Origin of the sequence: Kitasatospora sp. NPDC097643 (assembly GCF_040302625.1) — a bacterium.
Taxonomy (GTDB): Bacteria; Actinomycetota; Actinomycetes; order Streptomycetales; family Streptomycetaceae; genus Kitasatospora.
Map to the genome: position 1 here is coordinate 1 of NZ_JBEOSA010000070.1, position 50,761 is coordinate 50,761.

46 protein-coding genes and 1 pseudogene are annotated in these 50,761 nt (G+C 75.1%); 27 read left to right on the plus strand and 20 right to left on the minus strand.

Annotated elements, in window-relative coordinates; all coding sequences use genetic code 11:
* The 3 genes and pseudogenes from ABTY15_RS32545 to ABTY15_RS32555 form a co-directional block, all read left to right on the plus strand.
* A pseudogene (locus ABTY15_RS32545) lies at positions 1–174 on the plus strand (electron transfer flavoprotein subunit alpha/FixB family protein); the annotation flags it as partial.
* 157 nt (positions 175–331) lie between these two features.
* Entirely contained in the window at positions 332–1,783 is a 1,452-nt protein-coding gene (locus ABTY15_RS32550) for an acyl-CoA synthetase (protein WP_350603435.1), read from the plus strand.
* A 341-nt stretch (positions 1,784–2,124) separates the two neighbouring features.
* Positions 2,125–3,147 carry a C40 family peptidase gene (locus tag ABTY15_RS32555; protein WP_350603438.1) on the plus strand — a complete coding sequence of 341 codons (1,023 nt, stop codon included), beginning with the start codon at positions 2,125–2,127 and terminating at the stop codon, positions 3,145–3,147.
* 82 nt (positions 3,148–3,229) lie between these two features.
* Here the strand turns inward: ABTY15_RS32555 and ABTY15_RS32560 are convergent, their stop codons facing one another.
* Positions 3,230–4,132, minus strand: coding sequence for a PfkB family carbohydrate kinase (locus ABTY15_RS32560; RefSeq protein ID WP_350603442.1), 903 nt, complete (start codon positions 4,130–4,132; stop codon positions 3,230–3,232).
* A 289-nt stretch (positions 4,133–4,421) separates the two neighbouring features.
* On the opposite strand from ABTY15_RS32560, the gene ABTY15_RS32565 reads away from it, so the two are divergent.
* Together ABTY15_RS32565 and ABTY15_RS32570 are read left to right on the plus strand one after the other, a co-directional pair.
* The gene (locus tag ABTY15_RS32565; RefSeq protein ID WP_350603445.1) at positions 4,422–5,489 is read left to right on the plus strand and encodes an NUDIX domain-containing protein; all 1,068 of its coding nucleotides are present in this window, start codon (positions 4,422–4,424) and stop codon (positions 5,487–5,489) included.
* A gap of 116 nt (positions 5,490–5,605) precedes the next feature.
* On the plus strand, positions 5,606–6,475 hold the full coding sequence (locus ABTY15_RS32570) for a DUF4184 family protein (protein ID WP_350603447.1): 870 nt from the start codon (positions 5,606–5,608) through the stop codon (positions 6,473–6,475).
* Here the strand turns inward: ABTY15_RS32570 and ABTY15_RS32575 are convergent.
* Complete coding sequence (locus ABTY15_RS32575; RefSeq protein WP_350603450.1) at positions 6,451–7,815, minus strand: dipeptidase; 1,365 nt, start codon at positions 7,813–7,815, stop codon at positions 6,451–6,453. The two genes, ABTY15_RS32570 and ABTY15_RS32575, sit on opposite strands and share 25 nt — an antisense overlap.
* Positions 7,816–7,974: 159 nt before the next feature.
* On the opposite strand from ABTY15_RS32575, the gene ABTY15_RS32580 reads away from it, so the two are divergent.
* Positions 7,975–9,342, plus strand: a complete 1,368-nt coding sequence (locus ABTY15_RS32580; protein WP_502893646.1) for a geranylgeranyl reductase family protein — start codon at positions 7,975–7,977, stop codon at positions 9,340–9,342.
* A gap of 44 nt (positions 9,343–9,386) precedes the next feature.
* On the opposite strand, the gene ABTY15_RS32585 is transcribed toward ABTY15_RS32580, so the two are convergent.
* On the minus strand, positions 9,387–10,373 hold the full coding sequence (locus ABTY15_RS32585) for an ArsR/SmtB family transcription factor (protein ID WP_350603452.1): 987 nt from the start codon (positions 10,371–10,373) through the stop codon (positions 9,387–9,389).
* Between the two features lie 158 nt (positions 10,374–10,531).
* On the opposite strand from ABTY15_RS32585, the gene ABTY15_RS32590 reads away from it, so the two are divergent.
* On the plus strand, positions 10,532–11,821 hold the full coding sequence (locus ABTY15_RS32590) for an MFS transporter (RefSeq protein WP_350603456.1): 1,290 nt from the start codon (positions 10,532–10,534) through the stop codon (positions 11,819–11,821).
* 43 nt (positions 11,822–11,864) lie between these two features.
* Here the strand turns inward: ABTY15_RS32590 and ABTY15_RS32595 are convergent, their stop codons facing one another.
* Both ABTY15_RS32595 and ABTY15_RS32600 read right to left on the minus strand, forming a co-directional pair.
* A complete protein-coding gene (locus ABTY15_RS32595; RefSeq protein WP_502893647.1) occupies positions 11,865–12,269 on the minus strand; it encodes a RidA family protein in 405 nt (134 codons plus the stop codon).
* Between the two features lie 75 nt (positions 12,270–12,344).
* Positions 12,345–13,163: an ATP-grasp domain-containing protein gene (locus tag ABTY15_RS32600; protein WP_350603466.1), complete on the minus strand. Its 819-nt coding sequence runs from the start codon at positions 13,161–13,163 to the stop codon at positions 12,345–12,347.
* 269 nt (positions 13,164–13,432) lie between these two features.
* Between ABTY15_RS32600 and ABTY15_RS32605 the strand changes: the two genes are divergently transcribed.
* A complete protein-coding gene (locus tag ABTY15_RS32605; RefSeq protein WP_350603467.1) occupies positions 13,433–14,206 on the plus strand; it encodes an enoyl-CoA hydratase family protein in 774 nt (257 codons plus the stop codon).
* A 33-nt stretch (positions 14,207–14,239) separates the two neighbouring features.
* Here the strand turns inward: ABTY15_RS32605 and ABTY15_RS32610 are convergent, their stop codons facing one another.
* Positions 14,240–15,016, minus strand: a complete 777-nt coding sequence (locus ABTY15_RS32610; protein ID WP_350603472.1) for a maleylpyruvate isomerase family mycothiol-dependent enzyme — start codon at positions 15,014–15,016, stop codon at positions 14,240–14,242.
* A gap of 178 nt (positions 15,017–15,194) precedes the next feature.
* Between ABTY15_RS32610 and ABTY15_RS32615 the strand changes: the two genes are divergently transcribed.
* Positions 15,195–15,950 (plus strand): acyltransferase, encoded by a 756-nt coding sequence (locus ABTY15_RS32615; RefSeq protein ID WP_350603476.1) that lies wholly within the window; start codon positions 15,195–15,197, stop codon positions 15,948–15,950.
* Positions 15,951–16,024: 74 nt separating this feature from the next.
* Here the strand turns inward: ABTY15_RS32615 and ABTY15_RS32620 are convergent, their stop codons facing one another.
* Complete coding sequence (locus ABTY15_RS32620; protein ID WP_350603480.1) at positions 16,025–17,395, minus strand: PucR family transcriptional regulator; 1,371 nt, start codon at positions 17,393–17,395, stop codon at positions 16,025–16,027.
* A 162-nt stretch (positions 17,396–17,557) separates the two neighbouring features.
* Between ABTY15_RS32620 and ABTY15_RS32625 the strand changes: the two genes are divergently transcribed.
* A complete protein-coding gene (locus ABTY15_RS32625; protein WP_350603483.1) occupies positions 17,558–18,571 on the plus strand; it encodes an esterase/lipase family protein in 1,014 nt (337 codons plus the stop codon).
* Between the two features lie 103 nt (positions 18,572–18,674).
* Here the strand turns inward: ABTY15_RS32625 and ABTY15_RS32630 are convergent, their stop codons facing one another.
* Both ABTY15_RS32630 and ABTY15_RS32635 read right to left on the minus strand, forming a co-directional pair.
* On the minus strand, positions 18,675–19,328 hold the full coding sequence (locus tag ABTY15_RS32630; RefSeq protein ID WP_350603489.1) for a HutD/Ves family protein: 654 nt from the start codon (positions 19,326–19,328) through the stop codon (positions 18,675–18,677).
* A gap of 166 nt (positions 19,329–19,494) precedes the next feature.
* Positions 19,495–20,772: an MFS transporter gene (locus ABTY15_RS32635; protein WP_350603492.1), complete on the minus strand. Its 1,278-nt coding sequence runs from the start codon at positions 20,770–20,772 to the stop codon at positions 19,495–19,497.
* A gap of 140 nt (positions 20,773–20,912) precedes the next feature.
* On the opposite strand from ABTY15_RS32635, the gene ABTY15_RS32640 reads away from it, so the two are divergent.
* Complete coding sequence (locus tag ABTY15_RS32640) at positions 20,913–22,097, plus strand: ROK family protein (RefSeq protein ID WP_350603583.1); 1,185 nt, start codon at positions 20,913–20,915, stop codon at positions 22,095–22,097.
* 166 nt (positions 22,098–22,263) lie between these two features.
* The gene (locus ABTY15_RS32645; protein ID WP_350603496.1) at positions 22,264–23,442 is read left to right on the plus strand and encodes a PLP-dependent cysteine synthase family protein; all 1,179 of its coding nucleotides are present in this window, start codon (positions 22,264–22,266) and stop codon (positions 23,440–23,442) included.
* Positions 23,443–23,468: 26 nt separating this feature from the next.
* Here the strand turns inward: ABTY15_RS32645 and ABTY15_RS32650 are convergent, their stop codons facing one another.
* From ABTY15_RS32650 to mscL, 4 genes are all read right to left on the minus strand, one after another.
* On the minus strand, positions 23,469–25,904 hold the full coding sequence (locus ABTY15_RS32650; RefSeq protein ID WP_350603500.1) for a right-handed parallel beta-helix repeat-containing protein: 2,436 nt from the start codon (positions 25,902–25,904) through the stop codon (positions 23,469–23,471).
* Between the two features lie 236 nt (positions 25,905–26,140).
* Complete coding sequence (locus tag ABTY15_RS32655; protein WP_350603502.1) at positions 26,141–27,016, minus strand: MOSC domain-containing protein; 876 nt, start codon at positions 27,014–27,016, stop codon at positions 26,141–26,143.
* A gap of 241 nt (positions 27,017–27,257) precedes the next feature.
* On the minus strand, positions 27,258–28,061 hold the full coding sequence (locus tag ABTY15_RS32660; protein WP_350603506.1) for a DUF6643 family protein: 804 nt from the start codon (positions 28,059–28,061) through the stop codon (positions 27,258–27,260).
* A 393-nt stretch (positions 28,062–28,454) separates the two neighbouring features.
* Positions 28,455–28,904 carry a large conductance mechanosensitive channel protein MscL gene (mscL, locus tag ABTY15_RS32665; RefSeq protein ID WP_350603510.1) on the minus strand — a complete coding sequence of 150 codons (450 nt, stop codon included), beginning with the start codon at positions 28,902–28,904 and terminating at the stop codon, positions 28,455–28,457.
* 386 nt (positions 28,905–29,290) lie between these two features.
* Between mscL and ABTY15_RS32670 the strand changes: the two genes are divergently transcribed.
* From ABTY15_RS32670 to ABTY15_RS32680, 3 genes are all read left to right on the plus strand, one after another.
* Positions 29,291–30,586: a glycosyltransferase family 4 protein gene (locus ABTY15_RS32670; protein WP_350603515.1), complete on the plus strand. Its 1,296-nt coding sequence runs from the start codon at positions 29,291–29,293 to the stop codon at positions 30,584–30,586.
* A gap of 160 nt (positions 30,587–30,746) precedes the next feature.
* Complete coding sequence (locus ABTY15_RS32675) at positions 30,747–31,433, plus strand: thiol:disulfide interchange protein DsbA/DsbL (protein WP_350603518.1); 687 nt, start codon at positions 30,747–30,749, stop codon at positions 31,431–31,433.
* Between the two features lie 151 nt (positions 31,434–31,584).
* Positions 31,585–32,460, plus strand: coding sequence for an alpha/beta fold hydrolase (locus ABTY15_RS32680; RefSeq protein WP_350603520.1), 876 nt, complete (start codon positions 31,585–31,587; stop codon positions 32,458–32,460).
* Between the two features lie 52 nt (positions 32,461–32,512).
* Here ABTY15_RS32680 and ABTY15_RS32685 read toward each other — a convergent pair whose 3' ends face one another.
* Positions 32,513–33,259 (minus strand): SAM-dependent methyltransferase, encoded by a 747-nt coding sequence (locus ABTY15_RS32685; RefSeq protein ID WP_350603523.1) that lies wholly within the window; start codon positions 33,257–33,259, stop codon positions 32,513–32,515.
* Between the two features lie 116 nt (positions 33,260–33,375).
* Complete coding sequence (locus tag ABTY15_RS32690; protein ID WP_350603526.1) at positions 33,376–34,524, minus strand: glycosyltransferase; 1,149 nt, start codon at positions 34,522–34,524, stop codon at positions 33,376–33,378.
* Between the two features lie 57 nt (positions 34,525–34,581).
* Between ABTY15_RS32690 and ABTY15_RS32695 the strand changes: the two genes are divergently transcribed.
* Together ABTY15_RS32695 and ABTY15_RS32700 are read left to right on the plus strand one after the other, a co-directional pair.
* The gene (locus ABTY15_RS32695; protein WP_350603529.1) at positions 34,582–35,358 is read left to right on the plus strand and encodes a glutamate racemase; all 777 of its coding nucleotides are present in this window, start codon (positions 34,582–34,584) and stop codon (positions 35,356–35,358) included.
* A 35-nt stretch (positions 35,359–35,393) separates the two neighbouring features.
* Positions 35,394–36,131: a VOC family protein gene (locus tag ABTY15_RS32700; protein WP_350603533.1), complete on the plus strand. Its 738-nt coding sequence runs from the start codon at positions 35,394–35,396 to the stop codon at positions 36,129–36,131.
* A 132-nt stretch (positions 36,132–36,263) separates the two neighbouring features.
* On the opposite strand, the gene ABTY15_RS32705 is transcribed toward ABTY15_RS32700, so the two are convergent.
* Positions 36,264–37,427 (minus strand): polysaccharide deacetylase family protein, encoded by a 1,164-nt coding sequence (locus ABTY15_RS32705; RefSeq protein ID WP_350603536.1) that lies wholly within the window; start codon positions 37,425–37,427, stop codon positions 36,264–36,266.
* A gap of 460 nt (positions 37,428–37,887) precedes the next feature.
* Between ABTY15_RS32705 and ABTY15_RS32710 the strand changes: the two genes are divergently transcribed.
* The 3 genes from ABTY15_RS32710 to ABTY15_RS32720 all read left to right on the plus strand — a co-directional run bounded on the left by ABTY15_RS32710 (position 37,888) and on the right by ABTY15_RS32720 (position 39,456).
* Entirely contained in the window at positions 37,888–38,160 is a 273-nt protein-coding gene (locus ABTY15_RS32710; RefSeq protein ID WP_350603539.1) for a hypothetical protein, read from the plus strand.
* Positions 38,161–38,399: 239 nt separating this feature from the next.
* Positions 38,400–38,909: a sugar transferase gene (locus tag ABTY15_RS32715; protein ID WP_350603544.1), complete on the plus strand. Its 510-nt coding sequence runs from the start codon at positions 38,400–38,402 to the stop codon at positions 38,907–38,909.
* 58 nt (positions 38,910–38,967) lie between these two features.
* The gene (locus tag ABTY15_RS32720; RefSeq protein ID WP_350603548.1) at positions 38,968–39,456 is read left to right on the plus strand and encodes an NUDIX hydrolase; all 489 of its coding nucleotides are present in this window, start codon (positions 38,968–38,970) and stop codon (positions 39,454–39,456) included.
* Positions 39,457–39,549: 93 nt separating this feature from the next.
* Here ABTY15_RS32720 and ABTY15_RS32725 read toward each other — a convergent pair whose 3' ends face one another.
* On the minus strand, positions 39,550–40,089 hold the full coding sequence (locus ABTY15_RS32725) for a PTS-dependent dihydroxyacetone kinase phosphotransferase subunit DhaM (protein ID WP_350603551.1): 540 nt from the start codon (positions 40,087–40,089) through the stop codon (positions 39,550–39,552).
* A 351-nt stretch (positions 40,090–40,440) separates the two neighbouring features.
* Between ABTY15_RS32725 and ABTY15_RS32730 the strand changes: the two genes are divergently transcribed.
* The 4 genes from ABTY15_RS32730 (at position 40,441) to ABTY15_RS32745 (ending at position 43,528) form a co-directional block, all read left to right on the plus strand.
* Positions 40,441–40,704, plus strand: coding sequence for a DUF397 domain-containing protein (locus ABTY15_RS32730; protein ID WP_502893648.1), 264 nt, complete (start codon positions 40,441–40,443; stop codon positions 40,702–40,704).
* Positions 40,705–41,437: 733 nt separating this feature from the next.
* Complete coding sequence (locus ABTY15_RS32735; RefSeq protein ID WP_350603552.1) at positions 41,438–41,932, plus strand: hypothetical protein; 495 nt, start codon at positions 41,438–41,440, stop codon at positions 41,930–41,932.
* 68 nt (positions 41,933–42,000) lie between these two features.
* Positions 42,001–42,084, plus strand: a complete 84-nt coding sequence (locus ABTY15_RS32740) for a putative leader peptide (RefSeq protein ID WP_350603588.1) — start codon at positions 42,001–42,003, stop codon at positions 42,082–42,084.
* A gap of 229 nt (positions 42,085–42,313) precedes the next feature.
* A complete protein-coding gene (locus ABTY15_RS32745; protein ID WP_350603554.1) occupies positions 42,314–43,528 on the plus strand; it encodes an acyl-CoA dehydrogenase family protein in 1,215 nt (404 codons plus the stop codon).
* 40 nt (positions 43,529–43,568) lie between these two features.
* Here ABTY15_RS32745 and ABTY15_RS32750 read toward each other — a convergent pair whose 3' ends face one another.
* The gene (locus tag ABTY15_RS32750; protein WP_350603557.1) at positions 43,569–44,783 is read right to left on the minus strand and encodes an aminoglycoside phosphotransferase family protein; all 1,215 of its coding nucleotides are present in this window, start codon (positions 44,781–44,783) and stop codon (positions 43,569–43,571) included.
* A 472-nt stretch (positions 44,784–45,255) separates the two neighbouring features.
* On the opposite strand from ABTY15_RS32750, the gene ABTY15_RS32755 reads away from it, so the two are divergent.
* Positions 45,256–46,737: a DNA-binding protein NsdB gene (locus ABTY15_RS32755; protein WP_350603561.1), complete on the plus strand. Its 1,482-nt coding sequence runs from the start codon at positions 45,256–45,258 to the stop codon at positions 46,735–46,737.
* A gap of 125 nt (positions 46,738–46,862) precedes the next feature.
* Here the strand turns inward: ABTY15_RS32755 and ABTY15_RS32760 are convergent, their stop codons facing one another.
* Entirely contained in the window at positions 46,863–47,363 is a 501-nt protein-coding gene (locus ABTY15_RS32760; RefSeq protein WP_350603564.1) for a hypothetical protein, read from the minus strand.
* A 287-nt stretch (positions 47,364–47,650) separates the two neighbouring features.
* Here ABTY15_RS32760 and ABTY15_RS32765 point away from each other — a divergent pair, with 287 nt between their 5' ends.
* On the plus strand, positions 47,651–49,159 hold the full coding sequence (locus ABTY15_RS32765) for a HEAT repeat domain-containing protein (RefSeq protein ID WP_350603569.1): 1,509 nt from the start codon (positions 47,651–47,653) through the stop codon (positions 49,157–49,159).
* Positions 49,160–49,257: 98 nt separating this feature from the next.
* Here ABTY15_RS32765 and ABTY15_RS32770 read toward each other — a convergent pair whose 3' ends face one another.
* Positions 49,258–49,971 (minus strand): class I SAM-dependent methyltransferase, encoded by a 714-nt coding sequence (locus ABTY15_RS32770; RefSeq protein WP_350603571.1) that lies wholly within the window; start codon positions 49,969–49,971, stop codon positions 49,258–49,260.
* A gap of 134 nt (positions 49,972–50,105) precedes the next feature.
* Between ABTY15_RS32770 and ABTY15_RS32775 the strand changes: the two genes are divergently transcribed.
* Positions 50,106–50,675, plus strand: a complete 570-nt coding sequence (locus ABTY15_RS32775; RefSeq protein WP_350603575.1) for a DUF4396 domain-containing protein — start codon at positions 50,106–50,108, stop codon at positions 50,673–50,675.
* Positions 50,676–50,761 lie beyond the last annotated feature (86 nt).

Consider the following 50,761-nt stretch of genomic DNA (forward strand, 5'->3'; position numbering starts at 1 on the left):
GGCATCTCCGGCGCCATCCAGCACCGGGCCGGCATGCAGACCTCGAAGACCATCGTGGCCGTCAACAAGGACCCCGAGGCCCCGATCTTCGAGCTGGTCGACTACGGCGTGGTCGGCGACCTGTTCGCCGTGCTGCCGCAGCTGACCGCCGAGGTGAAGGCCCGCAAGGGCTGATCCGCGCACAGCGCAGCTGAGGAGGGCGTGGCACCGGGTTTCCGGTGCCACGCCCTCCGGCGTTGCGGGCGCGGATACGGCGGGGCGGCGGTGGGTCCGTAGAGTCGGCGTGGACACCGTGGGACGGGCACACCGTGCGAGGGCGAGGACGCGAGCGATGGCACTGCTGACGGCACTTCAGGGCGACTACGGCGACGCGGCGGACGCGTTGCGGATCGACGGGCGGCCGCTCTCCCGGGAGGACCTGCTGGGCGCGGCCACCGCCGTCGCCGACCGGGTGGCCGGCGCCCCCGCGCTCGCCGTCCTCGCCCGGCCGAGCGCCGAGACGGTCGTCGCCGTGGTCGGCGGGCTACTGGCGGGCGTCCCCGTGGTGCCGCTGCCGCCCGACTCGGGGCCCAAGGAGCGGGCGCACATCCTGCGTGACTCGGGCGCGGTGCTGCTCGCGCACGCCGCGGGCGGGCCTGCGGCTCAGGACGCGGCGGAGGGCGTGGCGGGGGGCGTGTCGCTGGGCGTGGCGGGGCTGCCGGTGGACCTGACGGAGCGTTCCGCCACCACCTACGCGGAACCGGGGCCGGACACCACCGGCTTCGTCCTCTACACCTCGGGCACCACCGGCGCGCCCAAGGGTGCGGTGATCCGGCGCCGGGCGATCGCCGCCGACCTGGACGCCCTCGCCGCCGCCTGGCAGTGGACCGCCGAGGACACGCTGGTCCACGGCCTGCCGCTGTTCCACGTGCACGGGCTGCTGCTCGGTGTGCTCGGCGCGCTGCGGACCGGCAGCCGGCTGGTGCACACCGGTAGGCCCACCCCGGCGGGGTACGCGGCCGCGGGCGGCAGCCTGTACTTCGGCGTGCCGACGGTCTGGTCCCGGCTGGCGGCCGACCCGGAGGCGGCGGGCCGGCTCGCCCCGGCCCGGCTGCTGGTCTCCGGCAGTGCGCCGCTGCCCGTCCCGGTGTTCGAGAAGCTGGCGGCGCTGACCGGGCACGCGCCGATCGAGCGGTACGGGATGACGGAGTCGCTGATCACCGTCAGCACCCGGGCGGACGGCGAGCGTCGGCCCGGCAGCGTCGGCCTGCCGGTGGAGGGCGTGCGCACCCGGCTGGTCGGCGAGGACGGCGCGTCGGTGCCCGCCGACGGGGAGAGCGTCGGCGAGTTGCAGGTCGCCGGACCGACCCTGTTCAGCGGGTACCTCAACCGGCCCGACGCGGACGCCGAGGCCTGGACGGCGGACGGCTGGTTCCGGACCGGGGACGTCGCGGTGATCGGCGAGGACGGGTTCCACCGGATCGTCGGCCGCGCCTCGGTGGACCTGATCAAGAGCGGCGGCTACCGGATCGGCGCCGGCGAGGTGGAGGCCGCGCTGCGCGACCACCCGGCGGTCGCCGACGCGGCGGTGGTCGGCGCGCCGGACGAGGACCTCGGACAGGCGATCGTCGCCTACGTCATTCCGGACGGTGCCGTGACGGGGGAACAGCTGACGGCCTTTGTGGCGGAGCGGCTCTCGGTGCACAAGCGGCCGCGGCGGGTCGTGCTCGTGCCCGAACTGCCCAGGAACGCCATGGGAAAGGTGCTGAAGAAGCAACTGCTCGCGGAGACCGGCGGGCAGTGATGAGGGGGCGTCGGGCCCGGCCGGTGGTGACGGGTGTTCACCCTGATGCCCCGTGACGCCGCGCCGGTGCTCACCGCCCGTGAACCCTTCCTTTGGCGCACTCCACTGCGCGCTGTGAGCGGACGCGTGCCTAACGTGACACGCAGGCAGAACTGAATCCCTGGGCGACATGCCGCGGCTTCCGGTCGCACGGCCGGAGGCCGCGGCATGTCGGGCGGGGTCGGTCCGCCGAGCCGTCCGTCCGTACCGGTGTCGTCCGGCGGGACGTACGGCGAGTCCGCAGCAGTTTCCGCAGCCGCCGCTCCCGGTGGCAGTTCGCAGCAGTGAAGGAAGACAGCCAGATGACCACCGTCAACACCGGCGCGCCGGGTGCCGCCGACGAACCGACCGGGCAGTCCGCCACCGCCACCACCGCCGACCGGGCGGCCGCCGCCCGGCCCTCCCGGGCCGCACGCGTGCGCCGGGGGATAGGCCTGGTGGCCGCGGTCGTGGCCGGCGCCGGTGTGATCGGCCTCGGCACCGGGGTGACCCCCGCGGCCGCCGAGCCGGCCCCGGCCCACGCCGGGTGGGACGGCTCGCGGTACTGGTTCAAGAACAGTCAGGGGCAGTGGCGCTGGACCACGCACTACGACGTGTATGTCGCGCGGACGTCGGGTGGGTCGTCCGCCGCGTCCGGTACGACGAATTCGTCGTCCGGTGGGATCAAGCAGGGGTGGGACGGGTCGCGCTACTGGTTCAGGAACAGCAAGGGCGAGTGGCGCTGGACCACGCACTACGACGTGTATGTCGCGCGGACGTCGGGTGGGTCGTCCGCCGCGTCCGGTACGACGAATTCGTCGTCCGGTGGGATCAAGCAGGGGTGGGACGGGTCGCGCTACTGGTTCAAGAACAGCAAGGGCGAGTGGCGCTGGACCACGCACTACGACGTGTACGTGGCGCGGACGGGGGGCGGGTCGTCCTCCGGCGCCGGGTCGTCCGCCGATGCGGTGGTGGCCGCGAACCCGGACGTCGAGACGGCCGTGCAGTTCGCGCTCGCGCAGCTGGGCAAGCCGTTCGAGATCGCCGGCAACGGGCCGGACGGGTACGACTGCTCCGGGCTGGTGCAGCAGGCGTTCCGGCGCGGCGGCATCGACCTGCCGCGGGTGGCCAACGACCAGTACGCGGCGACCACCCCGGTCACGGCCGGTCAGCTGCGCAGGGGGGACCTGCTGTTCTGGTCGCCCGACGGCACCGCGCGGGGCATCGAGCACGTGGCGATCTACCTGGGCAACAACCAGTACGTCGAGGCCGCGCGGCCCGGGACGCTGATCCGGATCTCGGGCATCAGCAGCGGCTACTACCCGGCGTACATGGGGCGCCCGTAGCGGCGGGTGCCGCTCGGCGGTGAGGCGGGCGCCCGGGGCCGTGGGTCCCGGGCGCCCGGCGGGTTGGGGCGGGCCCGGCGGATCAGAGGTCCGTCGGGCGGGGGAGGGCGCCGCGGGCACCGAGGGCCGTGACGGCGAACGCGCCCGCGGCCACGGCGGTGGCGGCCGCCTCGGGGAGCGGGGCGAGGCGGGCGAGTCCCGCGGCGAGGGCGCCGCAGAAGACGTCGCCGGCGCCGGTCGTGTCGACGACCCGGACGGCGGGGGCGGGCAGCAAGGTCACCCGGCCCTCCGACGCGAGCAGCGCGCCCTCGCCGCCGAGGGTGATCACGGCGCCCTCGGCCCGGCGGGCGAGGGCGTGGGCCGCCTCGGTCGCGGTGGCGGCGCCGGTGAGCTGGCGGGCCTCGACGGCGTTCGCGACGACCAGGGGGCGGCGGCCGGTCGGGCCGGTGTCCGGGAGTGCGCCGGCGGGGGCGGCGTTGTGCAGCCAGCGGGTGCCGTCGGCGGGCAGGGCGACGGCGGTCGCGCGCACGCACTGCGCGGGGACCTCGCCGCTGGTGAGGACCACGTCGACGGGGAGCAGGCGCAGGCGGGTGAGGGCGGCGGTGACCTCGGCAGCGGTGAGGCGGGCGTTGGCGCCGGGGACGACCACGATGCTGTTCTCGCCGGACGGGTCCACCATGACGATCGCCTGACCGGTGGGCGCGTCGGCGTCGGTGCGTACGGCGCTCGTCCCGACCTGCGCGCCGTGCAGATCGGCGAGCGCCGCCCGGCCGTCGGCGTCGTCGCCGATCTTCGCGACCAGGTGCGTGGCCGCGCCCATCCGCGCGGCGGCGACCGCCTGGTTCGCGCCCTTGCCGCCGAAGCCGTGCACGGCGGCGGTGGCGAGCACGGTCTCACCGGGGGCGGGGAGCACGGGGCAGCGGAGGATCCGGTCGGTGTTGACCGAACCGATGACGATCACGCGGCCGGCGGGGAGCAGCTTCATCGTTCCTCTGTACGGGGTGGGGTGGTCCGGCGCAAGGAGGCGGACGGGGGGACGGCGGGCGGGTGATGGCTGACGGCGTGGCCCGGGACGGGAGGGGCGGGCGGACGGTGGGGGCCTGGCCTGGGCACATGCCGCTGTCACGGGGCAGGATGGGCGCCCGGTGGTGGCCGGGCCGGGGAGGCATGGGGAGCGGCGTGGCGCGGGTACCACCACGGGTGGCGCTGGTTCGGCCGACGGGGGCGCTGCCCGGTGCGAACGGCATCGGGGCAAGTCGAGGGCAGGGGACGTTGTGATCGTCTGGGTCAATGGCACATTCGGGGCGGGCAAGACGAGTGCCTGCCGCGAGCTGGTGGAACTGCTGCCCGGGAGCGTGCTCTTCGATCCCGAGCTGGTGGGCTTCGGTCTGCGCCGGATGCTTCCGGCCGACCGGCTGGCGACGGTGTCCGACTTCCAGGACCTGGCGGCCTGGCGCCGGCTCGTCCCCGAGACGGCGGCCGCTTTGCTCGGCGAGGTCGCGGGGCCGTTGGTGGTCCCGATGACCCTGCTCAGAGAGGACTACCGGGACGAGATCTTCGGTGATCTCGCCTCCCACGGCATCGCGGTGCACCACTTCGTCCTGGACCCAGAAGAAACGATCCTGCGCGACCGCATCGTCCACCGGGTCGAGTGCCCGGACGATCCGGAGGCCAGCGAACGGGTCCGGCAGTGGTGCCTCGAACACGTGCCCCGGTACCGGGCCGCCCGGCGCTGGCTCATCGAGGACGCCCGGATGCTCGACACCAGCGAGCTGACGCCCCGGGAGACCGCCCACCGGATCGCCGAGCTGGTCCGGGTCGGCGCCGCCCGCTGCCCGATCGTCCAGACCCCGGACCCCACCGGGGACACCGTGGCCTCCGCCGTCCTGTTCTTCGACGAGCAGGGCCGGGTCCTGCTGGTCGACCCGGTCTACAAGCCCGACTGGGACTTCCCCGGCGGCGTCGTCGAGCGCGGCGAGGCCCCCACCGACGCCGCCCTGCGCGAGACCGCCGAGGAGCTGGGCCTGCGGCTCGACCCGTCCGCGCTGCGGCTGCTCGCCGTCGACTGGGAGCCGCGCACCGGCCCGCGCCGCGGCGGCCTGCGCCTGATGTACGACGGGGGACTGCTGGACGACACCGGCCGGCAGAGCCTGCTGCTCCAGCCGGAGGAGCTGCGCGGCTGGCGCTTCGTCACCCTGGAGGAGGCCGCGGAGCTGCTGCCGCCGAGCCGGTGGCGCCGGCTCGCGGCCACGCTGGACGCGCGCCGCAGCGGGGAGCTGCGCTACCTGGAGGCGGGGCGGCGGGTCGCCCTGGGCCTGGCCAGCACGGCGGACGCGGCGTAGCGGGGCGGGGTGGGGGCGTACGGCGGGCGGCGGGGCGGGCTGGGGCGGGCCGTACGCCCCCGGGAGGGGTGGGGCCCGCGTGGCCGCGGGGTGGGGGTGGGCGGGAGGATGGGGGCATGCCGTTCACGCTGAGTCATCCCGCCGCCGTCCTGCCCCTGCTGCGTGCCGCCGGGGAGCGCGGGCCGTTGGTGGCCTCGGCGCTGGTCGCCGGGTCGATGGCGCCCGACGTCCCGTTCTTCGCCGACTCGCTGCTGCCCGGGGTGTACGGCCACGGCGGTCTGACGCATTCCTGGTGGGCGGTGCCGACGCTGGACGTGGCGATCGCGGGCGCGCTGGTGGCCGGCTGGCACGGGTTGCTGCGGGGGCCGCTGGTCGCCCTGCTGCCCGAGCGGTGGGCGGGCGCGGCCGAGGCGTTGACGGCCCGTCGGGCGGGCCCCGGCTCCGCCGGGGACCAGGGAGGCGCCGGCGGCGGCCGGGCGCGGGACGCGGCGTGGTTCGCGGCCTCGGCGGCGCTCGGCGCGGCCACCCACGTCGGCTGGGACGCGTTCACCCACGAGGGCCGGCTGGGCGTGCGGCTGCTCCCGGTGCTGGACCGGCAGCTGGCCGGGGTCCCGCTCTACACCGCGTTGCAGTACGGCAGTTCGGCGCTGGCGCTGGCCGCGATGGCGGGTTGGGCGGTGCGCGCGGCGCGGGCCGTCGAGCCGGTCCGCCCGGCCGTCGAGCTCGCGCCGCGGACCCGCCGGGTGGCCGCGGCGGCGCTGGGCGTGGCCACCGCGGCCGGGGTGCTGCACCGGCTCAGCCCGCTGCGGCGCAATCTCGTGCCGGAGGTCTGCTTCGGCGCCGGGGCCGGGCTCGCGGTGGGCGCGGTCGGCTACGCGGCGGTGGCGGCCGCCGCCCGGCGGATCCGGGGCGGGCGGCCGCGTCCGGGGGCCACGACGGGCGGCCCCCGGGCCGAGGTCCGTCAGACGGAGCGCAGTTCCGCGTAGCGGCGGAGGAACAGCGCCTCGGTGAGGGCCATCCGCTCCAGCTCCTGCGGGTCCACGCTCTCGTTGACGGCGTGGATCTGGGTGGTGGGCTCCTCGACGCCGATGAGCACGATCTCGGCCTGCGGGTAGAGCGTGCGCAGGGTGTCGCAGAGCGGGATCGAGCCGCCCTCGCCGGAGGTGACCATCGGGGTGCCGAAGGCCTCCGCCATGGCCTCGCCCATCGCCTCGTACGCCGGGCCGCTGGTGTCGGCGCTGAACGGGGCGCCGCTGCCCTGGCGTTGGACGGTCAGGTGGGCGCCGAGCGGGACGTTCGCCTCCAGGTGGGCGATCAGCGCCTTCTCGGCGGTGACGGGGTCGCCGCCCGGGGGGATGCGCACGCTGACCAGGGCCTTGGCGGCGGCCTGGACGGAGGAGGTGGCGCCGATCACGGCCGGGGCGTCGATGCCGAGGACGGTGATGGACGGGCGGGCCCAGAGCCGGTCGGCGATGGTGCCGGTGCCGGTGAGGGCGACGCCGTCGAGCACCTTGGCGTCGGAACGGAACCGCTCCTCGGGGTACTGGACGCCGGGCCAGCTCTGGTCGCTGCCCAGCCCGGGCACCGCGACGTCGCCGTGCTCGTCGTGCAGCGAGGCGAGCATCCGGATCAGGGACTGCAGCGCGTCCGGGGCGGCACCGCCGAAGGCGCCGGAGTGCAGGTTGCCGGCCAGCGTGGTGACCGAGGCCTCGACCAGGACCATGCCGCGCAGGGTGGCGGTCACGGTGGGCAGGCCGAGGGCGAAGTTGCCGGCGTCGCCGATGACGATGACGTCGGCGGCGAGCAGCTCGGGGTGGGCCTTGGCGTAGCGCTCCAAGCCGCCGGTGCCCTGCTCCTCCGAACCCTCGACGATGATCTTCAGGCCGACCGGGTAGGTGTCGCCGTACACCTGGCGCAGCGCCCGCAGGGCGGTCAGGTGCATCAGGATGTTGCCCTTGCAGTCGGCCGCGCCGCGCCCGTACCAGCGGCCGTCCCGCTCGGTCAGTTCGAAGGCCGGGCTCAGCCAGGCGGTCTCGTCGAGCGGGGGCTGCACGTCGTAGTGCGAGTAGAGCAGGACGGTCGGCGCGCCCTCGGGGCCGGGCAGTTCGGCGTAGACGGACTGGGTGCCGTCCGGGGTGTCCAGCAGCTGCACGTTGGTCAGACCCTCGGCGGCGAAGGCGTCGGCGACCCAGCGCGCGGCCTTCTCGCACTCCTCGACCGGGAACTGGCGCGGGTCGGCGACCGAGGGGAACGCGACCAGCTCGGCGAGGTCGGTGCGGGCACGGTCCATCAGGGACCGGACGGCGTCGGCCAGGGGCTGTGGCATCGGGGACTCCGAGGGGACGGGTCCGCCCGTAAGGGTGGCGTGGGCGGAACGGGGTCGGTTGGGGTACCGCCGATCATAGGCGGAGCCGGCTGCGCCGGTCCGGTGGTTCGGGGTGGTGCGGCCGTCGGCGGGCCCCGGGGACAATTAGGATTGCTCGACGTGACTGACTCCGGAACCTCCGATTCCCGCAGCCCGCTCGACACCGAGGCCTCGTCGCCCGACGCCGAGGTGTCCGGACCGCCGTCAGATCAGCCGGCCGGGGCGGCGTCAGACCGGCCCGTCGGTGCGTCAGGCCGGCCGGCCGGTGCGTCAGGCCAGCCGACTGAGGCGGCGTCGGATGCGGCCGCCGAGCCGCTCGACGGCGTCTGGGACGTCGTGGTGGTCGGCGCCGGACCGGCCGGGGCCTCGGCCGCGCACGCCGCCGCCGTCCAGGGCCGCCGGGTGCTGCTCCTCGACAAGGCCGAGCACCCCCGCTACAAGACCTGCGGCGGCGGCATCATCGGCCCCTCCCGGGACAGCCTGCCGCCGGACTTCCGGCTGCCGTTGCAGGACCGGGTGAACGCCGTCACCTTCGCGTACGGCGGACGGTTCACCCGGACGCGTCGTTCTCGGCGGATGCTGTTCGGTCTGGTCAACCGGGACGAGTTCGACCTGCGCCTGGTGCAGGCCGCCAAGCAGGCCGGGGCGGTGCTGGTCACCGGGGTGACCGTCACCGGCGTCGAGCAGCGCGGCGGGGAGCACCGGACGGCGCTGGTCACGGCGGCCGACGGGCGCACCTTCGAGGCCCGCGCGGTGGTCGGCGCGGACGGCAGCGCGAGCCGGATCGCCCGGCACGTCGGGGTCACCTTCGACCAGATCGACCTGGGTCTGGAGGCCGAGATCCCGGTGCCGCCGCAGGTCGCGGCCGACTGGGCGGGCCGGATCCACCTCGACTGGGGCCCGCTGCCCGGCAGTTACGGCTGGGTGTTCCCGAAGACCGAGTCCAGCAGCCTGACCGTCGGTGTCATCTCGGCGCGCGGTGACGGCGAGCGGACGAAGCAGTACCTCGCCGACTACATCCGGCAGTTGGGGCTGTCCGGCTTCACCCCGAGCGTGGAGTCCGGGCACTTGACCCGTTGCCGCGCCGAGGACTCGCCGCTGTCCCGGGGGCGGGTGCTGGTCGCCGGGGACGCGGCCGGGCTGCTGGAGCCGTGGACCCGTGAGGGCATCTCGTACGCGCTGCGTTCGGGCCGGCTCGCGGGCGAGTGGGCGGTGAAGGTCGCGGAGGCGGCCGACGCCGGGCAGGTGCGGCGCGAGGCGCTCAACTACGCGTTCGCGATCAAGGCCGGGCTGGGGGTGGAGATGCGCGCCGGCAAGCAGCTGCTGGACGCCTTCGAGCGGCGGCCGTACCTGTTCCACGCGGCGGTCTGCCTGGTGCCGGCGGCTTGGCGGGCCTTCGCCCGGACCACCCAGGGGCACACCAGCTTCGCGCAGGTGCTGCGGGAGTACCGGGCGGCCCGGCGGCTGGCGGCGCTGGCCTCGCGGTGACGCCGGGCGGTTGACCGGTCGGGGCCGGTGCTCAATTCGGGGTGTCATCTGTTGGCGCCCGTCAGCTCGTCCCCGAGCGGGCTGCGCCGGTACAGCACCGAGCGGCCGTGTCGGGCGCGGGTGACCAGGCCGGTGGCGGCGAGGACGGACAGGTGCTGGCTGACGGCGCCCGGAGTGACGCCGAGCCGGTAGGCGAGGTCGGTGGTGGAGGCCGGCTCGGCGAGCAGCGCCAGCAGCCGGGCCTTCGGTGCGCCGAGCAGTGCCTCCAGGGCCTGCGGCGGTACGGGCGGGCGGGCGTTGGCCATCTCCGCCTGTCCGCGCGCCGGGTAACTGATCTGCGGCGCGCGGTCGTTGCTGATCATCGTGATCGCGCCCCGGGCGAAGAACGTCGGGATGAGGACGAGGCCCCGGCCGTCCACCGCGGTCTCGCCGTCCCAGGCCGTCCACCGCCGGTTGATCGACAGGACGCCGTTCTCCCAGTGCAGCCGGTGGTCCAGGTCGGCGAAGAGCGCGGCGGCGCCGTGCTGGGCGAGCAGCCGGGCCCGGTACACGAGGTCCCCGTCCAGCACGGCCCGGGCCTGCGGCCACCAGTTGGGCGCGAGGCAGACCTCCCAGTACTCCTCCAGCGCGTCGGCGATCCGCTGCAACAGCCGCTCCGGGTCGGCCAGTCCGGCGGCGAGCACGGCCGGCAGCGGCAGCCGGTGCGGCAGGAAGGTCTGCTCCAGTTCGGGGCGCAGCAGTTCCGGCGGCAGTGCGCGGACGACGGCCAGTTCGGTGCGGAAGTCGGCGCCCGGCGTGGCCGGGCGGGGTGTCAGGAAGTCCGGGATCCAGCGGTTGGGGGAGACCAGCGACAGCAGCAGGGTCGAGTCCAGCCGTTCGAAGGTGGGCCGGAGCCGTTCGAAGGCCGCGGTCTGGAGCCCGTAGACGCCCGGGTGGGTCCACATGCGCAGGCTGAGCGAGGCCTCCTGGATCGGGGAGACCGCGAACCAGGTGGTGGCGAGGTCGGCCAGGCCGAGGGTGTAGCGGTGCACGACGTGGACTCCTGCTGCGCTGACTGTGTGGCGGGCGGCGGGGGATGGGGGTGCGTGGATTTAGCCAGAGCCTAAAGGAATGGCTGGCCCGGTCCGCCAGGCGGTGTGATCAACGCATGACCTCCTCACCGGCGGAGTCTTCCGCACCTCCCCTCGCCATGCCCGAAAACGTTCGACCCGCCGGATTCGTGGCGGCCGTCCGCCGTCGGCTGCACCCCGATCCGACGGTCCGTCGGCTGGCCGGGATCACCCTGGTCAACACCCTGGGCAACGGTCTTTCCCTGTCCGTCGCGGTGCTGTTCTTCACCCGGGTGCTCGGCCTGAGCGCCGCTCAGCTGGGGCTCGGGATGACCGCGGCCGGCCTGTGCGGGGTGGTGGCCAGCGTGCCGGCCGGGCGGGCGGCCGACCGCTGGGGAGCGCGGCGGGTGCTGGTGGCGCTGGTGACGGTGGAGGCGTTCGGCACCGCCGGGTACGCGCTGGTGCACAGCTACCCGGCCTTCGTCGCGCTGGCCTGCCTGGTGGCCGCCGTCGACCGGGGCTCGGCCGCCGTGCGCAACGCCCTCTACGCCGAGGTGCTGCCCGCCGACCGCCGGGTGGCGGGCCGGGCCTACCTGCGGGTGGTGACCAACGCCGGTATCTGCGCGGGGACGGGGCTGGGCGCGATCGCGCTCCAGGTGGACACCAGGCCGGTCTATCTGACGGCGATCCTGGCCGACGCCGTCTCCTTCGCGGTGGTCGCCGTCATGTTCCACCGCCTGCCGGCGGCGGAGCGTCCGTCGAGCGCTGCGAAGCCCGGGGAGAGCGCGCCGGAGGGCTCCCGGCCGACCGGTCGGCGGCGGAACCCGGCGCTGCGGGACGGCGCGTTCCTGGCGGTGACGGCGCTGAACGCGGTGCTCGGCCTCCAGTTCGCGATCCTGGAGGTCGGCGTGCCGCTCTGGATCGTCCAGCAGACCGAGGCGCCCCGAATCACCGTCGCGGGCACCCTGATCGTCAACACCCTGCTGGTGATCGCCCTCCAGGTGCGGGCCACCCGGGGCACCGAGGAGCGGTCGGCGGCCGCTCGCGCCTGCGGTCGGGCCGGGCTGCTCCTCGCCGCCTCCTGCCTGGTCCTCGCCCTGTCGCACGGCCTGCCGGCGGTCCTCGCGGCGGTGGTGGTGCTCGGCGGGGTCGCGCTGCAGTCGCTCGGCGAGGTGCTGGGGCAGGCGGGCGGCTGGGCGCTCAGCTACGACCTGGCGGGGGAGCGCGACCACGGCGCCTACCAGGGCGTGTACAACGCGGGTACGTCGGCGGCCCTGATGGCCGGTCCGGCGCTGGTCACCACCGCCGTGATCGGGTTCGGCACGGCCGGCTGGCTCGCGCTGGGCGCGCTGCTCGCGGCGGCCGGGCTGGGGATGGGTCCCGCCGCGCGCTGGGCGGGACGGCGGGACCCGGGCCTCCAGCCGGGCTGAGGCCAGTGGGTTGCGGCAGGTGGGGGCGGCGCGGCGGGCCGGGTTACTCCTGGACGAGTGCCAGGGCCTCGATCTCGATCAGCACCTCGGGCAGGAACAGCGCCGCGACCTGGACCGCCGAGCTGGCCGGCGGACGCGTGGTGTCCACGTGCTCGTCGCGGGCCTCGCGGATGGCGGGCAGGTAGCCGATGTCGGTCACGAAGATCGTGAACTTGACGACGTCGCCGAAGTCGGCCCCGGCGGCGGCCAGGCAGCGGCGCAGGTTCTCGAAGACCTGGCGCGCCTGTGCCTTGGGGTCGCCCACGCCGACCAGGTTCCGGTCCTCGTCGAAGGCCACCTGGCCGGAGACCTGGACGAGGCGTCCGCTGCCGGTGACGACCTGGGTGTAGCCGGTACCGGGGGCGACGCCGGGCGGCTCGGTGATGTGGGTGAGGTGCGTGGTGGTCATGGCGCTCATCCTGGCCCACCGCAGGCCCGCCACGCACCCGGCTTTCGGCGCCGGGTGGCGGTCGAACCGTCCCTCTCAGCGCACCACTTCGGGCAGCGTGCGCAGGAACGGCCGGTCGGTGGGCGGGAGTTGGTCGGCCGGTCCGGCCGAGCGCAGCACCACGTCCAGGACGTCGTCCGGCGCGGCGGCGTAACCACCGCTGGCCCAGGCGGCGTTGGCCTCGACCACCGACCAGTCGCCCCCGTCGGTGAGCCCGAGGTCCACCACCACGGCGCTGGGCAGGGCGGCGTCCCCGGTCGAGGCGGCCAGGACGTCGGCGGCGAACGCGAGCAGCCCGTCGTCCTCCCCGTCGTCCTCCCCGCCGACCGGTGCGACCGGGGCGACCGACAGCTCGCCGTCCACCGCGTACCGCGAGGCGGCCCGCACCGCGCCGTCCAGGACGAACAGCCGGTACTCGCGGTGGAACCGCAGCACCTCGCTGACCAGCACCGGGGTGTCGCCGTCCAGCAGCTCCGGGCCGGGCAGCGCGGCGCCGTCGGGGTAGACCCGGGCGGCGAACAGCTTGTCCGCGGGCGGCTTGACGAACGCCGGGCCGCGCAGCCGACGGGCCTCGGCCAGCGTGGTGTACGTCACCTGCCGCCCGGTCAGGGCGGAGGGAAGCCGGGCCAGCCAGTCCGCGGTCGGCTCCAGCGGGGCCAGGCCGAGCTCGCGGCCGACCGCGTCGGCGAACAGCGGCCCGCCGTACACGTGCACCGCCGCGCCGAGCAGCTCCTGCGGCGCCCGCCAGGACGTCGCGGTGTGCGCGCGCAGGCCGCGACGGCCGGCGGCGGTGCGCAGCTGGAGCCCCGTTTCGTTGATGCGGGGGGCGAGCAGCAGGACGGTGTCGGTGGTCATGACGGAGATGCTGGCGTGTGTGCCGCCGCCCTGACCACCGGTTTTCCGCGCGGACGGGTTGCCGGCCCGGTCGCGGGGCGCGTGGGTGCATAGGTATGGGGCAGGGCGGGGGTCCGGAGTGGGGCGGGCCAGCGGTCCGGAGCGGGATCGGCTCCGGGTGGCTCTGGCCGAGCGGCGGGTGGACATGCCAGAGTCGTGCGGGCGCCGTCCGGGCACCCCGGACGCCGCAGCAGTCCGACCCACCCTCAGCCGGAAAGCAGGCCCCCGCGATGACCAGCGCAGAGCCCTTCGTCCGCGTCACCACCGCCGACGCCGTCACCACCCTCACCCTCGACTCGCCGCACAACCGCAACGCGCTGTCCACCCGGCTGATGGCCGAGCTGCACGCCGGGCTGGCGGCGGCCGCCGCCGACCCGGAGGTCCGGGCCGTGGTGCTCGGCCACACCGGCAAGGTGTTCTGCGCGGGCGCGGACCTCTCCGAGGCGACCGGCGCGGACCCGACGGTCGGCCCGCGCGGACTGGTGGAGCTGCAGAAGGCGATCGTGGACTGCGCGAAGCCGGTGATCGCCGTCATCGACGGGCACGTCCGGGCCGGTGGCCTCGGCCTGGTCGGCGCCGCGGACCTCGCGCTGGCCGGTCCGGCCGCCACCTTCGCGTTCACCGAGGTGCGGCTCGGCCTCGCGCCCGCCGTCATCTCGCTGCCGCTGCGCCCCAAGCTGGAGCCGCGCGCCGCGTCCCGCTACTACCTGACCGGTGAGGTCTTCGACGCCGCCGAGGCGGCCCGGATCGGTCTGATCACCCGGGCCACCGAGTCCGCCGAGGACACCGGGGTCGCGCTGAAGGGTCTGCTGGACGCGCTGCGCCAGGGCTCGCCGCAGGGGCTGGCGGAGTCGAAGCGACTGGCCAACGCCGACGTGGTGCGTTCCTTCGAGCGGGACGCCGACGAGCTGGTCGAGCTGTCGGCCCGGCTGTTCGGCTCGGCGGAGGCGCAGGAGGGGATGCGTGCGTTCCTGGAGAAGCGCCCGGCGCGCTGGGTGCGTTGACGCGCTGGGTCCGCCTCGCCGAGCACCCGGGCGTCAGCTCCAGCTGATGACCGCGGTGTCCCGCCAGAGGCCGAGCAGCGCCGCGTCGCCGGAGAGCTCGACCCGCCCGGTCGTGCCGGCGGGCAGCCGGTTCCACAGCAGCAGGTAGAGGTCGCGGGCGGGGCCGGCGAGGGTGAGGTCGGCCGGTTCGCCGGCCTCGTCCGCACCGGTGCGGACGGCCAGCGGCTCCTGGGTGATGGTCAGGTGCCAGGAGTCGGGGCCGTCGGTCGCCCGGACCCGGACGGTGCGGGGCTGCTCGCTGCGCACCTTCGCCCGGCTGCGGACCATGAAGGCGCGCAGCAGCTCGTCGACGCCGTCGAGGGCAAACGCGGGGTCCACCCGGGGGCCCTCGGTGCCGGACGCCGCGTCGGCGTCGAAGCGGTGGACGGCCGTCTCGTGCGCCTGGCGGCGGGCCCAGAACGCCAGCGGGCTGGCCGCCGGCAGGAAGCTCCAGCAGTCGACGTCGGCGGGGGCCTTGGTGAGCGCCTCCACCAGGGCGGCGTGGCCCTCGCGGAACCAGTCGAGCAGCGCCGCGTCCGACGGGGCCGGGCCGACCGCGGCCTGCTCGCCCGCCTCGTCGAGCGGCGCGCGCAGGCCGCGGGACGGGTAGGCGGTGGCCCAGCGGTGGACGTGTCCGGTGTGCCGGACCAGATCGCCCAGCCGCCACTCCGGGCAGGTCGGGACGGGGGCGGCGAGGTCGGTCCGGGCGGCGGCCTCGGCGAGCAGGACGCCCTCGCGGTGCAGCGCCTCGATGAGTTCGATGATCTCCATGGGACGGAGTGTTCCACCGCGGCCCGTCCGCGGGCGCGGTTTTCGGACCTGCGGACGGGCTCGCGAGGGGACCCGCCCCGGTGCTGCGGATCGACCGCAGGCCACGCGGGGCGTGGGGCGGATGTGATGTTGGCCGCCCGGCGGCCGGCCGCACCCTACGGGCCGGTAACGTGAGCGCATGCCGATAACCCGCTCCCTCCTCGCCGCCGCCCGGGCGGGCGGCCGCCGTGCCGCCGGTCGCCTCGTCCACCGGGGCTGGCGCTGGGTGCAGCGGACCGGCGCGGTGACCAACCGGAGCCCGGGGCCGTACCGGTTCGGCGAGCTGGGGGACGGGACGACGCTGGCCTTCCCGCTCGGGGCGGTCTTCAACGAGCAGTGGATCACCATCGGGCCGTTCTCGATCATCGGCGAGCGGGTCACCATCAGCGCGGGCTTCCTGCCCGGCCTCGACCTCGGGCCGGAGCCGATCGTGCGGATCGGCGGCGGCTGCGTGATCGGCCGGGACAGCCACATCGTCGGCCACCAGTCGATCGTCCTCGGTGACGACGTGTGGACCGGGCCGGGCGTGTACATCTCCGACCAGGCGCACGAGTACCGGGCCACCGACCTGCCGATCGGCAAGCAGTGGCCGCGCAACGAACCCGTGGAGATCGGCGCCGGTAGCTGGATCGGTACCGGCGCGGTGATCCTGCCGGGCGCCCGGATCGGCCGCAACGTGGTGGTCGCGGCGGGCGCGGTGGTCCGCGGCGAGGTGCCCGACCACAGCGTGGTCGCCGGGGCGCCGGCCAAGGTGGTCCGCCGCTGGACCGCGGAGGAGGGCTGGCAGCCGCCGCTGCGCCACGACGCCCCGCAGCCGGTCCCGGACGGGGTGACGGCGGAGCAACTGCGGGCCCTCGTCGGGTGGGACCTGCGGCTGCCGGGGGAGCAGGTCTAGGCTGTTCGGCGTCCGCGGACCGGCCGCCACACCACAGGCGGGGGCCGGGCCACGGCCGTTGCTTCCGGGGTGGGTCAGCGGACGGGTGTGGCGCGTTCGGCCGTGCGGGCGGCGATGGCGGCGGTGATCCGCAGGACGTCGGCCGGCCGGGCCGGGTCGAGGCCGGTGAGGGCGGCGATCCGGCGCAGCCGGTAGTCGACGGTGTTCGGGTGCAGGTGCAGCGCGTTCGCGGTGTGCCGCCGGTTGAGGCCGCCGGCCAGGTGGGTGCGCAGGGTGGTGAGCAACTCGCCGCCGTCGGCGAGTGGTTCGAGCAGCGCGGCGAGCCGGGCGCGGGCCTGGCTGGGGCGGGTGAGCTGGTACTCCAGCAGGACGTCGTCGAGCCGGTGCAGCCCGGGCGGGCGGTCGAATGTCCGGGCGACGTCCAGGACTTCGTACGCGAGCGCGGCCGCGGCGGGCACCTCGGCGGGCGTCGCGGCGGCCGCGCCGGCCAGGACGGGTGCGCCGGCGGCCCGGGCGGCCGCGGCGAGGGTGGCGGCGAGGTGTTGCCAGGGGAGTTCGGCGGAGGGGCGGCCGGCGGTCGGCTGTCCGGGTGGTCTGTTCCGGCGTTCGTCCCCCGGTCCGTCCGGCGTCGGCGTGGCCGGAGTGGGCGGCGGCGCCGTCGTGGGCGGCGCGGGCAGCGCCGTGCGGGGTGCGTCGAGCGGTCCGGCGGCGGGGGTGGTGCCGAGCGGCACGAGCACCAGGCCGCCGGAGGGGGTGAGTGCGGTGAGCGCCGACTGCCGGGTGCGGTGGTCGAGTTCGGCGCCGAGCCGGCGCAGTTTGCGACGGGCGGCGATGCCCGGTTCGACGCCCGGGGCGTGCTCGTCGGGGTGGTCGGCGACGGACAGGCAGAGGACGGCGTACGCGGGCGGCAGCCGGAGGCCGGCCCGGGCGGCGGGCTCCTCGGCGGGGGTGCCGGCGAGCAGTGCGGTGAGCAGGGACTGCCGGGCGGCGTGCCGGCGGTCGCCGGCCGGCCGGCGTTCGTCGAGGTAGCCGATCCCGGCGGCGGAGGTGGCCCGGCGGAGCTGGTCGAGCAGCAGCCGGTTGAGGACGAGCAGGTCGGCGGCGTCGCCGTCGTGGGCGTGCCGGGTGACGAACTCCCAGCAGACCTCCAGCCCGAGATGGTGGGCGAGCAGGACGGCGTCCAGTGGCAGGCCCTCCTCGGCGCGCCGGGCGGCGGCCTCCCGGACGGCGGCGAACTCCCCTTCGGGGGCGGGGAGTCCGGTGCGGACGGTGTGGGCGAGGGCGCGGATCCGGCGTTCGGTGTCGCGGGTGAGTTCGCCGATGAGCTGTTCGCGGGGCAGCCGGCGGTAGACCGGCACGCGGTCCAGCAGGGCGGCGACCACGTCCTGCGCCAACTGGCGTACGCCGGCCAGGAGTCGCTGGTCGGCCGGGAGTCCGCCGATCACCGGGACGCGCCAATCGGGCGCGCAATGGGGTGAATTGTGACCGGTCACAGAGAACACCGTCCAGGTCTGGGGAACGCCCAAGGGTCGGGCCGGAGGGGCGACCGCATGATGGAGCCACTCGGGTTACCTGTTGGTAACAAACTTCCGCCGTGGAGGCAACAGTTGAGAACCCCACTTCTCCGCTTCTCCGCAACTCCCCTGCGCCGTCGGATCGGCGGGGCGTTCGGTGCGTCCCTGCTGGCGGGCGCGCTGCTGGCCGGTGCGTCCGGCGCCCCGGCGGCCGCGGTACCGGCCGCCGTCACCGCCGGACCCGCGTCGGGCGCCACCGCGTCCGACACCACCGGGTCGGACACCGCCGCGTCCTCCGCCGGGGCTGAACTGTCGCCCGACGGCGACTCGGTGGCCTCGCCCCCCGGGGCCAACGACTGGAGCTGCCGACCGACCGCCGCCCACCCCAACCCGGTGGTCCTGGTGCACGGCACCTTCGCGAACCGGTACGAGAACTGGCTCGCGCTCTCCCCGCTGCTCAAGCAGCGCGGGTACTGCGTGTTCGCCCTGGACTACGGCATGATCCCCGGCGTCACCTCCTCCGGCAGCGGACTGCTGCTGCCGATCGGCGGCCTCGGACCGGTGCCCGAGTCGGCGGCCCAACTCGGCCGGTTCGTCGACCTGGTGCGCACCGCGACCGGCGCGGCCAAGGTCGACATCGTGGGGCACTCGCAGGGCGGCATGCTCCCGAACTACTACCTGAAGTTCCTCGGCGGCGCGGCCAAGGTCGACAAGGTGATCGGCCTCGCGCCGTCCAACCACGGCACGACGCTCGACGGGATCACCAAGCTGACGCCGTACTTCCCCGGCGTGACGGACCTGGTCTACACCCTCTGCCAGGCCTGCCGGGACCAGGCGGTGGGCTCCGCCTTCAACACCACGATGGCCTCCCGGCCGGACACCGTGCCGGGCGTCCGCTACACGGTGATCTCCACCGTGTACGACGAGGTGGTCACCCCGTGGCGGACCCAGTTCCTGAACGGCCCGGCCGTGGACAACGTGGTGCTCCAGGACCACTGCCCGATCACGCTCGCCGAGCACGTGGCGATCGCGTTCTCGCCCACGGCCCTGCACCTGGTGACCAACGCCCTGGACCCGGCGCACGCCACGCCGGTGTTCTGCGGCTGACCTGAGAGGACGAAGCCCTGTGCGGTGAGGTGCGCACCTCACCGCACAGGGCTTCGGCGTGTCCGGGGGAGGGGGTGGAGGTGGGCTCCGTGCGGGCCGGGCCTCAGCCGACTGGACGGAAGGTGACGGCGGCGGTCACTCCGGTGGTCCGGAGCCCGTACGCGCCGGGGGCGTCGAGCAACACGGCGTCGTACCGGGCGAGTTCGACGCCGGCGGAGACATCCGTGGGGGTGTCCGTGGGGACGTCCGTGCGGCCGTCCGCCGAGGCGCCCGCCGGGCCGCCCGCCGCGAGGACGGCCGAACCGTCGAGGCAGACCAGCAGCACGGTGGCCCCCGCCGACACGGACACGTCCACGGTGGCGTCCGCCGTGCGCAGGTCCACGTCGGCGGCGACCCGACCACGCCGTGTCATCACGTTGAAGTCGACGAGCGGGCCGCCGAGCAGCCGGCAGTCGGTGACGGCGTCCCCGGAGAAGGCGAACGGCCGGTACGGCGCGTCGACGACGTGCTCGACGCCGTCGACGGTGAGCGCCATGCCGGGGCCCTCGACCAGGGTGATCACCCGGTCGATGCCGGGGAACGCCGAGAACGGCCCGGCCGAGGCGACGTCCGCCAGGCTGACCCGCCAGTCGAAGCCGTCCAGCCCGGCCCCGGCCGGGAAGCCGGCGACCTCCCTGGTCACCCCGCCCCCGTTGAGCCACGCCATGGCCGGGCGCTCGCTCGCCCGCAGTACCTGGATCCGTCCGCTGGTCGTCATGGTCCGCATCCTGCCACCCGGCCCGGGGCGGCTCGACCCCGCCCGGCCACCCGGTGGGTGGGTGTCACCAGGGCCGACGCCAGGGCCGGCCCCACGGCCGACGCCAAAGCCGAGCCCGCGGCCACCTCTCAGGACCGACCCCGGGCCCGGCGGGGTACGGCAGCCGTCACCGGCGCCGGACGGTCCACGGCAGGGCGGCGGCCAGCGTGCTCGCCACCGCGACCGTGGTGAGGGCCGAGGGCAGTCCGGCCGCGTCGGCGAGGAAGCCGATCACCACCGGTCCGATCAGCATCCCGCCGTAGCCGAGCGTCGAGGCGAGCGCGACCCCCTGCGGCCCGCCGGCCGCGCCGGCCCGGGCGATGGCGAGCGGGAAGAGGTTGGCGAGGCCGAGGCCGACCAGCACGAACCCGGCGATCGCGAGCGGCACCAGCGGCGCGAGGGCGGCGAGCAGCATGCCGGCCGCCGCGAGCAGTCCGCCGGCCAGCATCAGCCGGGTCTGACCGAGCCTGATGGACAGCCAGGTGCCGCCTATCCGCCCGCTGGTCATCGCGAACGCGTACGCGGCGTACCCGGCGGCGGCGGTTCCGGCGCTCGCGTGGACGTCGTCGGTGAGGTGGAGGGTGGTCCAGTCGGCGACCGCGCCCTCGCCGTACGCGGTGCAGAACGCGGTGAGCCCGAGCAGCACGACGAGCAGCCGGGCCTGCCGGGCCTGCCGGGCGGGGGAGGGGCCGGCGTCGGGGGTGTCGGTGGAGTCGGCTCCGTTCCGGCCGGGCGCGACCAGGGGCGCGGCGGGGCTGCGCAGCAGGACGACGCCGGCCCAGGCGGTGACGGCGAGGCCGAGCAGGCCGCCGAGGGCGAGCGCCGAGGCGGTGCTGAGGGTGGTGGCGAGGAGTCCGCCGGCGCCCGCGCCGAGCAGGCCGCCGAGGCTGTACCCGGCGTGGAAGCTGGGCATGACGGGTCGTCGCAGCTGCGCGACCAGGTCGACGGCGGCGCTGTTCATCGCGACGTTGGCGCCGCCGTACCCGGCGCCGAACAGCAGCAGCACGCCGCCGAGCGCGGTGACCGAGTGGGTGTGCGCGGGCAGCGGGACGGCGAGGCTGAGCAGGGCGAGCGAGCCGACGGTGACCGGGCGTGAGCCGTACCGCAGGCAGAGCCGGCCGACCAGGGGCATGGTGAGGACGGCGCCGATGGACAGGCAGAGCAGGGCGAGTCCGAGGGTGCTGTGCGAGGCGCTGACCTGGCTGCGGACGTCCGGGATGCGGACCACCCAGGTGGCGAAGAGGAAACCGTCGACGGCGAAGAACGCGGTGAGCGCGAGGCGGGCGGCGCCCCAGGCGCCGTCGGGACTGTCGGTGGTCCGGGGTGTGCTGCGAGACTGGGGATCGGGTTGCGGGGCGGGCCGGTCGGTTCGGGTGTGGGATTGGATTTTGTTTCGAAGCGGCACAAAGTCACAATAGGGGCGTGCAGCTCTCACCTTCAAGTCCTCGCCCCGGCGCCGGGACGGGCCCCGCGACCGGTCCGGCGGCCGATCCCGACGGCCAGCGCGACGCCCACCGCCGGGCGGCCCCCGACCGCGGTCGGACGCTGCTCGGCCCCGCGCTCTCGCTCATCCACATCGGACAGACGCCCACCCGCTCGGCGCTCACCCGCGCGCTGGACGTCACCCGAGCCACCGCGGGCGCCGTCACGGCCGAGCTGGAGGCGCTGGGTCTGATCACCGTCGACTCCCGGCCGGCCGGCGGCGGTCGCGGCCGCCCCTCGCACCGGCTCGCCATCGACCCGCAGGGTCCGGTCGTGGTCGCCGGGCAGATCCACGCCGACGGGCTGAGCGTGACCCTGGCCGGTCTCGGCGGGCTCCTCGACCCGCCGGTCCATCTGCCGCTGCCCGCTGCCACCGACCCCGTCCGGATGCTGCGGGCCGTCGCCCAGGCGGGCGCCGAACTCGCCCGGTCGACCAGCCGCCGCTGCCTCGGCGCCGCGCTCGCCCTGCCCAACCCGGTCACCGAACCGGACGGCACCGCGCTCGCCGCCCTGCACTTCGCCTGGCCCAGCGGCACCCCGGTCGCCGACCTCTACGACGTCGAGGTCGGCCGCGCCGACCACGGCCCGCACGCCCTGCGGCCGCTGCCCACCGCCATCGCCAACGACGCCAACCTCGCCGCGCTGGCCGAGTACCGGCACGGCGCCGGCCGCGGCGCCCGTCACCTGCTGCTGGTGACCTCCGGCCACCGGGGCGTCGGCGGCGCGCTGGTGATCGACGGCAACCTGCACACCGGCAGTGCCGGACTCGCCCTGGAGGTCGGCCACCTCACCGTCGACCCGCAGGGCCGCCCGTGCCAGTGCGGCAACCGGGGCTGCCTCAACGCCGAGACCGACCCCGACGCGCTGTTCGCCGCCGCCGGGCTCACCCCGGACCCGGGGCGCCCGCTGCTGGACCAGGCGCGCGAGCTGTGCCGGGCGGCCGCCACCGACGAGCGTGCGCGGGCCGCCGTCGAGCACGTCATCGACCGGCTCGGGCTCGGGCTGGCCGGCGTCGCGAACATCCTCAACCCGGACCGGGTCGTCCTCAGCGGGCTCCACCTCGACCTGCTGGAGGCCGCGCCCGAGCGGCTGCGCGCGGTGGTCGCCGAGCGGTGCCTGTGGGGGCGCAGCGGGCGGGTGCCGATCGTCGGCGCGGAGCTGGCGCACGGTGCGCTGGCGGGGGCGGCGGAGCTGGGGTGGCGGCCCTACCTGGCGGACCCGCAGTCGGTGCCGGTCGGGCTGGGCTGAGCGGCGCGGCTACCGCACGCAGCGTCAACGCGGCTGCCCCGTGCAGCGCCAACGCGGCTGCCGCACGCAGCGATAAGCGGAAGCTGGGTCTTCGAAAATGGTCACTTATCGTGACTCTCATACACTCGTAGTGAGCAATGGGGGGTCGTGACGAGGGAGAGTGACCATGAGCACCCAGCCTGGCGGTGGCCGGCCCGGCATCGAGCCCGGCGTGCCCGGCATCGAGCGCGGCATCGAGCGCGGCATCGAGCCGACCGTCGACGTCGACCGTTCCGACCCGCAGTACCGGGACTGGCTCAAGGAGGCGGTGCGCAAGGTCCAGGCCGACGCCAACCGCTCGGCCGACACCCACCTGCTGCGCTTCCCGCTGCCCGCCGACTGGGGGATCGACCTCTACCTCAAGGACGAGTCCACCCACCCGACCGGCTCGCTCAAGCACCGCCTGGCCCGCTCGCTCTTCCTGTACGGGCTGTGCAACGGCTGGATCCGCCCCGGCAAGCCGGTCATCGAGGCCTCCAGCGGCTCCACCGCCGTCTCCGAGGCGTACTTCGCGCAGCTCATCGGGGTGCCGTTCATCGCGGTGATGGCCAAGAGCACCAGCCAGGCCAAGATCGACCTGATCGAGTTCCACGGCGGCGAGTGCCACCTGGTCGAGCGGTCGGACGAGGTGTACGCGGCCTCCGCCCGGCTCGCCGAGGAGACCGGCGGCCACTACATGGACCAGTTCACCTACGCCGAGCGGGCCACCGACTGGCGCGGCAACAACAACATCGCCGAGTCGGTCTTCGCCCAGCTGCGCCTGGAACCGCACCCCGAGCCGGCCTGGATCGTCGCGACCGCCGGGACCGGCGGCACCTCGGCGACCATCGCCCGGTACGTCCACTACATGCAGTACGACACCCGGATCTGCGTCGCCGATCCGGAGAACTCCTGCTTCTTCGACGGCTGGGTGCGCCACGATCCGGACGCCGTCTGCGACAGCGGGTCCCGGATCGAGGGCATCGGGCGGCCCCGGATGGAGCCGAGCTTCGTGCCCGGGGCGGTCGACCGGATGATGAAGGTGCCGGACGCCGCGTCGATCGCCGCGGTGCGGGTGCTGGAGCAGGTGCTCGGGAAGAAGGCCGGCGCGTCCACCGGCACGGGGCTGTGGAGCGCGCTGGGCATCGTCGCCGAGATGCGGGCGGCCGGGCGGCGCGGCAGCGTGGTCGGGCTGATCTGCGACCCGGGCGACCGCTACCTGGACAAGTACTACTCGGACGACTGGCTGGCCGGCGAGCGGATCGACATCGCGCCCTACCGGGCCGTCCTGGAGTCCTTCCTCGCCGGCGGCGCCTGGACGGGCTGACGCCCGCCGTCGTCGCCTCCCCCCGGTCAGGGCAGCGGCGCGGTCGGCAGGTCGGCGGGGACGAGGAGTTGGAGCTCCTCGGTGGACGGGTCCGCGAGGTGGGCGACCCGCATCGCGTGCCGTTCCACCATGGTCTCGAAGACCTGCCGCGCGGTGCGCCCGTTGCCGAAGTTGGGCCCGCGCTCCAGCCCCGCGAAGTGGTTCAGCAGCGCGCCCTCGGTGGCCTCGGCGAGCGCGTACTCGTGCTCGGCGCACTGGGCCCGGGCGATCTCCAGCAGCTCGTCCGCGGTGTAGTCGGGGAAGGTGATGGTGCGGGAGAACCGGGACGAGACACCGGGGTTGGCGGAGAGGAAGCGCTCCATCGCGGCGGTGTAGCCGGCCACGATCACGACCACCTCGTCCCGGTGGTCCTCCATCAGCTTGACCAGGGTGTCGATCGCCTCCCGCCCGAAGTCGCGGGCGCCGTCCTCGGGGGCGAGCGCGTACGCCTCGTCGATGAAGAGCACCCCGCCGCGGGCGCGGTCGAAGGCGGCGGCGGTGCGGATCGCGGTGGAGCCGATGTGCTCGCCGACCAGGTCGACCCGGGCCACCTCGACCAGGTGCCCGCGCTGGAGCACCCCGAGCGAGGCGAGGATCTCGCCGTAGAGCCGGGCGACGGTGGTCTTGCCGGTGCCGGGGGCGCCGGTGAAGACCAGGTGCCGGCGCAGCGAGGGCGCCTTGAGCCCGGCCTGGCGGCGGCGCTTGCCGACCGAGATCAGGTCGATGAGGGTGCGCACCTCCTGCTTCACGGTGGCCAGACCGACCAGCGAGTCCAGTTCGGCCAGTGCCTCGTCGGCGGGCCGGCAGTCGGGGATCGGGGCGATCGCCGAGCCGCCCGAGGGCCCGGCCGATGCCGTGAGCGCGCCGACCGAAGCGGCCAACGGGGCGGTGGCGGTGGCCGGTTGGGAGGCCCGGGGGGCCGGCAGCTCCGCGCCGTGCGGGCCCGTCGGCCCGACGTCGTCCGAGGTGCAGCCCTCCGCGACCGGTCCGGGTTCGGAGAACTCGAAGCCGGCCCGCTCGTTCTGCTCGGCCCGGCAGCGGGTGAGCTGGGTGCGGCAGCCGTCGATGATGTGGAAGCCGAAGCCCTTGCCGTGCGAGACCCGGCAGTCCTCGAAGGTGCCGCGGCCCTGCGCCGAGACGTACACCCCGGCGTCCGTGCTGGCCCGGACGGTGCAGTCGCGCAGCACCGGGTCGGCGCCCTTGGTGACGATCACCCCGGTGGCCACGTCGGAGATCTCGCAGTCGGTGAGCAGCCCGCCGCTGCCGTGGTCGCGGAACCACAGCCCGGTGCCGGCCTCCTGCACCCGGCAGCGGGCCAGCGAGACGGTGGCCCCGCCGCTGACCGAGACCGCCGAGCTGCGGATCCGGCTGAACGAGCAGCCCTCGGCGGTGGCGGCGGAGTCCCGGTCGAGGACGAACAGGGCGTCCGGCAGGTCGTGCAGCGAGCAGTCGGTGAGCGTGAGCCGGGCGCCGTCGCTGACCCACAGCGCCGGGTACTCGCCGGTGGAGCCGTGGAGCTGGCAGGACTCGGCGACGGCCTCGGTGCCCTGGTCCCAGACCGAGAGCGCCCCGCGCCCGAAGTCCCGGACGGTGCTGTGGACGAGGCTGAGCCGGGACCGGCCGCGCAGATCGGCGCCGTTCTCCGGCAGGTCGTGCACCCGGCAGCCGGTGAGGACGAGTTCGGCCTCGCCGTCCAGGGTCAGGCCGTTGCCGGTGACCCGGTGGATCTCGCAGTCGACGAGCCGCCCGCCCGCGTGCGCCTCGGCCTGCACACCGCTGCCGCGGATCTCGTAGATCTCACAGCCGGTCAGCTCGGCCGCGCTGCCCGGGTCGGAGAGCAGCACGCCGGCGCCGGAGGCGTGGTGCACCCGGCAGCGTTCGAGGGCGGCGGTGGCCCCGGCGAGGACGGCGATCCCGGCCTGCCCGGCGGCCGCGACCTCGCACTCCTCGAAGGCGGCGGCGGTGCCCTCGCCGCGCAGCCGCAGCCCGAGGCCGGACGGATTGGCGATCACGCAGCCGCGCAGGGTCGGCCGGGCGCCGCCGCCGATCTCGATCCCGGCGGCGGAGCGGGTCTCGATCCGGCAGCCGCTGAACGCGGGTGTCGCCTGCGGCCCGGTGACCAGGACGGCCGGGACGGAGCTGTCGCCGCCCTCGACGACCAGGTCGCGGACGGTCGCCGGCGCGGTGACGGTCAGTGCGACCCCGGACGGCGGCTCGATCCGGACGGTGCCCGGGCCCTGCGCCGGGACGATCGTCACCGGCTTGTCCAGCAGCACGTTCTCGCGGAAGGTCCCCGGCCGGACGGTCACGGTGTCACCCGGTTCGGCCGCCGCGAGGGCCTCCGCGAGGGTGTCGTACTCGCCGGCGCGGCGACGCCAGCGGGATGCGCTGTCCTGGGTGACCCGGACCCTGTGCTCAGCCATGACGGTCTGTCGTCCCCACCTTCGTCGTGCCGGCGATCAGCGGGCCGTACGCGCGGGGGTGCGCGGGCCGCCCGCCCACCGTAGCGCGCCCGCGCGGGTGGTCCGGCCGCCCACCGGCACGTGGGCACCGGAGGCTCCCGCCGTCACCACAGGTTCCGACCACTTGTTTCAACGAGCGCGCACAGCCGTGGTTCCGGACCGGGCCGGCGAGGTCGTTCTCCCTCGGGACGGCCGGCCTACGCCCCGTCGGCCGACCAGTGCGCCCCGTCCTCCAGCACCTCGACCTCGTCCCCGAGCCGCAGCGTGCCGAGCGCGTCACCGACGACCCCGGCCGGGCGCTCGGGGATCAGGTTCTGCCCGAACGCGGCCTTCCGCAGCAGCCGGTGGTGCTTGGCCAGGCTGCGCAGCGGCTCGGGCCCGCGCCGCTCGCCGCTCTCCTGGTCGGTCGTGGTGATCACGCAGCGCCCGCAGGGCTTGACCACCTTGAAGGTCAGCCCGCCGATCCGGATCCGGCGCCAGCCGTCCTCGGCCCACGGCTCGGCGCCGGCGACGACCACGTTGGGGCGGAAACGTTCCATCGGCAGGATCTCGTGGCCGTCCGGGTGCGCGGCGGCGATCAGCTGGTTGAGCGCGTCCAGCGAGGCGGTGGTGGTGAGCAGCAGCGGGAACCCGTCGGCCATCGACACGGTGTCGCCGGGCGCGGAGTAGTCCGGGTCGGTGGGCCGGGCGTGCGGGTCGTCCAGGTGGACCAGGCGGTAGTCGCCGAGGCGCTCGGCGATCCACAGCTGCGCCTCCTTGGCGGCCTCGGCCGCGTGGAAGCGGTCGCCCCAGACCTCGACCTCGGCGAGCGGGTCACCGGCGGCGACGGAGGGGGCGGGGACCTCGATCCGGGAGCCGTCGGGGGCGGTCAGGGAGAGGGCGCCGCCGGGGAGGAGGGCGGGCCGGACCTGTCCGAGGGCGGCGTTCTCGCGCTGGCTGACGAAGCGCCCGTTGGTGTCGGCGAGCATCCAGCGGCGGTCTCCGGCCAGGCCCCAGGGTTCGACTGTGGCGGCGTCCGGGCTCAGGCGGTACATGGACTTGACGGGGTAGACGTGGAGTCCGGTGAGCTGCATCCCCCCATCCTGCCAGCCGTGATCGTCCGCCGGAATCCCGCGGTCGTCCGGTACCCGCCCGCCGCACCGGTCCGGCACCGGCCCCGTACGCGCACGGACCGCCCGGACGCCGTGGGGGCGGTCCGGGCGGTCCGTGGATGACCCGTTTCTCCGTACGTCCGGCGCCGCGGTGCGGGCGCCGGGTGGTGCTCAGGTGGTGCGGGTGCGGGCCGGGTGGGGTCGGCCCTGGGGGGTCAGTGGCTCAGTAGCCCTGGCCCTGGGCCTGGTAGCCACCACCGCCCTGGAAGTGACCGGGCTCGCCGTACTGGCCCGGGCGCTGCGGCTGCATCGGGCGGACCGGCGCGACCGGCGACATGGCCGGGCGCAGCTGGGCGCCGCCGAAGCCCTGGTCGCCGCCCTGGCCCTGGAAGCCGGGGGCGGTCGGGTTCGGGCCACCGAAGGACTGCTGACCGCCGAAGCTCTGCGGACCACCCTGCGGCTGGCCGCCCGGGTGCCCGGGGCCGAACGCGCCCGGGCCGCCGATCGGCTGCGCGCCGAAGGTCTGCTGGCCGCCCTGGCCGCCGACGAAGGTGTTCTGGCCGCCGAAGCTCTGGCCGCCGGTCGGCTGGTAACCGCCGCTGGCGGTCTGCGCGAAGGCCGGGGCGGCGGGCTGCGGCCGCTGGTACGGCTGGGGGGCGCCGTAACCGGGGACGGGCGGCTGCGGCGCGGAGGCGTACGCCGGCGCGGGCTGCGCCGGGATGTACGCCGTGGCGGGGCCGGCGGAGGGGCCGCTGCTCGGGCCGGGGCCCAGGGCGAGGCGGGCGGGCGGCAGCGCGGGGAGGTTGCTGCCGGCACTCTCGTACCCGTTGCCGTACCGGTTCTCGTAGGACGGGGCGAGGCCCGATCCGTAACCGGACGACAGCGCCGGCGGCAGGGCGGCCGGCACGTTGATGGGCGCGATCTGGGGGACGCCGCGTTCAGCCACGAGGCTGTCGTAAATGGGCGTGCCGGAGGAGAAGGACGGAGAGGGGTAGCCGACTCCGTCGTAGGAGCGGGGCGAGGTCATGGGGCATACGGTAAGCCCACAATGCGCCTGCTGAGGAGAGCGGGAGGGGGAGCAGTTCGAGTGTTTACACAGTCTTCGCTCGCACAAAGGGATCGAAAGTAGGAAGAACGGACATACCGGCGTCCAGTTCCGGACAACCTTGGCGCGCCGTCAGTGATCGAACAGCGCCCGGACGGAGCAGCCGTGATTCCCTGGAGTGACTGGCCGGTGGACGGTCGGGGACCCAGCGGAGAAACTTTTGCGGACGGGGCGTGCGCGGGCGCATTCGAGCCCCCGCCGACGGTCCGACGGGGGCTCGTGAATGTTTCGGGAATAAAGTCCCCGTCAGACGTGTCCGGCCTGGTCCCGTCGGGTCCGGCCGAGGTCCGGCCTCGGTGGGTCCGACCTGGTGCGTCAGCGCGACTGCAGCGCCTGCGTCTGCGCCGGGAAGCCCGGCCGGCCGGACACCTCGGAGGTGCAGAAGGAGCAGCGGCTGGCCGCGGCCGGGATCGAGCTCAGGCACTCCGGGCAGTCGACCTTCTTGACCGGCGCCGGCTTCTCCTTCTCGAAGCGCGCCTGGAGCTTGCCCACCGGCACCACCACGGCGAAGTAGATCACCGCGGCGATCAGCACGAAGCCGATCAGCGCGTTGACGAAGACCCCGTACGGGAAGCGGGTGCCCGCCACGTCGAAGGTCTTCTGGGTGAAGTCGCCGACGGCCCCGGTCGCGACCCCGATGAGCGGGGTGAGGAAGGCGGTGACGAACCCGGTGACCACGGCGGTGAAGGCCGCGCCGATCACGATGCCGACCGCGAGGTCCACCACGTTTCCGCGCAGCAGGAAGCTGCGGAATCCCTTGAACACCGGGTGACTCCAAATCCGTACGGGGGAGGGGGAGATGGGGCGACAGGCGGGGGCCCCGGCCGGACATCCTGCCGACCGGTCCGGGCCAAGGTCCAACCGCGTTCACCCGATCCGCGTAACAGGCGGGCGGGAGCGCCGGCGTCGGCCGGTCGGGGCGCGGGCGCTCCGCGTACCGGGCGATCCCGACGTCCCGTTGCCCGACGTCCCGTTGCCCGGGGCCGGTCCCGGAGCCGCGGCCGGTGCGGCAGCGGGGCGCACAGCGGTCGCAACCGGCGCACGACCGAGGCCGACCCGCGCACATCCGGGGTGCTCGCGCGGGCGCGCGGGCCACCGCCGGGTCGCGCGAAGGGGCTGTACCGCGCGAGGTGCTGTGCCAAGGTCGGTCCATGCCCGACCATACGTCGGCCGATGCGGCCGGAACTCGCCCCCGTATCCTGCACGTGATCAGTGATCCGCGCCGTGGTGGCGCCCAGAACTTCGCCCGTGACCTGCACCGGGAACTGCGCCGCCGGGGCCAGGCCTCCGCGCTGCGCGCCCTAGCCCCGCCCCCGGGTGCCCGGGGCTACGGGCCGGCGCTCCCCGGCCCGCCCGAGGCCCGCTCCGGCTCGTCCGAGGCCCGCTCGGGCCCGCCGGGCGCCCGGTTCGGCGCCGTTGCCGAGGCTCGCGCCGAGCTGTCTGACGAACCGTCAAGTACCAGACGCGCCACGCTCGATGTCCGTCTCCTGGCCCCCGGCCCGCGCGCCGCCCTCGCGCTCGGCCCGGGCCGGCTGCGCCCCGCCACCCTGCGCGCGCTGCGCTCCGCCGCCCGCGCCGCCGACGTGGTCCTCGCCCACGGTTCGGACACCCTGGCCGCCTGTGCCCTCGCGCTGGCGGGCACCCGCACCCCGTTCGTCTACGTCTCCGTCGGCCATCCGCGCTACTGGACGGCGAACCGGCTGCGCCGGGTGCGCGGCGGCGCCCTGCTGCACCGCGCGGCCGCCGTCACCACGCTCGCCGACGGCGCCCGCGCGGTGCTGGAGGAGCAGTTCGCGCTGCCCGCCGGCAAGGTGCACGTGATCCCCAACTCCCGTGCGGCGGAGTCCTATCCGCCCGCCGACGGCCGGGCCGGGCGGCGTGCCGCCCGGCAGGCGCTCGGCCTGCCCTCGGACGTCCTGCTGGTCGCCTGGATCGGCGCGATCGCCCCCGAGAAGCGGCTCGACCTCGCCCTCGACGTGCTCGACCGCCTCCCCGACGTGCGGATGGCCGTCGCCGGGGACGGCCCGCTGCGCGAGGCGCTGGCCCGGCACCCGGCCGCCGCCCGGGCCCACTTCCTCGGCGCCCTGCCCGATCCGGCCCCGCTCTACCGGGCCGCCGACGCGCTGCTGCTCACCAGCGACAGCGAGGGCGTGCCCGGCGCGCTGATCGAGGCCGCGCTGGCGGGGGTGCCCGCCGTCGCGACCGACGTCGGCTGGGTGCACGAGGTGGTCCGGGACGGCGCCACCGGCGCGCTGGTCGCCCCCGGGGACCCGCTCGCCCTGGCCGAGGCGCTGGGCAAGGTGCTGGCCTGCAACGGCCCGGGTCTGGGCGCGGCGGCCCGGGCGCACGCGCTGGAGCACTTCGAGCTGGGCGCGGTGGTGGACGACTGGCAGCGACTGGTCGCCGAGGTGTGGGCGGACAGCACGGCGGCGACCCGCTCCGGCTGACCGTCCGCACCTCGGTGACCAGCCGCGGCCGGGTGCCCGGTCGGAGCTCGGTGACCAGTCGTCAAAGTGTTGGGCGGGTGCTGCGCCGATCGGGCGAATCCGGACGCACCCGCCCGCACCAACTCGCCGGTAACAAGCCGCCGCCAGCACACTGCCCGGTGTGAACTCGAAGTCGCTGCTGCGGTCCACCGTCCTGCTCGCCGTCGCCGCCGGTATTGTCGTGTCCCCGGTCCAGGCCGGCGCGGCCACCCACCAACCGCCCGCCGAGGGCGCCCAGTTCGTCAAACTCGACCACCCGCAGCCGGTGCGCGAGAGTGCCCGCACCGAGGCCCTCGAGTTCTTCTGGTACGACTGCGGCCACTCCGAGAAGCTCGAACAGCCCTTGCAGGCCTGGTCGGAGAAGCACCGCGCGGACGTCCTGCTGCGCCGGGTCCCGGCGATCTGGCCGGGCAGTCCGGAGGAGCGTACGCAGCGCGGGCACGCCCGCCTGTACTACACGCTGGAGCGCCTGGGGCTGGTCGAGCGGCTGCAGACCAGCGCCTTCCGCGCCGTGCACGGGGACAAGTCGGACCTCACCACCGAGGCCACCGCCACCGACTGGGCAGTGCGCCACGGCGTCGACGGCCGACAGTTCCGCGACGCCTACCGCTCCGACGAGGTGCGCCAGTCGGTCGACGACGCGGCCGCCCAGTTCATCCGCTACGGCGTCAACGAGCTGCCGACGGTGGTCGTCCAGGGCGAGTACCGCACCACGCCCAGCACCGCCGGCGGCGTCGAGGCCATGCCCGAGGTGCTGGACTACCTGGTCCAGCAGGAGCAGCTGCGCCGCGTCGTCCGGCCGCGCTGATCCGCGCCGCCGTGCCAACCCTCAGGTGACGTCAGGTCAACCGGTCGGGCCGTCCACGCCGATGGCCCAACCGGTCGCCCGGCCCTTGGCCTGCCGGATGGTCTGACCGTTTCTGATGACCTAACTGGTTCAGTGCGCTTTAATGGTTAGCATGAGCGAGCTGACGATCCCGCACGTCCACCACCGCCACGTCGACCTCGACGGGCTGCGCGTCTTCTACCGTGAGACCGGCCCGGCGGACGCCCCCGTCCTCCTGCTGCTGCACGGCTTCCCCTCCGCCTCCCACCAGTACGCCCGGCTGCTCGACGCACTCGGCACCCGCTACCGCCTGATAGCCCCCGACTACCCCGGCTTCGGGCACAGCGACAGCCCTGCCCCCGACGCGTTCCCGTACCGCTTCGACACCCTCGCCGACGTGGTCGAACGCTTCTGCCTCGCCCTCGGCCTGGACCGCTTCGCGCTGTACGTCTTCGACTTCGGTGCCCCCGTCGGCCTGCGCCTGGCCACCCGCCACCCCGAGTGGATCACCGGCCTGGTGGTCCAGAACGGCAACGCCTACGAGGACGGACTCTCCGACGTCGCAAGGGAGTTCATCGCCAACCGGCACGGCGTCGAGGGCGCCGCCGAACGGGCCCGCAGCATCCTCACCCTGGAGATCACCCGCAGCCAGTACGAGGGCGGCACCGGCGATCCGACCCTCGTCGCCCCCGACGGCTGGACCCTCGACCAGCACTTCCTGGACCTGCCCGGCCGCAAGGACATCCAGGTCGAACTGGCCCTCGACTACCACTCCAACGTCGAGCTCTACCCCGTCTGGCAGCAGTGGCTGCGCACCCACCGCCCGCCCACGCTGATCGTCTGGGGGCGCAACGACCCGTTCTTCACCGAGGCCGGCGCCCGCGCGTTCCTCCGCGACCTGCCCGAGGCCGAGCTGCACGTCCTCGACACCGGGCACTTCGCGCTGGAGGAGAAACTGCCCGAAATCGCCCCGCTGATCGACGACTTCCTCGACCGGATCGGGAAGTAGCCGCTTCGCGGCGGGGATTGGCCGTGCCGTCCGTCAACTCGGCTAGCGGAGATCAGCCTTGGCGCAGCAGGTACGTGACGAAGCCGAGCGTCCCCCGGTAGCCGTGCAGCCACTCGGCGCGGTGGCGGTCCGCCGCCTCCCGGGCGGCCACCGCGTCCGGGTGCTCCGGGTGGTCCAGCGCCCACTCGGCCAGCGCGCCCGTCCAGGCGAACTCGTAGTCGTCCCACTCCTGTTGGCTGCTCACATGGCCGAACACCGGGGTCCAGCCGGCCGCCAGCACCTGGTCGGTGGTGGTCCCCAGATCCGCGAAGTCGTCCCGGTCCGCGCCCAGCCCCGCCAGCGCGGCCGGGCGCGGCTCGGACTCCCAGAAGCCCTCGCCGACCAGCACCAGGCCGCCCGGCGCCAGCAGCTCGCGGGCCGCCGCGAGCGTCGGCAGCAGCCCGCCGAAGGCGTGCGTGGCACCGACGTTCAGCACCAGGTCGAAGGGCTCGGCGGAGCCGAACTCCCGGGCGTCCAGGTGGTGCAGGCCGATCCGGCGGACCACGCCGAGCGCGGTCGCCGTCTCCCGGGCCCGGGTCAGCGCCGCCGCGTCCAGGTCCACCCCGACCGCCCGCCACTGCGGCCGCGCGGCCAGCGCGCGCAGCAGCCACCCGCCCTCGCCGCAGCCGAGGTCCAGCGCCCGGCCGGCCTCGGTGCGGGCGGTCGCCCGGTCCAGCAGGCGGGCCACCGACTCGTCCGACAGCGGCGCCGCGATCGGGTGGTGGGCGTGGGCGAGACGCGAGATCTGCTGACGGTCCATCCGAGCAGTATGGATCGGGCGGGCCCGCCCCGCCCGGGAAACGGCCGCACCCGAGCGCCCGGTCGTTCGCGGCGTGCTCGGTGCCAGCGGCATGCTCGGTGCCCCCGACGTGCCGCTCAGGCCCGCGAGTACGTCCGGCCCTTCCAGGCCGCCCCCCGGCCCCGCCAGTGCTGCACCGCCGAGTCCACCGTCATCAGCAGGTACAACCCCGCCGTGAACGGCAGCAGCAGCACCGCCGCGGCGGGCTGCCGGTAGTAGCGGACCATCGGCAGGTACGTCCCCGCCATCAGCGCCCAGGCCGCCCCGCCCGTCGCCGCCACCGCCGGCACCCCCGCGACCAGCCCGGCCACCGCCGCCACCGGCGGCACCAGGTACACCAGCACCAGCCCGAGCACCGTCCCGAGCAGCAGCAGCGGCGAGTGCCGCAGCTGGGCGTACGCACTGCGCGACACCATCCGCCACAGCTGCTCCAGCCGCGGGTACGGGCGGACGCTGTCCACCTCCCCGGCCAGCCCCAGCCACGTCCGGCCACCGGAGGACTTCACCGCCCGGGCCAGCGACACGTCGTCGATCACCGCGCCCCGGATCGCCGCCACCCCGCCCGCCCGCTCCAGCGCCTCCCGCCGCACCAGCGAACAGCCGCCCGCGGCGGCCGCCGTCCGGCCCCCCGGGCGGTTGCTCCAGCGGAACGGGTACAGCTGCGCGAAGAAGTACACGAACGCCGGCACGATCAGCCGTTCCCAGCCGGTCTCCACCCGCAGCCGGGCCATCTGCGACACCAGGTCCAGCCCGTTGCTCTCGGCCGCCGCCACCAGCTCCGCCAGCGAGTCCGGGCCGTGCGCGATGTCCGCGTCGGTCAGCAGCAGGTACTCGACGTCCGGGCCGGCCAGTTCCACCCCGTGCCGCAGCGCCCACAGCTTGCCCGTCCAGCCCGGCGGCAACGGGGGCGGTGTGGTGACGGTCAGCTCCAGCCCGTCCAGCCTCCGCAGCTGCGCGGCCAGCGCACCGGTGCCGTCCGAGCTGTGGTCGTCCACCAGGATCACCCGGGCCCGCCCCGGGTACTTCTGCGCCAGCAGCGACGGCAGGCTCACCGGCAGCACCGGCGCCTCGTCCCGGGCCGGCACCACGACCGCCACCCGCGGCCAGCGCACCGGCGGGCGACGCGGCGGCAGCCGCACGTCGGTGCGCCAGAACAACCCGTGGCAGCACGCCAGCCAGAGCCAGACCAGCAGGGAGAACGCGGCGATCCACAGCAGGACGGTCACTCCGGCAGTCTGCCGCAGACCGGGCCCGCACGGGCGGATCGACTAAAGTCTTGCCCTGTGAAGATCGCACTGATGGACTCCGGAATCGGACTGCTGGCCGCCGCCGCCACCCTTCGGAAGCTGCGCCCGGACGTCGATCTGGTGCTCTCCTCCGACCCGGCCTCGATGCCCTGGGGGCCGCACACCCCCGAAGAGATCATCGAGCTCGCCCGCGGCTGCGCCCGCGCCGCCGCCGCGCTCGAACCGGACGCGCTGGTGATCGCCTGCAACACCGCCTCCGTCCACGCGCTCGCCGCCCTCCGGGCCGAACTTGAGCCCGGACTGCCCGTCATCGGCACCGTCCCCGCCATCAAGCCCGCCGCCGCCCTCGGCGGCCGCGTCGCCATCTGGGCCACCCCGGCCACCACCGGCAGCGCCTACCAGCGCGGCCTGATCCGCGACTTCGGCGGCACGGCGGACATCACCGAGGTCGCCTGCCCCGGCCTCGCCGACGCCGTCGAACACGGCGACGACGACGCCATCACCGCGGCCATCGCCGACGCGGCCGCCCGGACGCCCGCCGGCACCGACGCCATCGTGCTCGGCTGCACCCACTACGAACTCGTCGACGAGCGCATCCGCGCCGCCGTCGCCCCCACCGCCTCCCCGGCCCTCGTCCTGCACGGCTCAGCCGACGCCGTCGCCGCCCAGGCCCTGCGCCGCGTCGCCGAACCCGGCCGCACCGGCACCGGCACCCTCACCGTCCTGCACGCCGGCGCCCCCGCCGCGCTCCCCCCGGCCGCCACCCTCTACCCCCAGGGCCGCGCCCTCGCCCTCCCCCTCCCCACCGGCTGACCCCCGCAGCGCAGTGGGCTCCTAGGATCTGCGGCATGGCAACAAGACTCGTGCAGATCAACATGAAGGCCCACGACGACGCCGCGCTCGGCCGGTTCTGGGCGGAGGTACTCGGGTGGGGCGTCGACAGCGAGGGCCCCGGGGTGACCAACCTCGAACCCATCGGCTTCGCCTACCCCGACCCGATGGCCGTCTGCATCGACATCATCGCCCGCCCGGAGCCCAAGACGGTGAAGAACCGGGTGCACCTCGATCTGGCCACCACCTCGACCGCCCACCAGGCGGAACTGGTCGCGCGCCTGAAGGACCTCGGTGCGACGCTCGCCGACGTGGGTCAGGGCGACGTCCCCTGGACGGTCATGGCCGACCCGGAGGGCAACGAGTTCTGCGTCCTGGAGCCCCGCCCGCTCTACCGGGACACCGGGCCGATCGCCGCGGTGGTGGTCGACTGCACCGACCCGCGGGCGATGGCCCGGTTCTGGAGCGAGGCGATGGACTGGACGCTGCACGAGGTCGCCGACGACCACGCGACCCTGCGCTCCGCCCAAGGCGTCGGCCCCTACCTGGAGTTCGTCCGCACCCCCGACACCAAGAGCGGGTGGAACCGGGTCCACCTCGACGTCCGCCCCTACCCGGGTGACGACCTGGCCGCCGAGGAAGCCCGACTGCGCGCCCTGGGCGCCACCGACCCGGGCATCGACCAGTCCGCGATCCACTGGACGGTCCTGGTGGACCCGGAGGGCAACGAGTTCTGCCTGCTCGCCCCCCGCTGACCCGGAGCCACGCCTCGGAGCAACGCCCCGGAGCCCGGCCGGATCGATCACGGCGGGCCAGCGAACCGCGCACGGGAGGTCGGACGGGCCGACTTCCCGTGCGCGGTGGTGCGCGGCGGCGGGTGGGGAGGGTCAGGCGACGGCCTGGCGGCGCCAGCGGCGGTAGGCGGGTTCGAGGCCGGAGAGGATGGTGTCGAAGCGGCGGGTGCTGGTGGTGGAGTCGACCTGGAGGCGGCTGATCTGGAGGGGGTGGTCGGGGAGGCGGGGGCCGAGGCGGTGGTCGGAGAGGAAGCCGAGCCGGTAGCCGAGTTCCTGCAGAACGGTTTCGGCCCGGGGGTCGTGGCCGCCGTCGGGGTAGGCGAAGGCGATGGGCGGTTCGCCGAGCCAGCGGGTGAGGGCTTCGTGGGCGCCGGTGATCTCGGAGCGGACGGTGTCGTCGTCGCAGCGGCCGAGACAGGGGTGCCCCTGGGTGTGGTTGCCGATGGCGACGCCGCCGTCGCGCAGGGCGAGCAGGTCGGCGGGGGTGAGTTGTTCCTGGCGGGGTGGCCGGCGGTCGGCGCTGACCCGTAGTTCGTGCAGGCTGCGCCGGCGGTCGGGGTCGGGCATGGCCTTGAGCCGGCGGAGCAGTTGGGAGGGGTGCCCGCAGTCGAGCGAGCGGGCCCGCCCGCCGTGCCGGGCGAGGAAGTCGGCCTCGTGCCACCAGAAGGGTCGTTCGGTGCCGATGAGTTCGGAGATGACGAAGGCGGTGGCGGGGATCCGGCGGGCGTCGAGGGCGGGCAGAGCGTGGGTGAGGACGCTGCGGTCGGCGTCGTCGAAGGTGACGAGGACGCTGCGGGGTGGCAGCGGTCGCCGTTCGGTGACGGCCTGTAGCACGGCGTTGAGCGAGACAGGGGTGGCGAGTCTTCGGAGCCGGTCGAGCTGGGCGCCGAAGGAGCGGTGGTCGGTGACGCCGTGGTAGGCGAGGACGGCGAGCCGCTGAGCGGCCCGGGCCCGGAACAGCGGCTGGACGGGGGCGAACCGCAGCCATTCGCCCCGTGCGTCCTGGTGACACGCCCCGGTGGGCCCGGCCGGCGACCCCGGGTCGCGTCGGCCGGTCGTGGTCAGGGTGACGTCGCCCCGGTTGACGTCACCCCGGCCGTCGCCGCGACCGGCGCCGGACCGCCGGTCGGGCGCGCAGCCGCCCGCCGTCGCGGAGAGTGTACGGACGCTCGCGCCCGGCCTGGTGGAGGCCAGGGCGATCGCCTTGGTGGGACTGGACGGGGACCGGGATGTGGACCTGGTCCTGGGCGTGGACATGGATGTGGACTGGGACTGCGGCACGGTTCCCCCTCGGTCGCCGAGCGGCGTGGCGGTACCGCCGGAGGACGGAGCCCGGCCTCCGACTCCAGGGACGGCGGCTCCGCCCCTGGGTATTTCCGGTCCGCGGTGGGGGATTCACACCCGTACCGCGAACAGCTCCTGGATCGCTCAATGCCGGTGAGACCGTTGCGCAACGTCAATGGTTGTACCGGGGGGACGAGGATTTTTCGTGGACTGATTGTGGAGCCGGAATGCAGAACCGGACAGGCATGTTCGGAGGCAGCTTGAGAGGCAGCTTCGGAGGCAGCCCGAGAAGCGGGCCGACAAACCGCTCGACGGGCGGATCGGCGCGCGGCCCGCGCTGTCCTCGACCGCCCCTGCGGGCGGTCGCACGCGGTCGTCGTCCGGGCACTCCCTGCGGGCTGCCTCCGGCGCCTGCCCGGGGTACCTTGGGCTCATGGCAGATGCGGACCGTGATCCCTTCCACCTGCACGGCGCGACCCGGATGGCCCGCGCCTGGAGCGGCGGCGCCCTGGTGACCCACCGGCTCCCGTTGACCGTGGTGGGCCTGGCCTGCCTGGCCATGGGCATCGTCGTGGCGGTGGCCGTGCCGGACAGTAATGGTCCGGCCTGGGCGATGGCGGTGGCCGGCTGTCTGGCGGCGGGCGTCCTGCTGCTGGGCCGGCTCGCCTTCGGTCTGCGGCGCTACCGCCGCGACGCCACGCTCTAGCCTCCGCCGGGCCCTGCACCGAGGGCGCCGGATCGGGGCTCGGACGGCACGCGGTGCCGGTTCTTCGACCGCATTCGGCATTTCGAACGGCAGATCGATCGATATTGGTCAGATCGACCGAACGTCACCCTGTCGGACAATCTTCAACTTCAATCTTCCGCCATTCCCCGACAACACCTTCCAATCGCCTTTACTGTGAATACGTTCTTGCGGCTCGACGACGCCGTGGAGGGGGAGCGATGAGGCGCGGCGGGGACCTCGCCCTCGCGGCTCTGGCCGGGATCGTCGCGGTGCCGCTGGCGCTGGTGATCGCCGGGCTGCTGCGCTGCACCGCCGCCGGACCGGTGCTCCTGCGCCAGACCCGGACCGGTCGACACGGCCGGGAGTTCCAGATCCTGCGCTTCCGCACCCGCCCGGCCGGCCGGCTCGGTGCCCTGCTCCGCCGCACCGCCCTGGACGAGCTGCCCCGGCTGTGGAACGTCGCCCGCGGCGAGATGGGCGTGATCGGACCCCGGCCCGCCCACCCCGACCAGGTGGTCCGCTACTCCCGCCGCGAGCGCGGCCGCCTCGCCGTCCGGCCGGGCCTGACCGGCTGGGCCCAGCTCCAGGCCCGTCGCCCGCTCAGCCGGCCGGAGTGGGCCGAGCTGGACCTCTGGTACGTCGAGCACCGCTCGCTCCGGCTCGACCTGCGGATCCTCGGCCTGACCGTCCTGGCACTGCTGCGCCCGGACGGAGATCCCGCCCGCTGAGCCGCCGACCCGCCACATCGGCGGCGGCCCGCCGACCCTCGTCGGTAGGCTGCGGCGCATGGCCATTCCCGCATTCCTCGCCGATCTCCGCGCCCTGGTGGGCACCCGTCCGCTCTGGCTGAGCGCCGTCGTCGCCGTCGTGCTGGACGACGCCGACCGGGTGCTGCTCGCACGGCGGTCCGACGACGGCCGGTGGGCGCCGGTCGGCGGCATCCTCGAACCCGGTGAGCAGCCCGCCGACGGCGTGGTGCGCGAGTGCCTGGAGGAGACCGGGGTGGCGGCCGTGCCGGAGCTGCTCGCCTCCGTCACGGTCACGCCGCCGGTGACCTACCCGAACGGCGACGTGGCGGAGTACCTGCTGCTGACCTTCCGGTGCCGCGCGGTCGGGGGCGAGGCGCGGGTCAACGACGACGAGTCGCTGGAGGTCGGCTGGTTCGCGCTGGACGAGCTGCCGCCGATGATCGACGCCGAGCACGAGCGGCTGCGCCACGCGCTGGAGTGCGAGGGGCCGGCCGTCTTCACCTGGGAGGGCAAGGAGCGCCCCTGACCCGGCCGCCCCTGACCCGGCCGCCTCTGACCCGGCCGGCCCGCCCTGGCCGGCCCGCCCCGGCTGGGCCGCCGGCCGGTGGATCCCGGTCCGTCAGCCCTTGTGCTGCCGGTAGGCCTCCTCGGCGGCGTCCAGGACGGCGGTGAGGTCGCCGCCGGCGGTGGCGGTCGCGGCGGCGGCCACCGCGCCCTCCACGAACGGCGCGTTGGCGAAGCGGACCGGGAACGGCAGGCCGTGCTCGTCGGCGTCGGACAGCAGGGCGCGGACGGTGGTCACGGCGCTGCCCAGGTCGGCGAGCACCACCACGCCGTGGCCCTGGTCGACCCGGCGGGTGGCGGCGGCCACCAGCACCGCGCTGATGCCCGGCCCCGTCTCCGGGTCCCCGCCGGTCGCCGCGACCGGGGCGGGGGAGTCGGATCCGGTCAGGGCGAGCGCCAGGGACCGTACGGCGGTGGCCAGTTCCTGGCTGTGCGACACCAGGACGATCCCGACCCGGCCGTGGGCGGGCGGCCGGCCGGGGGTGGGCCGGGGCAGCGGGGTGCGCGCGGGCGGGGTGCGGGGTGCCGGGGGGTGGGCCGAGGGGGCGTCGGAGATGGGGATGACGTCGGCTCGGGTGCCGTCCCGGCGGCTCATCGGCTTGCTCCCTCTGGGCGGTGCGGTCGGGGCCGTACGGGGCGCTGTGGGGCCGCGTACGGTCGGCGGGTGGTCCCGCGCTCTGGCAAGCACTCTGGCAGCTGCCCGGGGCCCGCCGGGCGGGACACGCTTGAGCGGTTCTCGGGCGGTGCCCGTGCGCGGCCCGTGCACGGCTCGGGCGCGGCTCGGGCGGGGCCCGACACCCCGTCCCGCACGGTGCCCGCGCACGGCCCCCGGGACGCCGTCGGCGGGCCCCGGGCCCCGGCGGGGGGAGTCCTGGTCAACCCGCTGACCGGGGTGGGCGGGTGTGGCTAGGCTGGCCCGGAAATGCCGTCGGGAGGAGAGCGGATCGTGTCAGTCGACAGCGGGACGGACGTGGAGACGGGTGGCGCGGCGCCGGAGCTGGCGCCGAGCGGGAAGCCGAAGGTGGACTTCACGGGGGCGACCTGGCTGTGCAGCAGTCAGGGCGTCGGGGACGTCCAGATCGCCTTCGTGGACGGGTACATCGGGATGCGGGACGGCCGCCAGGAGGACGGACCGGTGCTGGTCTTCACCCCCGCCGAGTGGCGGGCCTTCGTGCTCGGTGCGCGGGACGGCGAGTTCGACCTCACCTGATCCCGAGGGCCCCTGAGGGCCCGTGAGGGGCGGGAGCTGCGGAGCGGGACCGGTCACGGGACCGCTCCGCAGTCGATTTTTCACCTCTGATCGGCACAACTGATGATCTTTTGAGCGTGCCCCGTCAGAATTTCTGTTGACTGTTAGACAAACGCAGCTCAGAGTATGAGCACAGGCAGACGCCGTGCCCACCGCCCCCACGCGGCCAGACACGGCGCCTGCTGTGCAGCCCGGCAGCGCTGCCAGGCCATCCTCCCAGTCATCCCCTGCGCACCGGGGTGCGTCGGCCGGTCCCGGCCCACGAGGGGCCGGCAGTCGCCGGGAGGCTGGCGCCGAAGCCGAGAGCGACTCGGACCTCGGCACCGTTTGCTCGGGACCCGCACGCCCCCACGCGGCGGCGTCCCGAGCAGATCCACGGGAGCGACGGGCCGGGGCCCCGCGGATCTGGCTCTTGGTGCATGGAACTGTTGGCTTGTGTGTTGTGCTGTGCGTGACGACGAAGCTGGGTGCTCGGCGGTTCGGCACGACAAATGTGCACAGTGAGGGATACGCGTGTAGGGCCGCGTTGCGACGTGCCGTCCCCCCGGAGGGTGAAACCCAGAACGGCTGTCGTGCTGAACCGAACGTAGCCCGGACGGTTGCTCAGAGTCAACATTGGTCTCTGAGCGTCGATCTCCCGCCGGGGCCCCACCCACCTCGCGAGCGCGGTGTGCCGGACACGTACGATGTTCCCATGTCTTTTCTCCGCCGTCGCTCCGGACAGCCCGCCGGCCCGGACTTCGACGTGCTCGCGATGGACCCGGGCGACTGGCCCGGCGACTTCGGTGCGGCCATGATGACCGGCCCGGACGGCTCCTGCCAGGGGATTTTCCTGCGCTACGACCTGTTCGGCGGCAGAGGCCCCGCGATGTTCATCGGGAACCTCCCCGAGGGCTCGCCCGCCCGCGACACCGGCGACGACGTGCCCTTCGAGGTGCGGCAGCTGCTCGCGGCGCTGGAGAACGACGAGCCGGTCGAGTTCGTCTCGGCCGAGGACTTCCCGGTCATGCTCGGGGACGACCTGCTGATCGTGAAGAAGGTCAAGGTCAGCGAGGAGCGGGTGTTCTGCGCCCAGTTCGGGCGCAGCGACGGCGTCCAGGTCACCATCGCCTCCTGGGACCGACCGATTTCGGACGACCTGTATCAGCTGCTGAAGCCGCTCCCGGCGGACATGTTCCAGCAGGGCTGACCGGCGGGTCCGCCACGGGCCCGGACGTCGCTTGACGGTTTCGATCACCGGTTCGTACAGTCGCGAACATGTCGTGCCGTCTCCCGCTGCTGACCCGTCGCAGGCATCTCGACCTGCGGCGCACCGCCAGCGCGGCGTGTCCGGGCCGCTGAGGGGACGCTCGTCCCCGTGGCGGCGGGCGGCCGGCCGTACCTGGCCGGCGCCGGATCCGGGGGTGGGCCGCGAACCGACCCCCGGGCCGCCAGTCGGTACCGCGCGCCGGGGGGTGTGTCCCGTGCTGCGCCGCCCGCGTTCGCCGAGCCCACGCTGCCGCCCGGAGGCCCCAGCACCATGACGACCCGTGCCGCTGATCGTTCGCCCGCAGACCGTTCCCCGTCGGCCGTGCCGACGACGGGTTCCGGCCAACCCGCGCCCGACCGGTCGGCCGTCGAGGCGGCCCTCGCCGGGCTGCCCCGGGTGGTCGACCTGCTCGCCGCCCGGGCCGAGGAGCACGACCGGGACGCCACCTTCCCGTACCAGGGCATCGAGGCGGTGCACGAGGCCGGGCTGCTCACCCTGACCGTCGACCGGCGGTACGGCGGGCCGGGCGGCACGCTCGCCGACACCGTCCGGGTCCTCGCCCAACTCGGGCGCGGGGACGCCTCGGTGGCCGTGGTCACCGCGTTCACGCTGCTGGCGCACGCCGAGCAGGCGCGCCGGGCGGCCTGGCCGGCGGCCGGCTACCGGCGGCTGCTCACCGAGTCCCGGCGCGGGCCCGCCCTGGTCAACGCGCTGCGCGCGGAGCCCGGTTCGCGGCCCGGGGCGCTGCCGGAGACGGTGGCCCGGCGGGACGGCGACGGCTGGTCGCTGAGTGGCCGGAAGACGTACTGCACCGGGGCCGAGGCGCTGGCCTGGATGGCGGTGACCGCGCGGACCGACGAACCCGAGCCCCGGACCGGGACGTTCCTGGTGCGCGGCGAGAGCGAGGGGCTGGAGATCGACCCGACCTGGGACCAGCTCGGCCTGCGGGCCAGTGCCAGCCACGACGTGGTGCTGGACCGGGTCCGGGTGCCGGCCGATCTCGCGCTGGGCCTCACCGCCCCCAAGGGGAACGGGAGTTCGGTCGAGGAGCGGGCCGCCGCCGAAGCCGCGGCCGCCGAACTGTCCCGCGCCTGGCAGGAGCTGGCCCTCTCCGCGGTGGCGGTCGGCGTGGCCCGGGCGGCCCAGGCCTGGCTGGTCCGCTTCCTCAACCAGCGCACTCCGGCCAACCTGACCGAACCGCTCGGTACCCTGCCCCGCTACCGCTGCGCCCTCGGCGAGATCGAGGCCCAACTGATCGGCGCCGAGGAGCTGGTGGCGGGGCTGGCCCCGCGGGTGGACCGGGGCGAGCCGGACGCGGTCGCCCGGACCGGTCCGGCCCACCTGCTGGCCGTCCGGGCCGCCACCTCGGCCGTCCAGCAGGCGGTGTCGCTCACCGGCAACCCGGGCCTGAGCCGGCGTTACCCGTTGGAGCGTTACCTGCGGGACGTGCTCAGCAGCCGGGTCCACCTGGCCCCGGACGAGGCCGTGCTGGAGGCCGCCGGCCGGGCCGCCCTGGAACGCGGCGCCCGGCCGTAGCCCGTCCCGTCAGCCGGCCGAACCAGCCGGGCCGGCTGGTTCAGCGCGTCCCGACCGCGGCCCGGACGGCCCGGCGGGCCAGCGCGGCGTCGTCGTAGAGCCGGCGGATCATGATCCGCTGCTCCTCGCCGGCGCCCGGGACGTCGTACAGCCGGATCTCCCGCATCAGCACCAGCACCAGGTTCACCAGGAACGCGTCCCGGGCCAGCGTGCCGCCGCTCTGGGCGAGTTGGCTGATCTGGCGGCGCGCGGCCGTGTCGCCGGAGAGCACGCTCCAGAGCACCGCCAGGTCGTACCCGGGCAGGTACCAGCCGGCCTGCTCCCAGTCGACCAGCACCGGCCCTGACGGCGCCAGCAGCATGTTGCTGAGCAGGGCGTCGCCGTGGCAGAGCTGCAACGGGGTGTGGCCGAGGCCGTGCAGCAGGCCGCGCAGGTCACCGGCGTCCCGGTCGGTGAGCTGGCCCACCGAGTGGTACCGGGCGATCTCCACCTGGTAGTCCAGGCGCGGCTGGAACACGTCGGTCGGCGGCCGCCACAGGTTGAGCGTCCGGACGGCGGTGAGCAGCGCCCGCACCTCGCCCGGGGTGGGCGCGTTGACGGGGTGGCGCTCCCGGGCGGCCGGCCGCCCGGGAACGCGCTCCAGGACGAGCACGCAGCGGTCGTGGTCGGCCGCGACCAGCCGGGGCAGCCGCACCGGCGGACGGTGCCGGACGAACGCCCGGTAGACCGCGACCTCGTGGTGGAAGTCGGCCACCAGCTGCTCGAAGTGCCCGCTCCGCACCGCCTGCGGCGCCAGGCACTTGGCGACCACCGGGGCCCGCCCGATGGTCCCCGCCACCAGGATGTGGCGGCTCCCCTCGCGCAGCACCTGGCGCGGGGTGAACGCCGGACATATCCGCGCGACGCTCGCCAGCGCGGCCCGTACCGCCGGGGTCTGCAACGCCGACGGGTCGATCCGCTCGGGGCCGAGGGGCTGACCGGGGCGGTGCGGCTGGCGGAGCACCCGGCCGTCGGCCTGGCGGGCGAGCGGGATCCGGCCACCGGCGGGCAGGGCGGTGTCGGGGCCGCGCAGCCCCAGCGCCGTACGGCCGGCCGGGACCCGGGCTTCCGTGGGCCGGCCCTCGGTGCCGCGCGGAGCCACCGGACGGCTCTGCGGGGGCACCGGCTTGGGGCCGGGACGGCCGGCGGCTGCGGTGGGGGGGCGCAGCGCGGTACGGGTCGCGGTCGGCGAGGGGGTCGTCGCTGAGGAGTACATGGGGTGAGGGTGGTCCCTTCCTGTCCGTCGGCGGGGCGCGCCCCGCGGTGCGGGGAGGGCCGGTGCCGTGTGCTTCCTGGCGTGACGGCGGCCCTCGCTCGGGCGGTGGGTGGTGCGCGGGCGCCGGGCACGGACGAGGGGTCAGGACCCCTGCTGCGGCGGTGTCCCGACCGTCCGCACCCTGGGGAATGCGGTCGGCCGGACTGCCGTGGCCGTGCCCGGCGCCCCCGCGCCACCCGGCCGCGCCACCCCCTCGGGTGACAACCGGGGACGTCCCGTGCCACGGTCGGGGGACTGCCCCGACGCCGGTGGGACGCCGCCCGACCCGGGGGCGAGGTGGCGCACCCCTACAACACACCCGCGGCGCACTGGCTTAGTAGTCTGGCGGGCCCTGGCGAACGGTGGCGAATGCTCGCCTGGCACTTGCCGGAGCCTCTAGCCTCGAACCAGCCGAGGAACCTGGGGGCTTCACGTGAGCAGGGGACCCAACACCCGACTCGCCGACCTGTTCGTCCTGACCGGATGGTCGAAGGGCGAACTGGCACGGCTGGTCAACCGCCGGGGTGCCGCGATGGGGCAGCAGCAGCTGTCCACCGACACGTCGAGGGTACGGCGTTGGATCGAGCAGGGGGAGATCCCGCGCGATCCGGTGCCGAGGGTGCTGGCAGCCGTGTTCACGGAGCGGCTCGGCCGTGTCGTCACCACTGAGGACCTCGGTCTCGAACGACACCGGCCCACCAGGTCCGGAGCGGCTCCGTCCGCAGCAGTGCCATGGTCGCCGGATAGAACGGCCGCGGTCCTCACCGAGTTCACGGGAATGGACCTCATGCTGAACCGACGTGGATTGGTGGGCGCGGGTGCCGCGCTCACGGCCGGGACGGTCATCGCCGACTCCCTGAAGGGCTGGCTGGGCGGGGACGCGGTCGCGTACGCGGCCTCGGTGCCCGGACCGCGACAGGTGATCACCGAGGGCGGGGCGCGCCCGGTGGTGGACGTGTACGACGCGGGCCCGGTCGGGCTCGACGAGGTGGAGTCGCTGGAGCGCTCGGTGGAGGTGTTCCGGGCCTGGGACGCGGCCCGCGGCGGCGGCCTCCAGCGCAAGGCGGTGGTCGGTCAACTCAACGAGGTGGGCGGATTGCTGACGCACCGCCACGGCACCGCCGTGGAGCAGCGGTTGTGGCTGGTCGCGGCCAACCTGGCGGTGCTGGCGGGCTGGATGTCGCACGACGTGGGCCTGGAGCCCACCGCCCAGCGGTACTTCGTGATCGCGGCCGAGGCGGCCAAGGAGGCGGGCGACCGGCCGCGGGCCGGCGAGGCGATCTCCCGGGCCGCGCGGCAGATGGTGCACCTGGGCCGGGCCGACGACGCGATCGACCTGATGTCGGCGGCGAAGGCGGGTGGCGGCCGGCTGCTGCCGAGAACACGGGCGATGTTCAACACCGTCGAGGCCTGGGCGCACGCCTCGATCGGGCACTCGCAGGACACCTGGCGGCTGCTCGGCGAGGCCGAGGACCTGTTCGCCGAGGACGCGCCGGAGGCCTCGCCGTCCTGGATGCAGGTGTTCGACGAGGCCGAACTGCGCGGCATGCAGGCGCTGGTGCTGCGCACGCTGGCCGAGCACGAGCCGGCGGCCGCCGCGCAGGCGCAGCGGCACGCGGAGCGGGTGATCACGCTGCGGGAGGGCACCGGTCAGCTGCGTTCGGCGCTGTTCGACCGGATCACCCTGGCCTCGGTGCACTGGCTCACCGGGGAGCCGGACGCGGCGCAGACCCAGGCCAAGCTGGCGATGAACCTGATCGGCCAGAACTCCTCGCACCGGACCTGGGACCGGCTGCGGGAGATGTACCGGCTGACCGCGCGCTACCGGGGGCTGCCGGTGGTGGACGAGCTGCGGGCGGAGCTGGGGCGGGAGTTGCGGGCGGCGGACGCCAAGAAGCGGCCGAAGCTCTCCTGAGGCCGCCCCGGGGCTGTCCGTGGGACGGCTCCGGCGCGGGACGGTTCAGGCTCGGAACGGCTCCGGCGCGGGACGGTTCAGGCTCGGAACGGCTCCGGCGCGGGATGGTTCGGGCGCGGGCCGGTTCAGGTCAGGGACACCGAGCGGAGCACCATGCGCAGCGCCGTGACGGTGCCGTCCGGGCCGAGGACGGGCTCGCCCGCGCACTCCACGTACTCGCGCAGGCCGTCGGCCCGGCGGACCCGCAGGGTGCCGACGGCGACGCGCCCGTGCACCAGGGCGTCGGTCATCATCCGCCGCAGCACCGGTCGGTCCGCCTCGGGGAGGCGGTCGGGCAGCCGGTCGAGGCTGAGCGGGCCGTGCCCGGGGTCGCAGCCGAGCAGCTGGTAGGTCTCCGCGTTCCAGCGGACGCCGTCGGTGAGCAGGTCCCACTCGGCGGAGCCGATCCCGGGGCTGGACGGCTCCTGCGCCGTGCCGTCCACTCTGCCGTCCGTTCCGCTGTCGTCACCGTCGTCGGGGTCGCCCCCCGGGCCGCCGTTCGTGGCGCCCGGGCCGTTCGCCGCGCCCGCCGGGCCGCCGTCCATCGTGGTGGCCGGCGGGCGGGCGGTGGCTAAGGGCATGTTCATGACGGGTCCATCGCTCGGGAGCGGCCCGCTCGATGCGGGCCTGCGGGTTGTGAGAAGACTGTCGCACAGCGCAGTCACCCCCGTGGGCGATTTGGACAGATCGCAGGCAAAATTCCCGTGGCATATGCCACTGTGGCACCGGCCTTCGTCGCCCTGTGTGCGGACGGGTGCCCGAGGCGGTAACCTTCGGTGATTCCGGCGCCCGGGCGCCCACCGCAGTACCGACCAGAGACCCCGGCGACGGAAATCCCGTTGCCACTACGACCGCCGCAACGGATGCTGACCTCATGTTCGAGCCAGTGATAGCACCTAGTGCCAGCCTCCTCGGCCTCCTTCAGCGAGGCCGCGGTGACGGGCAGCTCCACGCGCTGGCCGCCGACCGTACCGAGGCCATCGCCGCACTGGAGGAGTGCGTCACCAGGGATCCCCGAGCGGACTGGCAGGTCGAGAGCCGCTCGCTGTACTACGCCCGTCTCTACATGGAGCTGGAGGCCCCCCTCGACGGGATCGAGGACCACCTCCACTCGCCCGAGGACCTGGTCAGCGACGACGAGAACCGCACCGGGCTGGCCCTCTCCGTCCTGGGCCACCTCGCCGCGTACGGCCGGCGCGACGCGCTGCTGATGCTGCGCGAGTACGCCGCCACCGGCGCCAACTGGGCCTGGGCCCTCGACGAGCTCGCCCTGCGCGACGACGACCGCGGCCTGCTGCTGCTCGGTACCGCCGTGCTGGACCACTTCCCGGCGGGCCCCGAGGGCGACGCCGAGCTGCGCGAGTTCATCCGCAACGCGTACGAGCCCCGGCCCTGGCGGCTGTGGGCGGCCTACCATCCGAGAGTGGCGGCGGCCAGCGAGCAGTCCCCCTTCGACCTCTGGCAGCGCCAGCTCAACCGCAGCGGCGTCACCCCCGGCTGGTCCACCGCCGACGTGCTGGCCTGGGCCGACCAGGGCGACCTCGGCGGCCTCGGCGCGGGCGCCTTCCTCGGCCGCCCCGACGCCGGCCCCGAGCCGGCCCGCGGCGCCGACCCGACCGGGCCCGACGCCGTGGACCGGCGCGCCGCCGCGGCCGCCCGCTGCCTGACCGCCGTGGTCCGGCCCGAGGACCGGCCGCTCGTGCTGGAGGCCGCGCGCGGCGGACTGCCCGGCGCCCGCCGCGCGGCCCTGCGGTACCTGGTCGACCAGCGGGACCCGGCCGCCGTCGAGCTGATCGAGGCCGCCGCCGCCGACGTGGACGACCGGATCGTGCGCGCCGCCCTGGAACTGCTCGGCCGGATGCGCGGCCCCGAGGTGCTGGCGCACGCCCGCCGCTGGGCCGACCCGGCCACCGGCGGGGCCGACAGCGCCCTCGGCGAGGCGGCCGTCCAGCTGCTCGCCGACGCCGGGGAGCCGGCCGACGCACCGCTGGTGGTCGCTGGGCTGCGCCGCTGGGTGTCGGTCCGCGGGGTCGCCGGCCCCGGTCTCGGGTCGCTGGTCGACGGTGCGGGGCGGCTGGCCGCCGCCGACGCCGTCCCCGTCCTGCGCCACGTCTACGGGGAGGCCGCCTCCTCCGAACTGCGCGGACGTGCCGCCCGGGCGCTGGCCGCGACCGATGTGCACTTCCCCGAGGGGCCCGCCGTCGAGTGCCTCTGGGACTGCGAGGAGTCCACCCGCGAGCTCGCCGCGCGCCACGTCGCCACCACCGGCGACGCGCGTGTGCTGGAGCGCCTGCGCCGGCTCGCCGCCGACCCGGCCGAGGAGGCCGAGGTCCACGCCGCCGTCCGCGGCCGGCTGACCGCCGCCCGGGAGTTCGGGCGTTAGGGTCCGCTGACGACGCGCGCGTGGGCCGGGACACCGAGGACGGTGTCCCGGCCCACGCTGTTTTCCGCCCTTGTTCGTCGCGTTTCTGAAACGTCGTTCTATGTCACCGCGCCCGCTCGGGCGGCGGGCCGGGCGCGGACCCAGGTGCGGTCCTCGGTGAGGTAGCGCTCGACCCCCAAGCCGGCGTCCGCGAGCGCCTGCTCGAACGCCTCGGTGCTGAGCGGGCGGGACAGGAAGGTCTGCGTCCAACGGGCGTCCGGGAACTCGTACTCGACGTGAACGGAGTTCACGCCGTCCCCGACCGGCGTCGCCGAGGCGATCCGGACCAGTCCGTCCGCCCCGATCCGGCTCTCGCGCGGCACGTTGCGGTGCCAGTCCTCGCCCTCGCGCTGCACCAGGACGCAGCCGTCCTCGGCCACATGGCGCCGGCAGGTCTCCAACAGGCCCTGGCGGACCGCGACATCGCCCGCGTGGACCAGGAAGGAGGCGAGCAGGACGACGTCGAAGCGCTCGCCGAGGTCCAGCCGCTCGATCGGGCTGCGGACGGTGCGGACGCCGTCGCGCACCTGGGCCAGCATCGCGGCGGACTCGTCCACGGCCGTCACGGTGAAGCCCCGGTCGGTCAGCGGGTGCGTCATCCGGCCCACGCCGCAGCCCAGTTCGAGGATGCTCGCGCCGGCCGGCACCGCGCCCTCGATCACGTCCGGCGCCTCGCCCACCGGGAGCCGGGTCCACACCTCGACCGCGCAGCCGTCCGGGGTGATCGCGCCCGGTCCCGTTCCGTCGTAGCCCTCGCGTCGCTCGTCGCTCATGCGGATCATCCGAACACGGAACGGACGGTGGGGGAAGAGGGCGTGGAGACGGGGGTTCCCAGATACCCCCGAGGGGTATATGTTCGCTGTCGACGGAGCGAGCGAGCGGCGCCACGGAGCAGTCGGAGGACGAGATGGCACACCCCACCCAGCACGGGCAGCAGCACGCCGGGCACGCCGGCCACGAGGGGCACCAGGGACACGAGGGGCATGGGCACCACGAGCACCACGGGCACGCGGGGCACGGTGCGCAGGCCGGCGGGGCGAGTTGGCGGACCGCCGCCCAGGCGACCCTGCACTGCCTCACCGGCTGCGCCATCGGCGAGGTGCTCGGCATGATCCTGGGCACCGCCTTCGGCCTGCACAACGGCGCGACCGTGGTGATCTCGGTGCTGCTGGCCTTCGTCTTCGGCTACGCGCTCACCATGCGCGGCGTGCTGAAGGCCGGGCTGGACCTCGGCGCCGCCGTCAAGGTCGCGCTGGCCGCCGACACCGTGTCGATCCTGGTGATGGAGCTGATCGACAACACCGTGATGGTCGCCGTGCCGGGGGCGATGGACGCGACCCTGGCGGACGCGCTGTTCTGGTTCTCGCTGGCCGGTTCACTGGTGCTGGCCTTCCTGCTGACCGTCCCGGTCAACCGCTGGATGATCGGGCGCGGCCAGGGTCATGCCGTCGTCCACGCCCACCACGGCCACCACTGAGTCCCTGCCCCGCACCGCGCGAAGGCCGCGGCCGGGTGCGGGGGCACCCCCCGGGGCCGCCCCCGGCGGGCGCCGGCCCCCGCGGG

What these genes read in the sequence shown, in the direction of transcription:
- ABTY15_RS32670 (WP_350603515.1), top strand. Translation starts at nt 29,291, where the DNA reads ATGCCCGACCATACGTCGGCCGATGCGGCCGGAACTCGCCCCCGTATC.
- ABTY15_RS32610 (WP_350603472.1), bottom strand. Translation starts at nt 15,016, where the DNA reads ATGGAGATCATCGAACTCATCGAGGCGCTGCACCGCGAGGGCGTCCTG.
- ABTY15_RS32605 (WP_350603467.1), top strand. Translation starts at nt 13,433, where the DNA reads ATGACCAGCGCAGAGCCCTTCGTCCGCGTCACCACCGCCGACGCCGTC.
- ABTY15_RS32775 (WP_350603575.1), top strand. Translation starts at nt 50,106, where the DNA reads ATGGCACACCCCACCCAGCACGGGCAGCAGCACGCCGGGCACGCCGGC.
- ABTY15_RS32660 (WP_350603506.1), bottom strand. Translation starts at nt 28,061, where the DNA reads ATGACCTCGCCCCGCTCCTACGACGGAGTCGGCTACCCCTCTCCGTCC.
- ABTY15_RS32550 (WP_350603435.1), top strand. Translation starts at nt 332, where the DNA reads ATGGCACTGCTGACGGCACTTCAGGGCGACTACGGCGACGCGGCGGAC.
- ABTY15_RS32700 (WP_350603533.1), top strand. Translation starts at nt 35,394, where the DNA reads ATGGCAACAAGACTCGTGCAGATCAACATGAAGGCCCACGACGACGCC.
- ABTY15_RS32720 (WP_350603548.1), top strand. Translation starts at nt 38,968, where the DNA reads ATGGCCATTCCCGCATTCCTCGCCGATCTCCGCGCCCTGGTGGGCACC.
- ABTY15_RS32570 (WP_350603447.1), top strand. Translation starts at nt 5,606, where the DNA reads ATGCCGTTCACGCTGAGTCATCCCGCCGCCGTCCTGCCCCTGCTGCGT.
- ABTY15_RS32765 (WP_350603569.1), top strand. Translation starts at nt 47,651, where the DNA reads ATGTTCGAGCCAGTGATAGCACCTAGTGCCAGCCTCCTCGGCCTCCTT.
- ABTY15_RS32710 (WP_350603539.1), top strand. Translation starts at nt 37,888, where the DNA reads ATGGCAGATGCGGACCGTGATCCCTTCCACCTGCACGGCGCGACCCGG.
- ABTY15_RS32740 (WP_350603588.1), top strand. Translation starts at nt 42,001, where the DNA reads ATGTCGTGCCGTCTCCCGCTGCTGACCCGTCGCAGGCATCTCGACCTG.
- ABTY15_RS32715 (WP_350603544.1), top strand. Translation starts at nt 38,400, where the DNA reads ATGAGGCGCGGCGGGGACCTCGCCCTCGCGGCTCTGGCCGGGATCGTC.
- ABTY15_RS32650 (WP_350603500.1), bottom strand. Translation starts at nt 25,904, where the DNA reads ATGGCTGAGCACAGGGTCCGGGTCACCCAGGACAGCGCATCCCGCTGG.
- ABTY15_RS32725 (WP_350603551.1), bottom strand. Translation starts at nt 40,089, where the DNA reads ATGAGCCGCCGGGACGGCACCCGAGCCGACGTCATCCCCATCTCCGAC.
- ABTY15_RS32615 (WP_350603476.1), top strand. Translation starts at nt 15,195, where the DNA reads ATGCCGATAACCCGCTCCCTCCTCGCCGCCGCCCGGGCGGGCGGCCGC.
- ABTY15_RS32560 (WP_350603442.1), bottom strand. Translation starts at nt 4,132, where the DNA reads ATGAAGCTGCTCCCCGCCGGCCGCGTGATCGTCATCGGTTCGGTCAAC.
- ABTY15_RS32735 (WP_350603552.1), top strand. Translation starts at nt 41,438, where the DNA reads ATGTCTTTTCTCCGCCGTCGCTCCGGACAGCCCGCCGGCCCGGACTTC.
- ABTY15_RS32555 (WP_350603438.1), top strand. Translation starts at nt 2,125, where the DNA reads ATGACCACCGTCAACACCGGCGCGCCGGGTGCCGCCGACGAACCGACC.
- ABTY15_RS32575 (WP_350603450.1), bottom strand. Translation starts at nt 7,815, where the DNA reads ATGCCACAGCCCCTGGCCGACGCCGTCCGGTCCCTGATGGACCGTGCC.
- ABTY15_RS32685 (WP_350603523.1), bottom strand. Translation starts at nt 33,259, where the DNA reads ATGGACCGTCAGCAGATCTCGCGTCTCGCCCACGCCCACCACCCGATC.
- ABTY15_RS32770 (WP_350603571.1), bottom strand. Translation starts at nt 49,971, where the DNA reads ATGAGCGACGAGCGACGCGAGGGCTACGACGGAACGGGACCGGGCGCG.
- ABTY15_RS32600 (WP_350603466.1), bottom strand. Translation starts at nt 13,163, where the DNA reads ATGACCACCGACACCGTCCTGCTGCTCGCCCCCCGCATCAACGAAACG.
- ABTY15_RS32645 (WP_350603496.1), top strand. Translation starts at nt 22,264, where the DNA reads ATGAGCACCCAGCCTGGCGGTGGCCGGCCCGGCATCGAGCCCGGCGTG.
- ABTY15_RS32750 (WP_350603557.1), bottom strand. Translation starts at nt 44,783, where the DNA reads ATGTACTCCTCAGCGACGACCCCCTCGCCGACCGCGACCCGTACCGCG.
- ABTY15_RS32680 (WP_350603520.1), top strand. Translation starts at nt 31,585, where the DNA reads ATGAGCGAGCTGACGATCCCGCACGTCCACCACCGCCACGTCGACCTC.
- ABTY15_RS32760 (WP_350603564.1), bottom strand. Translation starts at nt 47,363, where the DNA reads ATGAACATGCCCTTAGCCACCGCCCGCCCGCCGGCCACCACGATGGAC.
- ABTY15_RS32630 (WP_350603489.1), bottom strand. Translation starts at nt 19,328, where the DNA reads ATGACGACCAGCGGACGGATCCAGGTACTGCGGGCGAGCGAGCGCCCG.
- ABTY15_RS32595 (WP_502893647.1), bottom strand. Translation starts at nt 12,269, where the DNA reads ATGACCACCACGCACCTCACCCACATCACCGAGCCGCCCGGCGTCGCC.
- ABTY15_RS32590 (WP_350603456.1), top strand. Translation starts at nt 10,532, where the DNA reads ATGCCCGAAAACGTTCGACCCGCCGGATTCGTGGCGGCCGTCCGCCGT.
- ABTY15_RS32655 (WP_350603502.1), bottom strand. Translation starts at nt 27,016, where the DNA reads ATGCAGCTCACCGGACTCCACGTCTACCCCGTCAAGTCCATGTACCGC.
- ABTY15_RS32705 (WP_350603536.1), bottom strand. Translation starts at nt 37,427, where the DNA reads ATGTCCACGCCCAGGACCAGGTCCACATCCCGGTCCCCGTCCAGTCCC.